Genomic DNA, 56,523 nt, shown 5'->3' with positions numbered 1-56,523 from the left:
GTCAAGAGGTGGCGGTGGGACAAGGTGGGATCCGAAGTGCGACACCGGAGCCGAAGGTGGCACGACAACCACTGCGACAGGAGGTCGTGGACGGCATCAAGTCCTACATCCTGCGCAACCAGCTGCGCCCGGGGGATCCGCTGCCGACCGAGCCCGCCCTGTGCGAGGCGCTCGGCGCCAGCCGCTCCAGCGTGCGGGAGGCGATCAGGATCCTCACCGCGCTCGACATCGTCGAGGTGCGGCACGGCCACGGCACCTACGTCGGCCGGCTGAGCCTGTCCGCCCTGGTGGAGAGCCTGGCCTTCCGCGGCCTGCTCAGCCCCGACGACGACTTCCAGGTGATGTCCGACCTCATCGAGGTGCGCGAACTGTTCGAGCGCGGCATGGCGGAGCGGCTCGTGCGATCCCTGAGCGACGAACAGACCGACCGCCTCGCGGCGCTCGTCGACGAGATGCGCAGGGCCGGCGCCGGGGAGGGGCACGGTTTCATCGAGGCCGACCGGGCCTTCCACACCCTGCTCGTGGCCCCCCTCGGCAACGACCTGATCGGGCAGCTCTCCGCGGCGTTCTGGGACGTCTACGTCATCGTCGCGCCGCACCTCGACGTCTTCACGCACGAGCACGAGGCGGCCACCATCGCCAACCACCAGCGCATCGTGGACGCCGTGCGTGACCGGGATCCCGCCGAGTTCGCGGCCGCGCTGACCGAGCACTACGCGCCCGTACGGAAGCGCATCGCGGAGGCCCGCGCACGCCGCTGACCCGCTCGCTCCCCCGAAGGAGGCGGCCCCACACCGGGGCCGCCTCCTTCGTGCCGTACAAAACGTCCGGCCCCACCCGGCGGGCGGGCCGAGTACTTGACGGCCCTCTCCCGGATCTCTAAGGTCCCAGGACGACAGACATCAGACGTCTGTTGTCAGAGATCGACCTTCCCCCCTTCCACACCTTCCGCGCTGCGCCGCGCGCACGCCTCACCCACCGGGGCCCTCCTCATGCCACTGACGGACCTCACCCTCGCCGAATGCCTCGCACTCCGGCCCGACCTCGATGAGCCCGCCGACCTCGACACGTTCTGGCACCAGACCCTGCGAACGGCCCGGGCGGCCGGCGGCACCCCCCGCTTCACTCCCGTGGACACCGGTCTGACGCAGGTGACGACCTACGACGTGACCGTGCCGGGATTCGCCGGCGAGCCCGTCCGGGGCTGGCTGCACCTGCCGGCCGGGGCCGGCGGCCCGCTGGGCTGTGTGGTGGAGTTCCTCGGCTACGGACGCGGACGCGGCCTGCCGCACGAGCAGGTGCTCTGGGCGAACGCCGGCTACGCGCACTTCATCATGGACACCCGCGGCCAGGGCTGGTCCACGGCCGGCGGAGACACCCCCGACACGGCCTCCCTGAGCGGCGACGTCCCCGGCTTCCTGACCCGCGGTGTGGACGCCCCCCACCACCACTACTACCGGCGCGTGTTCACCGACGCCGTGCGCTTCACCGAGGCCGCCCGCGCACACCCGGCCGTCGATCCGGACCGGACCGTCGTGACCGGCGTCAGCCAGGGCGGCGGCATCTGTCTCGCGGTGGCCGGGCTCGTGCCGGGCCTGGCGGGCGTGATGCCCGACGTCCCGTTCCTGTGCGACATCCGGCGCGGGGCGACGATCGCCGGCGCACCGCCCTACACCGAGATCGCGGAGTACCTGCGCCTGCACCGCGACCGTGCCGAGGCCGTCTTCACCACGCTCTCCTACGTCGACGCGGCCCTGCTGGCCGCCCGCGCCACCGCCCCGTCCCTCTTCTCCATCGCCATGATGGACGAGATCTGCCCGCCCTCCACCTGCTTCGCCGCCTACCACCGCTACGGCGGCCCCAAGGATCTGCGCGTCTACGAGTTCAACGGCCACGAGGGCGGCGGCGGCCACCACCGGCGCGAACAACTCGCCTGGCTGAAACAGCTGTTCTCCCGGCCCCTCCCCCCGGACCGGTCCGCTCTCCTCACCCCGCACGCCTCCCGGCCCGTCTGACCCGCCAACCGAAAAAAGGTCCGTTCATGCAGCGCAGAGTCACTCTGGCCACCGCCACCGCAGTCACCGCTCTGGCCCTGCTGGCCGCCGGCACGCCCGCCGCGCACACCGCCGGCCGGCAGACCGCCGACCAGCGGACCGTCCTCGCTTCCGGCGCCCTGGTCTCGCAGGACATCGCCACCGCGGGCACCGGATCCCCCCACTACCGCATCCCCGCCCTGACCACGACGGTCGAGGGCACCCTGATCGCCGCCTACGACGCCCGCCCCACCCTCGCCGACCTGCCCGGCAACCTCGGCATCGTCCTGCGCCGCAGCACCGACGGCGGAGCCACCTGGCAGCCCCAGCAGGTCGTACGCAAGGACCCCGCCCCCAAGGGCTACGGCGACCCCAGCCTCCTCGTCGACCGTGAGACCGGGCGGATCTTCCTCTTCTACGCGGCCTCCGTGAACCAGGGCTTCTTCGGCTCGGCGACCGGCAACGACGAGAGTGACCCGAACGTCCTCCAGGCCGACTACAGCTACTCCGACGACGACGGCCTGACCTGGAAGCACGAACGGATCACCGCCGAGATCAAGAACCCGGCCTGGGCCGGCATGTTCGCCGCCTCCGGCGAGGGCATCCAACTGCGCCACGGGAAGTACGCCGGCCGTCTGATCCAGCAGTACGCCATCCGCCACAACGGCGCCAACTACGCCGTCAGCGCCTACAGCGACGACCACGGCGCCACCTGGAGGATGGGCACCCCGGTCGGGCCCGGCGGCGACGAGAACAAGACCGTGGAGCTGTCCGACGGCCGCATCATGCTCAACAACCGCTCCAGGCCGTACCGCACGGTGGCCTACTCCACCGACGGCGGCGTCACCTACACCCCCTTCCAGCAGGACACCGAACTGCCCGACCCCGCCAACAACGGCTCGATCATGCGCTTCGCGCCCGACGTGCCCGCCTCCCACCCGCGCGCCTCCTGGCTGATGTTCAGCAACACGGCCACCACGGGCAGCCGCAGCAACCTCACCGTCCGCCTCTCCTGCGACAACGGGCGGAACTGGCCGGTGCGCAGGACCGTCGAGGCCGGCTCGGCCGCCTACTCCACGCTCACCCCGCTCAGTGACGGCACCGCGGCCAACCCCCGGGTGGGCCTGCTGTGGGAGCGCGACAACTACCGGCACATCACCTACTCCTCCTTCGACCTGCGGTGGCTCGCGGGCGTCTGCGCCCCGGTCACCGTCACCCCGCCCGCCTCCCTGCCCGCGGGCAGGACCACCGAGGTCACCGTCCGCGTCGTCAGCCAGAACGACGTGGACCTGCCCTCCGGCACGGTCTCCCTCAAGCTGCCGGCCGGCTGGAGCGCCCCGAGCGTGACCGTGCCCGCGCTCAGGCCCGGCCAGGGCGCGAACATGAGGATCCCCGTCACCGTTCCCGCGAACGCCACCGCGGGCGCCGTGCCGACGACCGCCACCTACCTCGTACGCGGCTGGCAGCGGTCCTACGGTGACGGCACGCTCACCGTCACCGCGCCCTAGCCCCGACCCGGGCCGCCCGCACGACGCCCGTACGACGCCCGTGCGGGCGGCCCGTCCCTCCCCGCCGAGCACCGCATCACCCAGGAGCCCCTACATGCCCTCGTCCCTGCCCCTGCGCGGCGTCGTGCCGCCCGTCTGCACCCCCCTGGACGCATCGGGCGAGGTCGACACCGCCTCGCTCGCCCGGCTCGTCGAACACCTCCTGGACGGCGGGGTGCACGGCCTGTTCGCCCTCGGCTCCAGCAGCGAGGTCGCCTTCCTCACCGACCGGCAGCGGGCGGTGGCCCTGGAGACGGTCGTCGAGGCCGTCGCCGGGCGCGTCCCCGTGCTCGCCGGTGTCATCGACATGACCACCCCCCGTGTACTCGCCCACGCGGAGGCCGCCCGCGCGGCCGGCGCCGACGCGCTGGTGGCGACCGCGCCCTTCTACGCCCGGACCCACCCCGCCGAGATCGCCCGCCACTTCCGCACCGTCCGCGCCCGCGCCGGCCTGCCCCTGTACGCCTACGACCTCCCGGTCTCCGTGCACAGCAAGCTCTCCGTCCCCCTGGTACGCGAACTGGCCGAGGACGGCACGCTCGCCGGGCTCAAGGACAGCAGCGGCGACGAGGGCTCCCTGCGCAGACTCCTCGTCGCACTCGGCGGACGCCACGGCCGGGCCGATGGCCCGGCTCCCTCCTTCAGCATCCTCACCGGATCCGAACTGACCGTGGACGCAGCCGTGCTGGCCGGCGCCGACGGCGTCGTGCCCGGCCTCGGCAACGTCGACCCCGCCGGATACGTGCGCCTCTACGAGGCCGCGCGGGACGGCGACTTCGAGCGCGCCGCCGGGGAGCAGGAACGGCTGGTGAAGCTGTTCGGCATGGTCGACGCGGGTCCCGAGGAGGAGATGGGCCGCAACTCCTCCGCCATCGGCGCGTTCAAGCACGCGCTGCGGCTGCTCGGGGTGTTCGCCCACGGCACCACCGCCGCCCCGCAGATCCAGCTGAGCGACGCCTCGGTCGCCCTCGTCGAGCAGCGGCTGCGCGAGGCCGGACTGCTCCGGGTCCGATGACGGCACCGCACCACGGCGCCCCGGTGATCGGCCTCGACCTGGGCGGCACGAAGATCGCCGCCGCCCTCGTCGCGGGCGACGGCGCCGTCCTGGCCCGGCACACCCTGCCCACCCCGGCGGCCCGGGGCCCGGAGGCGGTGCTGGACGCGCTGGCCGAGGCCTCCCGCGCCGTCCGGACACAGGACGCCGCCGCGATCGGCGTCGCCGCGGCCGGAGTGATCGATCCCGTCTCCGGGACCGTCGTCAGCGCCACGGACACCCTTCGCGGCTGGGCCGGAACCGTCCTGGCCGGCGGCCTCGCCACCCGCACCGGGCTCCCCGTGGCCTGCGACAACGACGTACGGGCCGCCGCCGCCGCGGAACTCGCCGCCCTGGACGGCGGCGGCGAGGGTCCCACGCTGGTCTACGCGGCCGTCGGCACCGGCGTCGGCGGCGCCGTCGCCGCCTGGGGACGGGTACTGCACGGCGCCGCCGGAATCGCCGGGCACCTCGGCCATCTGCCGAGCCCCGAGGCGGGCGGACTGCCCTGCACCTGCGGAGCCACCGGCCATCTGGAGGCGATCGCCGCCGGGCCGGGCATCACCGCCCACTACACACGGCTGAGCGGCAGCCCGGCCGATCGTCTGGAGACCGTGGCCGAACGCGCGGTCCGCCAGGACCCGCACGCGGTCTCGGCCATCACCACAGGCGCCCGGGCGGCCGGCCGCGTCCTGGGCGGCCTCGCCAACGCGCTGGGACCGCACCGCGTCGTCGTCGGCGGAGGAGTGCCCCGCATCGGAGCGCTGTACCGGGACGCCCTGTGCGCGGCCTTCGCCGCCGAACTCATGCCCCCGCTTCGCACGCTGCGCCCGGTCCCGCCGGTCGGAGGGGACGACGCGGCGGTCCTCGGGGCCGCCGCGCTGACCCGCACGCTGCCCCTGCACCCTCCCCGCACCTCTGGAGTCACGCCATGACCTCGCCCGAGACCGAGACCGGAACCGAGCCCGAGACCGGGACCGAGCCCGATCCCCGGTCCCGGCCCCACGATCTGATCGCCTCCCTCGAGGGCCGCCTGATCGTGTCGTGCCAGGCGCCGCCCGGCGACCCGATGCGCCACACCGGCACCCTCGTGCGCATGGCCCGCGCGGCGCGGGCCGGCGGCGCCGCGGCCGTACGCGTCAACGGACCGGAGGTCGTCGCGGCCACCGTCGCGGCCGTCGGCCTGCCGGTGATCGGGCTGTGGAAGGACGGCGACACCGGTGTCTACATCACCCCGGGCGTGCGCCACGCGCTCGCCGTCGCCGAGGCGGGGGCCGCGATCGTCGCGGCCGACGCCACCGCCCGGCCGCGCCCCGACGGCAGCACCTTCGCCGAACTCGTCGCGGCCGTCCACGGCGCGGGCGCCCTGGTCATGGCCGATGTCTCGACCCTGGACGAGGGGCGGGAAGCGGCCGCGCGGGGAGCCGACCTGGTGTCGACCACCCTGTCGGGCTACGTGGCGGGATCACCCCGGCAGACCGCGCCGGACCTGCGGCTCGTCGCCGAACTCGCCGCCTCGGTCGACACCCCGGTGGTCGCCGAAGGGCGTATCGCCACCCCGGAGCAGGCCGCCGAGGCGCTCGCGGCGGGCGCGCTGAGCGTCGTCGTGGGCACCGCCATCACGGCGCCGACCGCGCTGACCAGACGCTTCGCGGACGGGCTCGCGGGCTGACCGGAAGTTCCGGGCGCCGGGCGCGGGCCTTCGGCGGTCCTTCGCAGGCCCCGGCCGGACCCTCCCCTCCGGCCGGGGCCGCACCGCGTGCGGCTTTCCGGGACGCGCCGGGCCCCCGGTGCGTCCGCGCGGACGCACCGGGGGCCCGGAACCGGTCACGGCCGTCAGAGTCCCTGCCAGTGCGGCTTGGCCTCGTAGGTGGCACGGAAGTAGTCCGCGAGCTTCAGCCCGGACGCGGCCGCCTCGTCCACCACGACCGTGGCGTGGGGATGTGTCTGCAGCGCGGAGGCCGGGACCATCGCGGACAGCGGCCCCTCGACGGTCTGCGCGACGGCCTCCGCCTTGTTCTCGCCGGTGGCGAGCAGCACCAGATGACGGGCTTCCAGGATGGTGCCGATGCCCTGGGTGATGACGTGGTGCGGCACCTGGTCGATGTCGCCGCCGAAGAAACGGGCGTTGTCGGCGCGGGTCTGCCGGGTGAGCGTCTTGATACGGGTGCGGGAGGCCAGCGAGGAACACGGCTCGTTGAAGCCTATGTGCCCGTCGGTGCCGATGCCGAGCAGCTGGAGGTCCACACCGCCGGCCTCGGCCAGCTCCCTCTCGTACTTCTCGCAGGCCGCCGGGATGTCCCCCGCCGAGCCGTCGGGCCCCATGAAGGACGCCTCGTCCAGCCCGAGCGGCTCCACCACCTCGCGCAGTACCACCGAGCGGTAGGACTCGGGGTGCCCGGAGGGCAGGCCGACGTACTCGTCGAGCTGGCAGATCCGGGCGCGCGAGACGTCCACATCACCCGCGGCGGCCCTGGCGGCCAGCGCCCGGTAGACGGGCAGCGGTGTCGAGCCCGTGGCCACACCGAGCAGCGCTTCGGGCTTGCGCCTCAGGAGGCCGGCCACGGCCTCGGCGATGATCTCCCCGCCTGCGTCGGCGTCCGGAACGATGACAACTTCCACGCTGGGCCTGCCGATCCAAGAGTGAACACCAGTGGTATAGACCACCATAGCAGGGAGGTGGCCCCGCACCGCACCCCGTCACCCCCGCGGAACCGGACGGCGGGCGGGCCACCGTCCCCGGCTGGACCGCCCTGGTCCCCGGCCGGACACGGCGGTCCGGAAGGGCCCGGACGCGACCCGGTCACCATGCGTAGAGTGGCCGTCGCGGAATCGAGACCGGCGGCCGGCGCCGGGCGCCCGGACGGAGGCAGCGGTGGAGCACCCCGACATGTCACGCGGTGCGCGGTCGGCCGCCCACGGCGCCGTCTCCACGGCCCTGGCCCGGCTCGGCGACCGTGAACTGCACCGGCTGGTGGACACGGCCGTGCCGCTCGGCTCCGGCATCGGCGGAAAGTCGTCCCTGCTGGAGGTCGCCGGAATCCCGGTATTCGTCAAACGGGTGCCCCTCACCGACCCGGAGAGGGAAGCCGCGCACTTCCGCTCCACGGCGAACCTGTTCGACCTGCCCGTCTTCTGCCAGTACGGCATCGGCGCCATCGGCGGGCCGGGGTTCGGAGCCTGGCGGGAACTCGCCGTGCACGCCATGACGACCGACTGGGTGCTCACCGGGGAGTACGAGGGCTTTCCCCTGATGTACCACTGGAGGGTGCTGCCGGACTCGGCGCCGCTGCCCGCGGAACTGGCCGACGTGGAACGGGCCGTGGCCTACTGGGGCGGCCGACCGCAGGTGCGCCGCCGGATCGAGGCCCTCCGGCGGTCCTCGGCGAGCGTCGTGGTGTTCCTGGAGTACATCCCGCGGAACCTGCACCAGTGGCTGGGCGAGCGGGTGGCCGCCGGGGACGAGGCCGCGAACCGGGCCTGCGCCATGGTCGAGAGGGAACTGGCGGCCGGCACCTCCTTCATGGCCGGCCGCGGGCTCGTCCACTTCGACGCGCACTTCGAGAACATCCTGACCGACGGCCGGCGTCTCTACTTCGCGGACTACGGCCTCGCGCTCTCCTCCCGGTTCGAACTGTCCCGGGAAGAGGCCGACTTCTTCGAACGGCATCAGACCTACGACCGCTGTTACACCGCCACATATCTGGTGAACTGGCTGGTCACCGCTTTGCTCGGATACCGGATCGAGGACCGCGACGGCCGCCACGCGCTGGTGCGCGCCTACGCCGGGGGCAGACGCCCCACGGGAGTCCCGGAGGAGGCCGCGGCGGCCATCACCCGGCACGCGCCGGTCGCCGCCGTGATGTCGGACTTCAACCGCGAGTTCCGGTACGGGAGCAGACGGACCCGGTATCCGCTGGAGGAGCTCCGGCGGGCCGGCGGGCCGGGCATCCCGTCCGCCGGACGACGGCACACGCCGGGCGGCGGCCGGCGGTAATTCGGGATGCGCCGGAGCCCGGCGGGGGTCTAGGGTCGCGGGCGTGTTCTCCTTCCTTCAGTTCTACGGCTGACACGGCCGGGGCGGCGCCCCGCCTCCCCGCCCGCATGCCCGTGTGCGCACCGGTGTCCGAGGTTTCCGGACAGGCCGGCGCGCGGGCCTGCGGTGTCCCCGTTCGCCGTAGACCCGAAGTGAGTGATCACCCATGTCCCGTCGCCGTGCCCATATCGCGATGGTCGGCATCCCCGCCGTCAGCCATGTCCTGCCCAGCCTGGCGATCATCAGCGAGCTGGTGGCCCGCGGCCACCGCGTGACCTACGCCAACGATCCGGCGGTGGCCGGCCTGATCGAGCCCACCGGCGCCGAACTCCTCCCCTGCGCGTCCGGGCTGCCGGTCGCCGACAACGACTGGCCCGAGGACCCCATCGCCGCGATGGGCCTCTTCCTCGACGACGCCGTACAGGCGCTCCCCCGGTTGCGCGCCGCCTACGACCGCGACCCGGCGGACCTGTACCTGTACGACATCGGCGCCTACGCCGCGCGCGCCCTCGCCGAATCTCAGGGCCGGCCCCTCATGCAGCTCTCCCCGACGTTCGTGGCCTGGGAGGGCTACGGCCAGGAGGTCGCGGCGCACCTGTGGGGGCTGCCGGGCGCCGACGCCTACCGGGCCAGGTTCGCGCAGTGGCTCGCCGGCTGCGGGGCTTCCACCACCGACGTGGACGCCTTCCCCGGCCGTCCCGCGCACACCCTGGCGCTGATCCCGCGGGCGATGCAGCCGCACGCCGACAGGGTCGACACCACCACGGTGACCTTCGTCGGGCCCTGTTTCGAGATGTCCGCGGGCACGGAGGGCCGGGCCCGTCCCGCGGACGCGGAGAAGGTGCTGCTGGTCTCCCTGGGCTCGGCGTACACCCGCCGGGCGGAGTTCTACCGCCGGTGCGTCGCCGCCTTCGGCGACCTGCCCGGCTGGCACGCCGTCCTCCAGATCGGCGGGTACACCGACCCGCGGGAGCTCGGCGCCGTCCCGTCGAACATCGAGGTGCACCCCTGGGTTCCGCAGCGGGCGATCCTGGGGCAGGCGGACGCCTTCGTCACCCACGCCGGCATGGGCGGCTGCAACGAGGGGCTGCTGGCGGGCGTCCCGATGATCGCCGTACCGCAGGCCACCGACCAGTTCATGAACGCCGACCGGCTCGTGGAACTGGGCGTGGCCCGCCGCATCGACACCGCGGAGGCCACCGCCGAGGCCTTGCGTGCGGCTTTGGAGGAGCTGGTAACCGACCCGGAGGTCGCCCGCCGCTCGGCGCTGCTGAGCGCCGCCGCACGGGCCGAGGGCGGCACCCGGCGCGCCGTCGGCCTCATCGAGGAGACGCTGGCCTGACCTGCGCGTACGGCGGCAGGGGTGACGGCGCAAAACCTCACCGCCCGTCACCCCCGCCGCTTCGCCCGCACCCGGCCGGGCCCGCTCGTCGGCGCCGGTGTCAGAGGCCTGCCCTACAGTTCCCGTCACTTGATCACTGCGGGTGCGGGGAGGCACGTATGGGGTGGGTGTCGGCCGGCGGCTACGAGGTCGCCCTCGACGACGGAAAGGTGGTGTGCCGCAACGCGGCCGGACGGCGGCTGAAGTCCGTACCGCCGAAGATCGCCGACGATCCGGCGGTGGTGGGACTGCGTCAGCTCGCCGAGTGGCTGGAGCGGCACGAGCGGCAGTGCCTGGCCGATGTGGAGCGGTGGATGGTGCGCTCGCTGCCGGTGCCGTTCGCGGTCCTGGCACGGGTGTGGCCGGATCCGGCCTGGCAGGCCGCTCTGCGCGACATGGTGGTCACGGGGGCGGACGGGGAGGTGGCCGGGTTCCTGCGGGACGCCGATCCCGAGCGCGGCCTCGGTGTGGTCGACCTCGACGGCGACACCGTCCGTCTCACCCCCGGCCTGGTCCGCCTGCCGCACCCGGTGCTGCTGGAGGAGCTGGAGGAGTTGCGCGAGTTCGCCGTCGAGCTGGGCGTCGAGCAGCGTGCCCAACAGCTCTTCCGGGAGGTGTGGCGCAGGCCCGCGGCGACGGACGCCGAGGCGACTTCCGTCGAGGACTACGCGGGCGGCACCTTCAAGGAGCTGAGGTTCCTGCACGGGCGGGCCGCCCAGCTGGGCTACCGCGTGCGCGGCGGCCACGCGGTGTGCTCCGTGCTGGAGGGCGGCCGCGGTGTCGAGGCCCGGGTGTGGATCGGCGACTACGACGGCTACGAGGAGACGGAGACCGGCTCCCTGGTCTTCACCGACCCGGCCGGCCGGGTGCTGAGGCTGGGTCAGGTCGGGCCGGTGGCCTGGTCGGAGGGCATGCGTATGGCGGCCGCGCTGTACGCCGGGCGCGACATCGAGGACGAGGAGCGTGCGGCATGACGGCGTACGACGGCACCGCATACGGCGCATACGAAGGCGCCATCTACGACGAGGCCACCTGCGCCGCGCTGCTGGAGGCCGGCGCCGTGCTGCCGGTGGGCACCACGGACCGGGAGGACGCCGACGTCCTCACCGTCCGCGCCTACACCCATCCCGCGCTGGACGAGCGCAGGATCGTGAGGCTGGTGCCGGGCACGCTCGGCGAGGCCGAGGATCTCGCCCTGGACTTCCTCGGGCTGGTCCGGGAACCGGAGACCCCCGAGGTCGGGCAGGTGCGCAGGGAGACCCTGGGTTTCCCCGCGTGGGCACTGGTCAACGACCCGGCGAACGGCCACCACGCACTGGCGCTGGTCAGGGACGTCGAGCGGCTCGCCCGGCAGGCCAAGTCCCGCCCCGGTGCGGCGAAGGAGGGCTTCGAGGAGCTCGGCGAGCGGCTCGGCCGGGCCGTGCCGCACTTCCTGCCCACCTTCTACGAGCAGGCCGCCCGCGTCTTCCTCCGGCACGAGAACACCACCTACGCGGCGGCCTTCTTCGGCAAGGCCCGCGAGGCGGAGCGGGTGCACGCGCTGCCCGTGGACGAGGAGCGGCAGCGGGCGGTGTTTCTGGAGTTCGCCTTCGCCGGGGCTCTGACGGTCAAGGCGCTCAAGGAGCATGTGAAGGCCCTCGCGGCGCGGCTGACCCCGGCCGAGGCGTGGACGCAGTTCCGGCAGCTGACCGTGGAGCGCTGCGCGGCGGGCATGCCGCCGTACGCCTCCCTGCCGCAGGACGCGCGCCGTCTGATCAGGGCGGCGGGGCTGGACCAGGTCGCCGAGGAGTGCGCTCTGGTGGGGGATCTGCTCGCGTCGCCCGCGGCGGTACGGGCCCCCGCGTCCTTCTGGAACGCCTACCGGGCCACGCTGGCCACCCTGGCCGGGCAGCGGCCCGCCGTACGGGGCCGGCTGCTGGAGATCATGCCGGCCGGGCTGGGCCGCTCCGCCGAGGACGACGAGTTCTGGCTGACGCTGCTCGCCGAGGCCGGCGCCGACCGGCTGCTGACGGGCGAGGCCGGGGCGGACGGAGCGGAGGCCGACGCGGGCGGGGGCGACGCGGACGAGGCCGGCACGGGCGGGGTCGACACGGCGGACTGGCTCAGCCGCTGGGCGCTGCACCGCAAGCGCGGCTCGTCCGTCGGCGGCCGCTCACCGGCCACCCTCGCCCTCGTGGAGCGCATGGCACCGCGCCTGCGAGCCCAGGGCCGCCCCGTGGACCTCTTCACGGGCCGCTGGAACGCCGCCGCCGACCTCGACCTGCTGGACCTGTGCGTGGCGCGGGGCGTACCGCTGACGCTGCCGGAGGCCCGCAAGGGCGTCCTCCTCCCGGTCGACCGGTGGCTGCGGGACACCCGGACCGGGCGGCGGGACCTGACGGCCGTCGCGGCCGACCCGCGCTGCCGGCGCCTGCTGTACCACTCCGTGGGGAATCTGAGCGGCCACCGCCTCGGCGGCGGGCTGATGGAGGAGCTGGCCGGGCACCCCGTACTCGCCGACGTGCTGCGCGAGTGGCTGGACGACGCGGCCGGGGAACTGGCCGCCGCGGCCGGCCTGCCCGCCGCACGCGCGGCACTGGAACGGCTGCGCCCGTTCCAGGCGGTCGCCACCCGAGTCGGCCCGCGGGCCGTCGCCGGGGCCGCCGCGTTCGACGCCGCACCGCTGCTGGGCCGCACCCTGCGCGCCGGCATTCTGGACGAACTGGGCTGGCCCGCCCTGGAGGAGGCGCTGCGGCGCCTGGACGAGCAGACACGGACCGGGCGCGACCGCGACGACACGCTCACCGTCCACGAGGCCTGGCCGGCGCTGATCCTCTCCCGCCGGCACAAGGCGATCGTCGTGGGCCCCGAGGACATCCTGCTGGAGCACGATCTGCGGCTTCCGGTGGAGCCCGACCGCTGGAGCCGCCCGTCGTTCCGCTACACCGACGGCGAACTGCTGGTGATATGGCGGCAGGACGGCAAGCAGCACGGCTACTGGTCGGCCCGCCCCACCGAGGTGTTCCCGCTCGGCGGCGAGAGGCTCCCGCACTGGTACGACGACGACACGGGCGAGACCTCCATCCCCCTGCCGGGCGGCGGCCGCGCCACCGGCGGGCGCGCCCTGCACGCCGGCGACACGGTCCTGCCGCCCGGCCGCCCCGTACTGGGGGACGGCACCTCCCACTGGCGCCAGGGGCGGCAGGGACGGCAGCAGGTGTGGCTCGAGTACGACCCGGTCACCGGCACCCACGGGCGCGCCTCGCTGCCCGCGTTCCTGCGGTCCGGCATCAGCGAGGGCGCCACCCTGCTCCAGGGGCACTGCGCGGTGCTGCCCCTCCAGCCCGGTCTGGAGCACAGCCCGCTGGGCACCGACGGCACGGTCCTGGGCCGCTGGGTGCGCACCGAGGGCGAGGGCGACCGGGCCCGCACCACCGCCGGTACGCCGGACGGCCGGACCGTCACCCTGCCGGCGGCGGGCGGCCGGACGCCGGGCGTTCCGCTCGGCGCGCTGCGGCTGCCCGGCGGCGCCGAGCCCGTCCTGGTCGCCCAGTACCGTCACATAGCCCTGTACGCCGGCGGTGACAACGGCGGCGTGTGGGAGTCGGGCCGGGTGACGCCGCTGGAGCGGGGCGGCGAGTCCGCCGCCGGCACGCGGCTGGTCCCGCCGGTCGACTTCTGGCACGCGCTGCGGCCCCGCGACGAAGGCTCCTCGGCGGTCCTGCGGGCGCTGAGCGACGAGCAGGCCGGTGAGCTGCTGCGCGCCGGTGCCCGGGCGCTGGCGGAGCGGGAGGCGAAGATCAAGGCGGCGTTCAGGGCGGCGGCCGTACCGGTGAAGGCGGCCGGCGGCCGGCGGGCCGGGCCGCGGAGCACCGCGGGGACCGGTGCGGGGGCCGGTGCGGGCGAACCCGCCGGTCCGACCTCCGACGAGGTGCTGCGGAAGGTCGTCTCCCGCCTTCTGCCCTCCCTCACCGAGCCCCGCCTGCTCGCCGGCGTCGCCGGCCACGTACACGCGGCGCTGCGCCTGGCGGGGGCCGTCGCCGCCTTCGTGTCGCCCCCGGCGGAGCCGACCGGGGCGGAGCGCAGACGCGCCGAGGGCTTGTTCGCCGACTACAGCCCCGAGGACGGCGACGACCAAACGCTGCGCGAGGCGGTCATGGGTCTCGTCACGCTGTACGGCTGGTGGGGCGGCGGGCAGTCCTGGAGCGCGCTGCGCCAGATACGCACCGTGAACCGCGTCCTGTCCGGCGAGCCCGCCGACGGCAGGCCCCTGCCCGAGTCCGCCCGGCTCGCCGGGTCCGCCGGCGGGTGGCGCAGTGAGGACCTCACCGTCCCGGGCGACGGCGTGGTGTGGCTGCCCGTGCTGGACATGCTGCGTCCGCTCGCCTACCGCGCCGCCTCCCCGGCCCTGCCCGAGGCGCACCGCCGGGCGCTGCTGCTGCTGTTCGAGGCGGTCGCGGAGGGACCGATGGCCGCACCCGGGGGTGCGCTGCGCGAGATCGTGCTGAGCGAACCGCATAACGGGCAGAGGCGCACCGGCCAGGTGCTGCGCCGGGACGGCCGCACCGTCGTCATCCTGCGCTGCCAGGGCGTCGACCACCACCGCGACGGGCATATCAGCTGGCTGGCGCTGGAGTACGACCCGGCCGGTTCGTTCGGCGCGGTCGCGCACTTCGCGCTGAGGGAGGAGAGCGCTCACCCACCGGTCTTCCCCGCGGAAGCGCTGACCGCGGTGACCGGGCTGATCCGGGACAAGGGTCCCGCGCCCTGGCGGCCGGAGGCGCCCGCCGCCCTGGCCACAGCGACACGGGGCGGCGTGGGCCCCGTGCAGGCGGCTCTGCTGCTGGCCGGGAAGCCGTCGCTGCTCACCGGCGAGGCGGCCGCCGTCACCGCGCTGAAGCCGCGGCACAAGAAGCTCGGCGACGCGCTGCTGGAGTCGCTGGAGCCCGGCGATCTGACGGCGCTCGCCGGCGCGCTGCTGCCGAAGGACCCCGGCGACCTGTGGACGTCCGGGCCGGACACGGACGCGGCGGGCCGGGTGTGGGCCGAGCGCCTGACCGGGTTCGTCCGCCTGCCCGAGGACACAGCCGAGGAGTTCCTCCTTTCGGGCCTGCCCGCCGATTCCGCCGAGGAGGTGCTCAACCCGCACCGCACCCCCTGGATCAGCCGCACCACTGTGCAGCGGCCCGACAGGGACGGCAATCTGGTGGCGGAGGATCCCGCGGCGCTGCCCGGACGGTACGACCTGGCACACGCCGTGACCGCCCTGGCCGGTCTCTCCTACCAACTGCCGTACGGGCACCCGCTGCGCGCCGCCCTGCCGGAGGGGCTGGCCGCGCTGCGCCGCCGCGTCGCGGACCCGGGTCTGCTGCTGGACCTGGGCCTGTCGTGGGCGCAGAAGGGCTCGCCGTCCGCCGTCGAGCTGCGCAAGGCGTACGGGCTGCCCGCCACCGGCGGCGCGGGCGCGCGCGGCCTGACGGATGCGGGCGAGGCGCTGGTGCTGTGCCCCGGGTACGGCGGCCAGGAAGCCGTCCTGCTCCGCCCGGGCGGCCTCACCGGCGCGGACGACCCCGTGTTCGGGCTGCTCGAGGGGATCGTCGGACCGGAGCGGAGCGGGGGCCTGCGGGCGCTGCGGACCCTCCTCGGCGACGGGCTCGCCCGCGCCCTCTCGGCCGGAGCCGGTTCCGGGGAGCCCGCCGGGTACGCCCAGGACCCGGTCGGCACCGTGCCCGGACTGGTCGCCGAGGCCGCCGAGACTCACGGCCTGGGCCGGGACGCGGCGGCGCTCTACCTGCAACTGCTGGCCCTGCCCGATCCGACGGACCGCAACATCGCCCGCTGGACGGGCTGGAAGCCCGCCCGTATGAAGAAGGCCCGCGCCGAACTGGCGGCCACGAACCTGGTCGTCGAGGCGAAGCGGGCGCGCGCCGGGCGCACCCTCTTCCTGCCCTGCGGCTGGCTCGACCTGAAGTCGCCCGCGCTGCCGGTGGAGATCTGGAAGCAGGGCCTGTACCCGGTCCCCGACCGCTCCCGCGCGGTGCCCCTGGTGCCGGTGCCCGAACTGTTCGAGCGCGCGTGGGACCGCGTCCGCGGCGGTGACGCCCCGGCCTACGAGGAACTCACCACCCGCGCCACCCGCGCCGGCCGCAAGGGCCGCCGATGACCACCGCCCGCCCCCACCCGGAAGAAACAACGCCCATGACCACCACTCTCCCTTCCGCACCGGCCCGCCAGATCGTCCCGCCCGAGGAGCGGTACGCGACCGAGCTGGCCTTCCTCGCCGCGTACGACGGCGGACCGCGACCGCCCGCGTGGCGGCTCACCCCGCGCGCGGTCGTCACGTTCGTGATGGGCAGCGGGGGCGCCGCCCTGAAGCTGCCCGACGGCGCCGAGGCCCCCGAGGGGGTGCCGCGCCGCCTGGTGGTCGAGGGCAAGTTCGTCGGCGACCGCGCCCTGGTCGAGCGGTGCGTGGTGACCCTGGCCGGGGAACGCGGTCTGCTGCTCGTCGGCGAGCCCGGCACCGCCAAGTCGATGCTGTCGGAGCTGCTGGCCGCCGCCGTGTGCGGCACCAGCGGCCTGACCGTGCAGGGCACGGCCGGCACCACCGAGGACCAGCTCAGGTACGGCTGGAACTACGCGCTGCTGCTGGCGCAGGGGCCCAGCCGACAGGCGCTCGTGCCCTCCCCGGTGCTGACCGCCATGTCCCGGGGCGCCGTCGCCCGTGTCGAGGAGGTCACCCGCTGTCTGCCCGAGGTGCAGGACTCGCTGGTGTCGCTGCTCTCGGAGCGGCGGATCGCCGTCCCCGAACTGGCCGGTACCGAGGACGCCCTGGCGCACGCGGCGCCCGGTTTCACCCTCATCGCCACCGCCAACCTCCGCGACAAGGGCGTCTCCGAGATGTCCGCGGCCCTCAAGCGCCGCTTCAACTTCGAGACGGTCGGCCCCATCGGGGACCTGGAGGCGGAGACCGCGCTGGTGCGCGGCCAGGCGCGGGCGTCCGTGGAGCGGGCCGGGGCGCCGTTCCGGGTCGACGACGCCGTGCTGGAGGCCCTGGTCACCGCGTTCCGGGACCTGCGCGAGGGCCGCTCCGCGGAGGGCTGGGAGGTGGAGCGGCCGTCGACGGTGATGAGCACCGCGGAGGCGGTGTCCGTGGCCGGGGCGCTGGCTCTGGCGGCGGCGTACTTCCCCGGCGACCGGGACGTGCTCTCCCTGCTGCCGGGCCATCTGCTCGGCGTGGTCCGCAAGGACGACCCCGCCGACGCCGCCCGGCTGCGCGGCTACTGGGACGGCCCGGTGCGCCGCCGCGCCGAGCAGGGGTCCGCCACCTGGCGCACCCTGTGGGACCTGCGCACCGTTCTGGAGGGCTGACGGCCGTGTCACTCTCCCACGGGGCCGCCCCCGTCTCCCCCACCGCGGAAGGCTCTCCCCTCCCCGACACCCCTGCCGCGCCGGCCCCGCCCGGCGAGGTGCTCGCCGCCCTCACCGGCCCGTCCGCGCCCTACCTCGTCGGCGTACGGCACCACGCGCCCTCCCTGGCCGCCGCCGTGCCCGCGCTGCTGGACGCGGCGGAGCCGGAGGTGCTGCTGGTCGAACTGCCCGCCGAGATGCAGCGGTGGCTGCCCTGGCTGGGGCACGAGGAGACACGTGCCCCGGTGGCACTGGCCGCCGTCCCCGCGGACGGGAGCGGCGGCGGGGGGCCGGCGTTCTACCCGTTCGCCGACTTCTCGCCCGAGCTGGCCGCCGTGCGCTGGGCCACCCGGCGCGGTGTCGAGGTGATCGCCTGCGACCTGCCGCTCGCCGACCCCGCGTGGGCCTGGGGACGGCGGGCCGGGGAAGGGCGAACCGGCGGGCCCCGTCTCGCCGCCGCCCTGCGGGCCCGGCTGACGGGCCGCGCGGGGGACGACCTGTGGGACCGGCTCGTCGAGGCGACCGCTCCCGGCTCCCCGCCCGAGGCCCTGCGCCGGGCCGCCCTGCTCACCGGGTGGGCGCTGCGCGAGGACGCGGCCGCCTCGGGCGGCGTACCGGAGCTGGACCTGCGCCGCGAGCGCTGGATGCGGGCCCGGCTGGCCGAGGCCACCGCACACGGTCAGCGGGCCGCCGTGGTGGTCGGCGCGTTCCACGCCCCGGCGCTCGTGGGGCAGGAGGCCGGGCAGAAGCACGGCGGGGAGGCCGGCGTCGGGGAGGCCGGCGTCGGGGAGGCCGGGACGGCCGCCGGCGCGGGGCTGCCCGCCTGGACCACCTCCCTGATCCCCTACACCTACGCCCTCCTCGACGAGCGGTCCGGCTACCCGGCGGGCATCCGGGATCCTCAGTGGCAGGACATGGTCCTGCACGCGGCGGGTGACCCGGCCGCGCTGACCGAGGCCCTGACGCGGGCGGCCGTGCGCGTCTGCGGCGAGCTGCGGAGCCTGGGGCATCCCTCGGGCCCCGCCGACGCGCGGGAGATAACCCGGCTCGCCTCGGACCTCGCCCGGCTGCGCGGTCTGCCCGCGGCGGGCCGCGGGGAGCTGGTCGAGGCCGTGCAGGCGGTGCTCGCGCAGGGCGAGCCGTACGGGCGGGGGCGGGCCGTGGCGCGGGCGATGGAGCGGGTGCTCGTCGGCACGCGCGGCGGGCGCCCCGCCCCGCGGGCGCCGCGCAGCGGCCTGGCCCCCGCGGTCGAGGCCGAGGTGGCGCGGCTGGGCCTGCCCGGCCCCTCCTCCGGCGGCCCCGGCCCCTCGCGGAACCTGCGGCTGGACCCGCTGCGCTCCGATCTCGACCGCCGCCGTGAACTGCTGCTGCGACGGCTGGCGGTGTGCGGGGTGCCCTATGGGGAGGCCGGGCAGGTCGTCGGCACGGGCGGCGCCGAGGCCCTCACCTCCCGCTGGGAGGTGCGCTGGACGCCCGCCACGGAGGCCATGCTGACCGCGGCCGGCGCACGCGGGGTCACCCCCGCGCAGGCCGCCGAGGGCGTGCTGCGCGAACGGCGGCGCCTGGAGCGCGAGGAGGGCGGGCCGACGGCCGCGCAGGCCCTCGAAGGGCTCCGGCAGGCGGCTCAGTGCGGTCTGGCCGGGCTCGCGGACGAGCGGCTCGGCGAGGTCGCCGACGTCCTGCCACGGACCGGCACCCTGCCGGAACTCCTGGCCGGACTGGCCCTGCTGGACCGGCTGCGGGCCGGCCATGTCCCGGGGCTCGGCACCGAGAGCGGCCGTGAGGCCCGGGCGGCGGCCGCCGCGGAGCCGCTCACGGCGGCGGCGGTGCGGCAGGTGGACGGCCTGACCGGGTCCGAGGACCCGGCCGACGCCCGCGCCCTGCTCGAACTCTCTTCCCGGGCCGACCTGTTGGGCGGCATCCGGCTGTCCGGCGCCCTGGCCCGCCTGTCCGCCGACGGTTCCCACCTGATGCGCGGCGCCGCCGCGGCCGTGCGCGTCCTGCTCGGGCACGAGGACGCGCGGGCCCTCGGCGACCGCGTGGCCTCCTGGGTCGACGGGGCCGCCGACCCCGGCTCCCGCACCGCGCTCACCGCCCGGCTCGGCGGGCTGCTGACCGCCGCGGGCCCGCTGCTGGAGGCGGCGCCGCCCGCCCTGGAGCCCCTGCTCGACCGGGTGACCGAGCTGCCCGACCGGGACTTCCTGGACCGGCTCCCCGCGCTGCGCGGCGGCTTCGACACCCTCAGCCCCGCGGCCCGCGACCGCCTCCTCGCGGCCGTCGAGGAGCGCCTGGGCACCACGCGTGTCGCGGACACCGGCGGCGTCGATCCGGCCGCCCTCGCCGCCTGGGCCGAGGCGGACCTCACGGCCCGCGAGACGCTGCGCTCGTGGGGACTGCCGCCCGGGCCGGACGGGGCCCCGGCGAAGGACGCCCGGGAGGACGCCGCCCTCGGGCCCGCGCCGGGAGCCCCGGCGGCCGGCGGAGCCGCCCCGCCCGCCGCGCCCTCCGTGCCCCCGGCCGGGGACCGCCTCCTCGCCCCAGCCGACCGCTGGCGTCTGCTGCTGGGCCGCCGCACCGACCGGCTGCCGCCCTCCGCCGCGCCGCTGGCGACCGCGCTGGACGAGCTGTACGGCAGCGGTCGCGGTGAGGGCAGCCGGGGCGAGCTCGCCGGCCCGGCGGGAGGCGGCGGGCGGGAGGCCCCGTATCCCGGGGTGCGGGAGTGGTCCGAGGAACTGGCCGCGCTGTTCGGGCCGGGCATCCGGGAGGAGGTGCTGGCGGCGGCCGCCGAGGCGGGCCGCCGGGACGTCCTGGCGGAGCTGGACGCGGACGCCGTGCGGCCCTCGGTGGACCTGCTGCGTACCGTGCTGCGACACGCGGGCGGGCTGCCCGAGGCCCGGCTGGCCGCACTGCGCCCGCTGGTGCGGCGGCTGGTCGGGGAGCTGACCCGGCAACTGGCCACCCGCCTGCGGCCCGCACTGCACGGCGCGTCCCTGCCGCGTCCGGGCAGACGCCCCGGCGGCGGCCTGGACCTGCCCCGCACACTGCGGGCCAACCTGGCCACGGCCCGCCGCGGCCCGGACGGCACGGTGCGGGTGATCCCCGAGCGTCCGGTCTTCCGCGCCCGGGGACGCCGGGCGGCCGACTGGCGGCTGGTCCTGGTCACGGATGTGTCGGGGTCCATGGAGGCGTCCACGGTGTGGGCCGCGCTGACCGCCTCGGTACTGGCCGGGGTGCCGGCGCTCTCCACCCACTTCCTGGCCTTCTCCACCGAGGTCGTCGACCTCACCGGGCACGTGGACGACCCGCTGTCGCTGCTGCTGGAGGTCAGCGTGGGCGGTGGCACCCATATCGCCGCGGGGCTTCGGCACGCGCGCGAGCTGGTCACCGTGCCCTCGCGCACCCTCGTCGTGGTCGTCAGCGACTTCGAGGAGGGCTATCCGCTCGGCGGCCTGCTCGCCGAGGTCCGCGCGCTGGTCTCGGCCGGCTGCCACGTCCTGGGCTGCGCGAGCCTGGACGACACGGGCCGGCCCCGCTACTCCACGTCGGTCGCCGGTCAGCTCGTCGCCGCGGGCATGCCCGTCGCCGCCCTCAGTCCGCTCGAACTCGCCCGCTGGGTAGGGGAGAAGATCGCATGAGCCAGGACCTGCCCCCGGTCGCCCCGTCCGTCACCGCCGAGCTCGTCGCGGCGCTCACGCCCCGGCTCCGCAAGCGGCTGGACGCGGGCGTCGCCAAGCTCGCCGCGCGGCCGGCCGCCCGTGAGGGCGACACCGTGCGGATCGCCGTCGACGACGAGACCGACGTCGTCCTGCACGCACCCGGCGGGACGGTGACCGGCGTGGACGCGATCCGCTGCGGATGCCTGCTGGCCCCCGGCTGCCTCCACCGCGCGGCGGCGGCCTCGGCCGCGCCGGTCGCCGACGAGACCCCGGCCCCGGAGCCCGCCGCGGCCGGGGAACCCGCCGGGGCGGCCGAGGCCCCGGCGTCGCGGGGGGAGGCAGGAGCGCAGGAGGGTGCGAAACCGGCGGATCACACGGGAGGGGCCGTGGCCGGGCCCGGGCCCGGGTTCGAGGCCGCCACCGCCGGGCAACGCGCCGCCGCCCGGGCGGTGTTCGACGCGGCCGCCGCCGTCCTGGAGGCCGGAGCGGACGGCGCCGGCGCGGTGCTCCAGGCGGAGCTCCTGCGCGCCGCGCACACCGCCCGGCTCGCCGGCCTCCCCCGGGCCGGTGCCGCGGCGGTCTCCGTGGTCACCGGGGTGCGCGCGGCCCGTTCCGCCGACCCCGGACACCGCCTCGCCGATCTCGCCGGCTCGCTGGCCGACACCCTGGGCACCGCCCACCGCCTCCCGCACGCCACCGGTCCGGAGCTGGCCAAACTGCGCGGCAGAGCCCGGCAGCCGTACCGCCCGGACGGCTCCCTGCGCCTGTACGGGCTCTTCTGCGAGCCCGTCCTCACCGCTACCGGCTACGCGGGCGCGGTCACCTGGACCGCCGACGCGGACGGGCGCCTGTACACGGTGTCGGACGTGGCTCCGGGCGGGCCCGCCCGGGCGACCGGCGCCGCCGACCGGGCCGTGCGGATCGGCGACACCGCCCTGACCCACCGTGAACTGTCGCGTGCGGGTCTGGCCGTGTCCGGCGCCACCGTCTCCCCGACGGGCCGTCTGGGTGCGGGGGCGGGGGTGCGGGCGGTCCGCGCGCCCGGCGCCGCCTGGCGTGCGGAACCGCTGGACCGGCTGTGGGCCGTGCCCGCCGCCGAGCAGGTGGCCCGGGCGCTGGACGGCGGGCAGGACCTGCTGTTCCTCGAAGTGGCCGTCACGGGCACGGTGCGGGAGGCGGCGGGCGACTGCCTGCTGGCCGACTGCGCGGGTCTCACTCTGCGGCTGGCCGCCGCCCACGACGATCCCGCGCTCCCCTGCCGTGACAACCTCCGCCTGCTCGCCGCCGCCGGGGCCGGCAGGCGGCGGATCGTCGCCCGACTGGTGCCCGGACCGTCCCCCCGTGCCCTGCTGCTCGCCACCGAGCACCCCTGCGATCCCGGCGCCCGGGTGGATCTCGGCCTGGACCGCCTCCAGCGCGCGGACCTGCCCGCCGGGGCGGTCGCGCCGCAGGCCGCGAACGCACCCGCCGGGGACCGCGACGCCGCCGCCCCGCTGCACCTGCTGCGTCGCCGTGTCCACCAGGCGGTCTCCGGGGGCCGCCGTGTCCTCGCCCTCGCCGGAGGCGAGTCGGGCGACGGCGCCCGGCTGCGCCGCCTCGGCCTCGTCACGGGGGCCGGTCTCCTGGACGGCCTCCACGCCGCCGCCGCGGACCGCTCCCGCGACGCCTTCGGCCGCCTGCTCCCGGCCGACACCGGCCGCTTCGCCCGGGCCTGGCTGGCCGCCGCGGTCTATCTCGACACGGTGGAGCGGGCGCTGTGCGCGAATGCGTGGGAGACCGCCGCGGCCGGTGTGTCCTCCCCGGGCCCCGCCCGCTCCGCGGCGGCGGGGCCGTGAGCCCGGGCCCGGCCGGGGCGTCGAGGTGCCGCGGCGGGCCCGGGACGCTCCGGACTCGGCCCGCCGACGGCCCCGTCAGCGGCCCCGTCAGCGGCGTCGGCGGGCGTTGAGCCGGGCGGCCCGGCGCAGCAGGTGGTCGCGCTCGGCGAGGCTGGGGGCCTTCCCGGCCGCCTCGGCGTACAGCCGTGCCGCCGTCGCCGTGTCGCCGTCGCGCTCGTGGAGGTACGCCGCCACCGCGGCGTGGCGGGGCAGGGAGTCGTCCAGCGCGGCGAGCGCCGCCAGGCCGGCGCGCGGTCCGTCGGCCTCGCCGACGGCCACCGCGCGGTTGAGTTCGGCGACCGGGCTGCCGGTCAGGCGCACGAGTTCGTCGTACCACTGGACGATCTGCACCCAATCGGTCTCCTCGACGGTGGGCGCGTCGGCGTGGAGCGCCGCGATGGCGGCCTGGGCCTGGAACTCGCCCAGCCGGTCGCGGACGAGGGCCGCCTGCAGGATGTCCACACCCTCGGCGATCAGTTCGGTGTCCCACCGGCCGCGGTCCTGCTCGGCGAGCGGCACGAGGCTGCCGTCGGGCGCGGTCCGGGCGGTGCGCCGGGCGTGGTGGAGCAGCATGAGGGCGAGCAGCCCGGCCGCCTCCGGGTGGTCGACGGCGGCCGCGAGCTGCCGGGTGAGCCGGATGGCCTCGGCCGCGAGGTCGACGTCGCCGGAATACCCCTCGTTGAAGACCAGGTAGAGGACGCGCAGCACGGTGGCCACGTCGCCGGGCCGGTCCAGGCGTACACCGGCCACGGTGCGCTTGGCCCGGCTGATCCTCTGCGCCACGGTCGCCTCGGGCACCAGGTAGGCCCGGGCGATCTGTCGGGTGGTCAGTCCCCCGACGGCGCGCAGTGTGAGCGCGACCGCGGACGACGGTGTGAGCGACGGGTGGGCGCACAGGAAATAGAGCCGGAGGGTGTCGTCCACCGCGGGCGCCGGCCCGGGTTCCGGTTCCCGCCCGGTCCGTTCCTCGCGCCGGTGGCGGGCGGCGTCCGCGCGGGTCGCGTCGAGGAACTTGCGCCAGGCCACGGTGACCAGCCAGCCCTTCGGGTCCCGCGGCCGGTCGGCCGGCCAGACGCGGAGTGCCTCCAGAAGCGCTTCCTGTACGGCGTCCTCGGCCGCCGCGAAATCGGCTCCGCGGCGGCCGAGGATCGCGAGGACGCCCGGTACGAGACTGCGCAGCAGTGCCTCGTCCACCTGGGGGGTCATTCCGTGATGGTGGAATGTGCGGTCAGGAACGGGCGCACCTCGAGCCACTCGTGGATGGGCTTCCCGCCCGCTCCGGGGGCGGCCGACAGTTCCCCGGCCAGTTCGACGGCGCGCTCGTGGCTGTCGACGTCGATCACCATCCAGCCGGCGATGAGGTCCTTGGTCTCGGCGAAGGGGCCGTCGGTGACCGGCGGGCGTCCCTCGCCGTCGTACCGGACGAAGGTCCCCTCGGGTGCGAGCGCCTGGCTGTCCACGAACTCGCCGGTCTTCTCGAGCCGGGCCGCGAAGTCCTGCATGTACCGCACGTGGGCCGAGATCTCCTCCGGCGTCCACCGGTCCATGGGCACGTCGTTGACCGGGGCGGGGGCGCCGCGGTAGTGCTTGAGCAGCAGGTACTTGGCCATCGTGTCTCTCCTCGGTGCCGGTGCGGCCCATTGTGGCCGCGCTCACCCCGGGGACGGAGCCGGCCGCGGGTTCTCGACATCACCGCGCGGGGTTTTTCGACCCGTGCGGACGAACCCGGACGAGCCGTCCCACCGCACCCGGGCCCCGGCCCCGTGGCGGGCCGTCCGCGCCGGTATGCCGGCGCGGACGGCCTCCTCGGCCGCCGCGACCGTGGCCGGGGCTGCGGTTGTGACTACCGGTCGCCTCCTTCGGCGTGTTCGGGGGCCCGGCGGCCGGGAGCCGCCGCGTCCGGCGCCGCGGGGGCCGCGAGCCCCTCCCCGCGGCGCCGGAACGCCTGGGCGCCGAGCGCCAGGAGCAGGACCACCACCCCGTACAGGGCGTGCTGCGGGGACTCGACGAGGCTGATGGCGATCACCACGAGCAGCACCAGGTTGAGCCCCGAGCGGATCGTCAGACCGCGCACCCGCAGATACGAGATGATGCTGAGGACGTACAGCAGCATGAAGATCGCGCTCGCGGTGGCCGTGGTGTCGACGACCAGGGACGGCTCGAACCCCAGCAGCACGGTGGTCGCCGAGAACAGCACGGCCGGCAGCGCCAGCGAACGCCTCCTGGACCTCCGGCCGCCGGAGGTGACGAGCGCGGCCGGCAGCATGCCGTTGTCGGCCGCGTCGTACGTCAGCCGGGAGACCCCCCAGACCCAGGCGATCGCGTTGAGCAGCATGGCGCAGCACGCGATGAAGGTGACCGCCCACAGCATGGCCTCGCCGTAGCCGACCGCTTCGACGAGCTGGAGCAGCCCGACCACCTGGTCGACTTCGTCGCGGGGGACGGTCACCGCGATGGCCACGGTGAGCAGGATGGTGAACACGCCGTAGACGGTGAGGGCGATGGAGCTGACCGGCAGGAAGTCGCGCTCGGGGTCGCGGAACTCCCGGGCGAGGAAGGTCAGGTTCTCGAAACCCGCGAACGCCCAGAAGGCGAGGAGCACACCGGGCAGCACGACGCCCAGGCCCTCGGTGCTCGGCACCACCGTGTGCAGACCGTCCCGCGCGGAAGGAGCGGCGGACAGCAGGAGCACGGTGGCGACCAGCACCAGTCCCCAGGTGGCCGCCGTCTGGACCCGAGTGCTCGCGCGCACCCCGGCCAGGTTGATCAGGAGTGCCGCGACCAGGACCGCCACGGCGATGACGATGGTGGTGACACGTTCCATGCCGAAGGTCTGGGCGACGTAGCGCCCGGCGACGAACGCCCCGGAGGGCAGGCCGACGACGACCAGGGCGATGAACATCACCGGCACACAGCGGGCGAACACATCGCCCAGCCCCAGCCGGATGAAGGCCTCGATGCCGCGGCCGTCGGGGTTGGCGCGCACCATGTCGTCGAACATCAGGAGCATCGGCAGGCAGAGCAGGGTCGACAGCGCCCACACCAGCAGACTGTTGTGGCCCGCGCGGCCGTAGACCGCCGACGGCAGGAACAGGATGCCGGAGCCGGCGATGGATCCGATGGCCAGGGGGACGGCCTGCCGGCGCGTCAGCCCGCGGGGGGCGGTGTCGTGGGTCGTGCCGGTCACCGGGCTTCTCCCCGCTCCCGGTCCGCCGCCCGCCGCAGGGCTCTTGTTCCGCTGCCGAGGACCGCGCCGGGTTTGTGTCTCCGGGCCCTCCCGACCGTGGCGGCCGCGTTGTGCCCGTTGGCCGCGTTGGCCGCGTTGGCCGCGTCGCCGTCGTCCGTCCGGCCGGCCTCGGGCGAGGTCAGGGCTTCGGGCGTCCGGTCCCGCGGGGCGTTCGACCGCCGTAAGGACCCCCGGACGCCGGCCACGGCGCGGAACGCGCCCGTGCGGCTGCTCGGCGCGGGGCGCAGCGCGTCGGTGTGTCCGGCGGCTCCTTCTGCGGCTCCTTCTGCGGCGGCTTCCCTCACGGGAGATGAGTGCGTGGTCAAGACGTGTCTCCTGGTGAACGGGCGGCAGATCGTGGTCGGCGTGCACGGCCCGAGCACCGGCACGCACGTGCGGGAGGCGGCCGCCGGAAGTACTCAGGGCCGGCGCACCGCCGGGGCGGCATGATACGGATCGGTCGTGCTTTCGGTGGGCGAACCGAGAGATCGGGGCCACCGCGCCGGATCCGGTTCGCCCGGAGCGGCGGCGATCTCGGCACGGCCCGCGGCCGGCCCGCGGCCGGAAGGGCTCTTCCTCACCGGACGGACGGCCGGGCGGCCACCGGCAAGGCTCTGGCCAGCGGAAAACGTCTGGAACTGATCGACCTGCTCGCCCAGGGGGAACGCACCGTCGACGCGCTCGCCAAGGCGGCCGGGCTGAATCTGACCACCGCGTCCGCGCATCTCCAGACCCTCAAGCAGGCCGGTCTGGTCTCAACCCGGCGCGAGGGGGTGCGCGTCCACTACCGGCTCGCCGGTGAGGACGTGGCCCGTCTGTTCGCGCTGCTGCGCGAGGTCGCCCAGGCGCACCAGGCCGCCGTCGAACCGGCCCGCGCCGCCTACCTCGGACCGGAGGCGGGCCGGGAGGTCACCCGGGAGGAGCTCCTGGCCCGGGTCGAGTCCGGCGATGTCGTCGTGCTGGATGTGCGCCCCGCGCAGGAGTACGCGGCCGGGCACTCCTGACCGCCGTACCCGGCGGCGTCCGGTGCCGCCCGGTGAGCGCCCGGTGCGCGCCCGCTACCGCCGGATGAGGCCGAGTTCGGTGGCGGTGGCGACGGCGGCGGTGCGTGACTCGACGCCGAGCTTGGCGTAGACGCGGGCCAGATGGGACTTGACGGTCCCCTCGGTGAGGTGGAGCCGGGCGCCGACGGCCTGGTTGGACAGGCCCTCGGCGACCAGGGCCAGCACCTCGGTCTCCCGCCGGGTCAGAGCGGTGCCGGGGGTGCGCAGCCGGTTCATCAGCCGGTCCGCGACGGCCGGGGCCAGCGCGGTGCGGCCCGCGGCGGCGGTGCGTACGGCGGCGGCCAGGTCCTCCGGAGGTGCGTCCTTGAGGAGGTAGCCGGTGGCGCCGGACTCGATGGCGGGGAGGGTGTCGGCGTCGGTGTCGTAGGTGGTGACGATCACCACCCGGGGCGCCGACGGACGGGCGGTGATCGCGGCGGTGGCCTCGGCCCCGTTCATCCCCCCGCCGAACTGGAGGTCCATGAGGACGACGTCGATGTCGCCCCCGGCGGCGCGGGCGACGGCGGTCTCGGCGGTGGCGGCCTCGGCCACCACCTCGATGCCGGGTTCGGTCTCCAGTACGGCGCGCAGCCCCGCCCGTACCACGGGGTGGTCGTCGGCCAGGAGCAGGCGGATGGCGGCGGGATCGGTCACGGGCGTGCCTCGGGTGCGGGATCGGGTACGGGATCGGGGTCGAGGCCGGACGGGAGTCCGGGGCCGGGCCCGGACGCGGTGCCGCCAGGCCGGCCCAGGGGCAGCCGGGCGGTCAGGACGGTGCCGCGGCCGGGGGCGGAGTCGACGGTGAGCTCCCCGCCGAGGGCGTGTGCGCGGGCGCGCATGGCGGCCAGCCCGAACCCGCCGGTCTCCGGGTCGGGTGCGGGCAGGCGGGCGGGGTCGAAGCCGCGTCCGTCGTCGGCGATCTCCACGGTGACATGGTCGCCGAGGAGGCCGAGGGTGACCTCGGCGGTGGCGGCCCCGGCGTGGCGGACGGTGTTGGACAGCGCCGACTGGGCGATCCGCAGCAGCGCGACCTCGTGCGCGGTCGGCAGCGGTACGAGGTCGCCGGTGACGCGGAGACGTACGGCGATCCGGTGGTGGGCACCGGTGGCGGCGCACAGGCGTTCCAGGGCTCCGGCCAGGGTGGTGCCCTCCAGGGCGGGCGGGGCGAGGGCGGCGACGAAGCGGCGGGCCTCGGCGAGGTTGTCGACGGCGCTCCGGCGGGCCTGGTCGACATGGCGGGCGGCGGTCTCCGGCGCGTCGGGCAGGGCCCGCTCCGCGGCCCGCAGCAGCAGCTGGATGCTGGTCAGGCCCTGGGCGAGGGTGTCGTGGATCTCGCGGGCCAGGCGTTCGCGCTCGGCCAGCACACCGGCGGTGTGCTGGGCCGCGGCCAGATCGGCACGGGTGGCGGTGAGCTCCTCGATCAGGTGCCTGCGCCGCTCGCTCTCCCGGTACAGGGCCTGGTACCCCCACGCCACCGCCACCGCCACGGCCGCGCCCAGGGACGGCCCGATCGCCATCGCCGCGCCGAAGGAGCCCTGGTGGGCCGCGTAGCCGCCGGTGGCGGCCGCCGCGGTGGCCGCCACGGCGACCAGGCCGGCGCGGCGGGGCAGCAGATGGAGCTGGAGGAAGTACAGCGGGAACGCCACCCACACCCCGTCCGCGGAGAGGGCCAGCAGCACCAGCCAGGCGGCGTCCACGGCGGCCAGCCACAGCGCGGCGGCCCGCCGCGAGCGGCCCACCCGGGGCAGCAGCGGGCCGGCCGCGTACACCAGGCCGCACACCACCGCCGCGGCGACGACCCACCCGGCGTGCGGGCGGCCGTCGGCCACGGCCCGCCCGGCTGCGAGCGCGAGCAGCCCGACGACCAGCAGATGCAGGCACCAGGTCAGTGCCCGGGTGGTGGGGGTCGGGGCGGGGACGGCGGTGTTCACAGTCCTTCCATCCTAGGGAGGCGGCCCCCGGCCGGGCCTCTGTCGAAAGTTGGAACCGGCACACCGTCTTTCGGTCCGCCGATTGCCGCCCTGGGCCAGATGCCGGCCCCGGGGGCGGCGGCCGAGGGTGGGGGCACACCGTTTTCCCCGGGTTTTCCCCGGGCTTCCCCCTGGTGTCATCCGAAAGGGCCGGCCGCACCGTGTTCGTAGCGTGGAGAGATCTGAAGTTCGCCAAGGGGCGCTTCGCCCTGATGGGCGCCGTCATCGTGCTGATCACCCTGCTGGTCGGACTGCTGTCCGGCCTGACCGCCGGTCTGGGCCGGCAGAACGTCTCCGCGATCACCTCCCTGCCCGCCGACGCGATCGCCTTCGCGGCGCCGGACGGGGGCGGGGAGCTGTCGTACGCGGACTCCACCGTCACCGAGCGGCAGTGGCGGCGGTGGGCCCAAGCGCCCGGCGTGAGCGGCGCCGAGCCGCTGGGCATCACCACCACGAAGGCGGCCACCGGCGGCAGGAGCGCCGGGGTGTCCGTCTTCGGCGTCCGGCCCGGCTCCGCGCTCGTTCCCGGCGGCGGGCTCGGCAGCGGGCTCGACGGTGACGCGGCGGTCCTGTCCGCCACCGCAGCGCACGATCTCGGCCTCGCGGTGGGCGACGCGTTCACCCTCGCCGGGCGGCGGGTGACCGTCGCCGCCGTGAGCGGTGACGCCTTCTTCAGCCACACCCCGGTCGTCTGGACCGGCCTGGGGTTCTGGCGGGAGATCACGCCTCCCACGGGCAAAGCCGACGGACCGGCGGCCACCGTCATCGCCCTGAACACCACCTCCGCCGCCGATGTCGGAGCCGCCGACCGGGCGGCGGGCACCAGGACGGTCGCCCGGGACGACTCCCTGTCCGCGATCGGCTCCTACGCCTCCGAGAACGGCTCCCTGCAGCTGATGCGCGGCTTTCTGTTCGTGATCTCCGCCCTGGTCGTCGGCGCCTTCTTCACCGTGTGGACCATCCAGCGCAGCGGTGACATCGCCGTGCTGAAGGCCCTGGGCGCCTCCACCGCCACCCTGCTGGGGGACGCGCTCGGCCAGGCCGTCGTCCTGCTGGCCGGCGGCACCCTGATCGGCACCGGCGCGGCCGCGGCCGTCGGTTCCCTCGTCTCCGGCATGGACGTTCCCTTCCTGCTCACGCCCGCCACCGTCCTCGTCCCGGCCGCCGTGATGACCGCGCTCGGGGCGCTCGGGGCCGCCCTGTCCATCCGCCGCATCACCTCCGTCGACCCGCTGACCGCCCTGGGGAGCGCCCGATGAGCCTGCACCTGACCGACGTCACCCTGACCTACCCCGACGGCGACTCCCGCCTGACCGCCCTCGACGGGGTCACCCTGGAGGTGCCGGGGGGCAGCATCACCGCGGTCGTCGGCCCCTCGGGCTCGGGCAAGTCCAGCCTGCTCGCGGTCGCCGCCACCCTCGTCACCCCCGACCGCGGCACCGTCGCCGTCGACGGCACCACGACCACCGGCATGACCCGCGCCGACCTCGCCGGGCTCCGCCGCCAAAAGATCGGCATCGTCTTCCAGCAGCCCAACCTGCTGCCCTCCCTCACCGCCGCCGAACAGCTCCAGGTCATGGCGCGGATCGACGGACGGCCCCCGGCCAAGGCCCGCGCCCGGGCCTTGGAGCTGCTCGACGCCGTCGGCCTGGCCGACCGGGCCGGCCGGCGCCCCCATCAGCTCTCCGGCGGCCAGCGCCAGCGCGTCAACATCGCCCGCGCCCTGATGAACGACCCCACCGTGCTCCTGGTCGACGAGCCCACCAGCGCCCTGGACCACGAACGCGGCGCCGCCGTCGTCGATCTGATCACCCGTCTCACCCACCGGCAGGCCACCGCGACCGTCCTGGTCACCCACGACCGCGCCCACCTCACCGCGGTCGACCGGGTCGCCGAGATGCACGACGGGCGTCTTCGCCTGCCCTCCGCGGCCCGGTGGGCCGCGCGTTCCCCCGGCCGTCGCAGGGGCGGGAGGCAGGACGGCCTCGCGGATCCGGCGGGTTAGCGTGGCGGCCATGGTGGACTGGAATACTCGGCAGGCGTCGGCGGCGGACGCCGCGGACGCGGCCGAGCTGCGCGCCCTGGTGCTGCGGGACGACCTGGAGCGGCTCGGACGGTACGACGAACAGCGGGTGCGGCAGCGGCTGCGGGACGGCTTCGACCCGGCGCACACCTGGGTGATCGAGGTGGGCGGCGCGTTCGCCGGCTGCGTGGCGCTGCGCCGGGCCGGGGACGCCCACTGGCTGGAGCACTTCTACCTGGCCCCGCACCTGCAGGGCAGGGGAATCGGTTCGGGTGTGCTGCGCGGACTGCTGGAGCGGTGCGACCGCGATGGCGTCCTCGTCCGGCTGAACGTGCTGCGGGGCAGTCCGGCCCGGCGGCTCTACGAGCGGCACGGGTTCACCCTCGAGACCGAGGACCCGGTGGATGTGTTCATGGTGCGCGAGCCGGCCTGAGAGCCCGCCGCGACGATTCCGCGGTGCGGCCCGGCCGGGGCGGCGGGTCGTGTGCGGCCCGGGGGCGATGACCCGGCGGGTAATCGCCCCCGGCGCGTCCGGCTGCCAGGATCGTCCGCGTACGAAAGGCCCGGCCGACCGGAAGGACACCATGCCCGCCTACGTCATAGCCCACCTGCGGGAAGCGGCCCCGCACCCGGAGATCGCCGAGTACATCGAACGCATCCCCGCCACCTTCGAGCCCTACGGCGGCCGCTTCCTCGTGCACGGCACCCGGCACGAGGTGAAGGAGGGGAGCTGGCCCGGACACGTCGTGATGATCGGCTTCCCCGGGATCGCCGAGGCGCGGGCCTGGTGGGACTCGTCGGCCTACCGGGAGATCGCACCGCTGCGCTCCCGGCACATCGCCGGCGACATCATCCTGGTCGAGGGCGTCGCCGAGGGGTACGACCCGGCCGCCACCGCACAGGCGATGCGGGAGGCCCTGCCCGCCGGGTGAGCCGGGTGGGCCAGGGGCAGGGGCGGCCGGGAACCGGTCAGGATTCGAGAAGCGCGGGCCGCGGGCCGTGCCTAACCTGATCACCATGGACATCACCATTCACACCGTCTTCCTCCCCCACGACGACCCGGACGCGTCCCTGGCCTTCTACCGCGACACCCTCGGCTTCGAGGTCCGCACCGACGTCGGAGAGGGCAGGATGCGCTGGATCACCGTCGGTCCCGCCGGCCAGGCCGGCACCTCCATCCTCCTGGCGCCGCCGGCCGCCGACCCCGGGATCACCGAGGACGAGCGCCGCACCATCACCGAGATGATGGCCAAGGGCACCTACGGCTGGATCCAGCTGGCCACACCGGACCTCGACGGCACCTTCGAGAAGGTGCGGGCCGGGGGCGCCGAGGTCGTGCAGGAGCCGGTCGAGCAGCCGTACGGCGTCCGCGACTGCGCCTTCCGGGACCCCGCGGGCAACCTGGTCCGCGTCCAGGAACTGCGCTGAGCCGCCGGACCGCCGACGGGAACCGACGGAAAGGAGTTCCGCCATGTGCCGCCCCGCCTGGAGACACGCGCTCGTCCGGGCGCAGCGCCTGAGCGAGTTCACGCGGCTGCGCCGCGTCCGCGACAGGATCGACCGGGAGCACGCGCGGCCGCCGGACGTCGAGTCACTCGCCCGTGACGCGGACATGTCCGTCGCACATCTCGGCCGCTGGTTCCGGCTGGCCTACGGCAGGTCACCGCATGCGTACCTGACGGCACGGCGGGCCGAGCGGGCCGAGGCGCTGCTGCGGCACGACGGGCCCGTCGTGCCGGAAACGGTGCCGGAGGCGCCCGGCGCCGTGGGATGGTGGACGTGTGACGCTGGAGGACCTCGTCCGGCTGCGCCGGGCCCGTGACCTGATGGACCGCGACTACGCGGAGCCGCTCGACGTCCCCGCGCTGGCGCGCGTCGCCCTCATGTCGCCGGGCCATTTCTCCCGCAGCTTCCGCGCCGCCTTCGGGGAGACGCCGTACAGCTATCTGATGACGCGCCGGATCGAGCGGGCCAAGGCGCTGCTGCGGCGCGGCGACCTGTCGGTGACGGAGGTCTGCTTCGCGGTCGGCTGCACGTCGCTGGGGTCGTTCAGTTCGCGGTTCACCGAGCTGGTCGGCGAGAGCCCGAGCGCGTACCGGGCCCGTCGGCACGACGAGGGCGCCGCCGTCCCGGCCTGTATCGCGAAGGTCCACACGCGGCCGGTCAGGAACAAAGAAGCGAAACCCGCTTGCCCTCCGTAGCGTGAAACCCATGGACATCGAACTGTCACAGTGCTTCGTCGCCGTCACCGTCGCCGTCGACGACCACGGCGGGGCGCTCGCCTTCCACCCGGATGTCCTCGGCCCGGAGGTGCGCGACCGCGCCCTCCGCGGCCCCGCGGGCGGCATGCCGCGTCTCGTCCGGCCCCGCGCACGGTGAGCTCCGGCCCCGCACCGGCGAACGAGAAGACACACGACACTCGGATCCGGCCGGAACGAGCCGGCCGGCAGATGGGGGACACCATGAGCACCACCGCGAGGACGGACACGCGGACGCCCGAGCCGCACGCCGCCGACAGCCACGACCTGATCCGCGTGCACGGCGCGCGCGTGAACAACCTCAAGGACGTCAGCATCGAGATCCCGAAGCGCCGGCTGACGGTGTTCACCGGGGTCTCCGGCTCGGGCAAGAGTTCACTGGTGTTCGACACGATCGCCGCCGAGTCGCAGCGGCTGATCAACGAGACCTACAGCGCCTTCGTCCAGGGCTTCATGCCCACGCCGAACCGGCCCGAGGCCGACGTGCTCGAAGGGCTGACGACCGCGATCATCGTCGACCAGCAGCGGATGGGCGCCGACCCCCGCTCCACCGTCGGCACCGCCACCGACGCCAACGCGATGCTGCGCATCCTCTTCAGCCGGCTCGGCAAGCCGCACATCGGCCCGCCCGCCGCGTTCTCCTTCAACGTCGCCTCGGTCTCGGCCAGCGGTGGGGTCAAGGTCGACCGCGGCGCCGACAGGACCAGGACCGAGAAGGTGACCTTCAGCCGCACCGGCGGCATGTGCACCCACTGCGAAGGCCGGGGCGCGGTCTCCGACATCGACCTCACCCAGCTCTACGACGACTCCAGGTCGCTCTCCGAGGATCCGTTCACCATCCCCACCTACACCGGGGACGGCTGGGTGGTGCGGGTCATCACCGAGTCGGGCTTCTTCGACCCGGACAAGCCGATCCGCGAGTACACCAAGAAGGAGCGGTACGACTTCCTGTACCGCGAGCCCACCAAGGTGAAGATCAACGGAGTCAACCTGACCTACGAGGGGCTGATCCCGAAGATCCGGAAGTCGTTCCTCTCCAAGGACCGGGAATCGATGCAGCCGCACATCCGGGCCTTCGTGGACCGGGCGGTCACCTTCACCGAGTGCCCCGAGTGCGACGGCACCCGGCTCAGCGAGCGGGCCCGGTCGTCGAAGATCGGGGGGATCTCCATCGCCGACGCCTGCGCGATGGAGATCCGCGACCTGGCCGAGTGGGTCCGCGGTCTCGACGAGGTCTCGGTGGCGCCGCTGCTCACCGCTCTGGGGCAGTCCCTCGACTCGTTCGTGGAGATCGGGCTGGGCTACCTCTCGCTCGACCGGCCGACGGGCACGCTGTCGGGCGGCGAGGCGCAGCGGGTGAAGATGATCCGCCACCTCGGCTCCTCGCTCACCGACGTCACCTACGTCTTCGACGAGCCCACCATCGGCCTCCACCCGCACGACATCCAGCGGATGAACAATCTGCTGCTGCGCCTGCGGGACAAGGGCAACACCGTCCTCGTCGTCGAGCACAAGCCCGAGGTCGTCGCCATCGCCGACCATGTCGTCGACCTCGGACCCGGCGCGGGGACGGCGGGCGGCACCGTCTGCTTCGAGGGCACCGTCGAGGGGCTGCGGGCCGCGAGCACCCTCACCGGCCGCCACCTCGACGACCGGGCCTCCCTCAAGAAGGCGGTGCGCGAGCCCGCCGGCGCCCTGGAGATCCGCGGCGCGACGACGCACAACCTGCGAAACGTCGACGTCGACATCCCGCTCGGAGTGCTCTGCGTGGTCACCGGCGTGGCGGGCTCCGGCAAGAGTTCGCTGGTGCACGGGTCGCTGCTGCGCCGGTCGGAGGCCGAGGGCACCGGCGTGGTCTGTGTCGACCAGACGCCCATCCGCGGCTCCAGGCGGAGCAATCCGGCCACCTACACCGGGCTGCTCGACCCGATCCGCAAGGCGTTCGCCAAGGCATGCGGAGTGAAACCGGCACTGTTCAGCGCCAACTCCTCGGGGGCCTGTCCCACCTGCAACGGCGCCGGCGTCGTCTACACCGACCTGGCGATGATGGCCGGTGTCGCCACCGTCTGCGAGGAGTGCGGGGGGAAGCGGTTCCAGGCGTCGGTACTGGAGCACCGCCTCGGCGGGCGCGACATCAGCGAGGTGCTCGCGATGCCGGTGACCGAGGCCGAGGAGTTCTTCGGCGCCGGCGAGGCGCGCACCCCGGCCGCGCACCGGATCCTCGGCCGGCTCGCCGACGTCGGACTCGGCTATCTCACCCTCGGCCAGCCGCTCACCACGCTGTCCGGCGGCGAGCGGCAGCGGCTCAAGCTGGCCACGCACATGGGCGAGAAGAGCGGCGTCTACATCCTCGACGAACCGACCACCGGTCTCCACCTCGCCGACGTCGAGCAACTGCTCGCCCTGCTCGACCGGCTGGTGGACTCCGGCAGGACGGTCGTCGTCGTCGAGCACCACCAGGCGGTCATGGCGCACGCCGACTGGATCATCGACCTCGGTCCCGGTGCCGGACACGACGGCGGCCGGGTCGTCTTCGAGGGGACGCCCGCAGATCTCGTGGCCTCCCGCTCCACTCTCACCGGCGAGCATCTGGCGGCCTACGTCGGCGCCTGAGGTGAGGCTCTCCCCGGGGTCCCGGGGAGAGCCTCACCGGTCCCGGTCCGGCCCGCCACCACTGCGGCGGGCCGTCCTGGTGGGAGGGTGACCACAGCGGCACCCGATGGCACTCGATGGCACCCGATGGCACCGACTGGCACCGACTGGCACCGATTGGCATCACCAGGTGCCATCGCACACCCTCAAGGCCCCGTTGACTTGCACGGCGTCGCGGTCACATGAACCACGGACCCGATGTTTTCGCAGCTCAGGGCGGCCCCTCCTGGAACCTTCCCGCCCAAGGGGCCATCGGGGCTTGCACATGGCACCACATGGTGCCACTATGGCGCTATGGACCTCACCCCGTATGTCGACACCCTCCGCCGCGAACTCGCGGTGGCCGCCGAGGCCGGCGGTGGCGAAGCCCGTGAGCTGGCGGAGAGGCTCACCACCCCTCTGGAGTCGGCGGCCCGGCTGACCATGCTCAACGTGCTCTCCGCCGCGATGGACGAGATCACCCGCGACCTCGCCCCCGGCTCGGTCGACGTACGGCTGCGCGGACTCGACCCCGAGTTCGTGGTGACGCCACCCGCCGACGGCGCCCCCACGGAACCCTCCGCGCCCGTCGAACCGCTCATGCCCCCGGCCCCGGCCCCGACTCCGGCCGATGGCGAGGAGGGCGGCACCGCCCGCGTCAACCTGCGCCTGCCGGCCCATCTCAAGGCCCGGGCCGAGGAGGCCGCGAGCCGCGAGGGCCTGTCGGTCAACGCCTGGCTGGTGCGCGCCGTGTCGGCCGCGGTCGACGGCGGCCACCACACCCGCCCGGCGGAGAGGACCCGGACCATCGGGCAGAGCTACACGGGCTGGGTGCGCTAGGCCCTGTCCGACGCCCGCACCGCTTCATCCACACCACGTCCCACCAGCGGGGACGCCCCAAGACCCAGGAGGACGGGACAGCCATGCCTTCTTTCGACACTCCCGAACCGATCTCGGCCACGGCGCACGTGGAGGCCGGCTCCATCCGGTTCACCGCGGGCGACCGCCCCGACACGGTCGTCGAGGTGCGCCCCCGCGACCCGAACCGGGAGCAGGACGTACGGGCGGCCGACCAGACCGAGGTCACGTACTCGGGCGGCGCCCTGACCGTCAGGACGCCCAGGCGGCGCCACCTCGTCGGGCGCACCGGCATCGTCGACGTGACGGTCGAACTGCCCATGGACTCGCACGTCGACATGACCGGCGCCTGGACCCAGGTGCTCGGTGAGGGCCGGCTCGGCGAGGTCCGGGTGAAGACCTCCTCCGGTGACGTCCGCCTCGACGCGACCGGACCGCTGAAGCTGACGGCCTCCCACGGCTCGATCACCGTCGACCGCATCGAGGGCCCGGCCGAGATCACCACCAGCTCCGGAAGCCTGCGTGTCGGCGCCGTCCGCGGTCCGGCCGTCCTGAAGAACTCGCACGGCACCACGACCGTCGGCGCCGCGGCGGACGAGCTACGGGTGAGCGGCGCCAACGGCGACATCGACATCACGCGCGCCGAGGGCCCGGTCGTCGCCACCACCGCCCACGGCACCCTGCGCGTCGCGGAAGTCGCTCGCGGGGCGGTCCAGTTGGAGACCTCCTACGGAGCCATCGAGGTCGGCGTCCGCGAGGGGACGGCCGCCTGGCTCGACGTCAGCTCCGGCCGCGGGCAGGTGCGCAACACCCTCGCCGCCTCCGAGGCCCCGGAGAAGACCGAGGACACCGTCGAGGTACGCGCCCGGACCCGCTACGGCAACATCGACATCCGCCGCGCCCGGGCCTGAACACCGGTCCCGCGGGCCTGACCGCTCCCCCACCACTTCACCACTTCACCGCTTCACCGCTTGACCACTTCGGCCTCCGAAAGGGAGGACTCCATGCCTGTATCTGTCATGCCCACGTCCAAGAGAAACGGCGGACCGCGGCAGCCCGCCGCCGTCTCCGCCGCCGGGCTGCGCAAGTCCTACGGCGACAAGACCGTCCTCGACGGCATCGATCTGCACATCCCGGCCGGGTCCGTGTTCGCGCTGCTCGGACCCAACGGCGCCGGCAAGACCACCACCGTCAAGATCCTCTCCACCCTCATCGGCGCCGACGGCGGCCGGGCCCTGGTCGCGGGCCACGACATCGCCACGTCACCGCAGGCCGTGCGCGCCGCGATCGGCGTCACCGGGCAGTTCTCCGCCGTCGACGGCCTGATCACCGGCGAGGAGAACATGCTCCTCATGGCCGACCTGCACCACCTGTCCAGGCGCGAGGGGCGAAGGGTCACCGCCGAACTGCTGGAGCGTTTCGGCCTCACCGACGCCGCCGGGAAGCCGGCCTCCACCTACTCCGGCGGTATGAAGCGCCGCCTGGACATCGCCATGACACTCGTCGGCGACCCGAGCGTCATCTTCCTCGACGAGCCGACCACCGGCCTCGATCCCCGCGCCCGCCACAGCATGTGGGGAGCCGTCCGTGACCTCGTCACGGGCGGCACCACGGTCCTCCTCACCACCCAGTACCTGGAGGAGGCCGACGAGCTCGCCGACCGCATCGCCGTGCTCGCGGGCGGCAGGATCGCCGCCGAGGGCACCCCCGACGAGCTGAAGCGGCTGGTCTCCGGCGGCCATGTCCGCCTCCGTTTCACCGACCCGGCCGCCTACCGGTCCGCCGCCGGCGCACTGCGCGGAGCCGCCCGCGACGACGACTCCCTCGTGCTGCGGGTCCCCAGCGACGGCAGCCAGCGCGAGCTGCGCTCCGTTCTCGACCGGCTGGACTGCGCCGGTATCGAGGCGGACGAGCTGACCGTGCGCACTCCCGACCTCGACGACGTGTTCTTCGCCCTGACCGGCGGCACCGACCAGCCCTCCGAGGAGACCTCCCGATGAGTTCCCTGCCCCTCGCCGTCCGCGACTCGTCCACGATGGTGCGCCGCAGTCTCCTGCACGTGCGGCGCTACCCGTCCCTGACGCTGAACCTCCTGCTCACTCCGATCGTCCTGCTACTGCTGTTCGTCTACGTCTTCGGCGAGGCGATGAGCGCGGGCATCGGCGGCGCCGACCGTTCCGCGTACCTCGCCTACCTCCTGCCGGGCCTGCTGCTGATGACCATCGGCAGCACCGTGGTGGGCACCGCGGTGTCGGTGTCCACGGACATGACCGAGGGCATCGTCGCCCGTTTCCGCACCATGGCGATCCACCGCGGCTCCGTGCTCGTCGGGCACGTCGTCGGCAGCGTGCTGCGGTCGGTCGCCAGTGTGGTCCTCGTCGGCGCCGTCGCCGTGGCCATCGGCTTCCGGTCCGCGGACGCGACCGCCCTGGAGTGGCTGGCGGCGTTCGGACTGGTGACGCTGGTCGCCCTGGCGCTGACCTGGATCGCCGTCGGGATGGGCATGGTCAGCCCGAACGCCGAGGCGGCGAGCAACAACGCGCTGCCGCTGATCGTCCTGCCACTGATCTCCAGCGCCTTCGTCCCCGTCGACGCGATGCCGGGCTGGTTCCGGCCGATCGCCGAGTACCAGCCCTTCACGCCGGCCATCGAGACCCTGCGCGGCCTGCTGCTCGGCACCGAGATCGGCCACAACGGCCCGCTCGCGGTGGCCTGGTGCCTGGTTCTGGCCGCACTCGGCCACCTCTGGTCCAAGTCCCTGTTCAACCGCGACCCGAGGTAGTGCGACGACCGCGCGGGCCGTCCTGTGGCGCCGCCCCACGCGGCGCGGCGTCCGCAGGACGGTGGCGCGGTCGGGCGAAGTGATGATGTAGTGCCGGGCCGAGGAGGAGAGACCTCCCCACCGCTCCCGGTCATGGGCCCGCAGCAGGACCCGGCCGCATCCGTCACAGGCGATCCACGGCAGGAGGACGTAACCGGCCGGGCCTGGACCGGCTCCGGCCGCCGGCCCGCCGACGGAACCTCCCTCCCGCTCGATCAGCCTCACGGTGGACGCTCTTCCGTCGCCACGGCACCGCAGTATCCGGGGGTGAGCGCCTCCCGCCCACCCCAGTCCTCCGCGAGCACGGAGATCCGGGCCCTGACCGTCTCGCTGATCGGTACCCGGTGGGTGAGAAGACCAAAGACGAGCAGGCCGAGCCCCGCCTCCTGTTCCCCGATCTCCCGGCAGTCCCCGACCTCCCGGGCGTCGGCCTCCGGCAGCAGGGCGGCGAGCCGGTTCCAGGTGTCGGCGTCATCGATCACCCGGCAGACGCTACCGACCGGGGAAGCGGGCAGGGGTCAGGGCCGGTGGTTCGGCCGATGAAGCCCCGGCCCGCACCGGCCATCCTGTCCGGGGACGGGCGGGCGCACAGCCCGCCCGGGAAAAGGAGCCGGACGCGTATGAGCACATGGCGCAGAACGTCGCGGATCTTACTGGCCGCTCTGGTCACCGCCACCCTGGCCACGGGGGCGGCCGAGGCCGCCCCGCGGTCCGCCCCGGCGGCGGAGGCGGCCCCCGGGGCGGCGGTCGGCACACCGGTCGTGCGGGGGCCCGTCGCCGGGACGGTCCCCGGCGACCCCTCGGCCCCGGACGTGGAGGACACCTATCCGTGGCTGTCCACCTCCACGGACCTGGCCGCCGCCGGGTACGTGGAGGAGGAGTTCCTCCTGTCCGGCGAGGCCGACGGCTACAGCACCACCGGCGAACTCCTCGCCTCCGACGTGCCGTACACCACCCGCATCATCGTCCGCCGCCCCGCCGACCCCGGGGACTTCAACGGCACCGTCCTGACCGAGTGGCAGAACGTCTCGGCCGGGTACGACCTGGACGCCCTGTGGTCCCCCGAGCAGATCGTCCGCGGAGGCTACGCCTGGGTCGGCGTCTCCGCCCAGCGGGTCGGTGTGGAGCAGCTGCGCGGCTGGAGCCCCGCCCGCTACGGGGATCTCGACGTCACCGGCCGGGGCCGCTTCACCGCCGACGAGCTGTCCTACGACGTGTTCGCGCAGGCCGCCAGGGCCCTGCGGACCCGTGAGGGTGCCGCTCCCCTCGGCCCGCTCCGGGCCGAGACGGTGCTGGGCATCGGTGCGTCGCAGTCCGCCGTGCGGATGACGGTCTACCACGACCGCGTCCTGCCCCGGACCGAGCCCGTCTTCGACGCCTACGCCCACATCGTCGGTCCCGCACCGTCCCGGAAGGGCGCCGAACCGGTGTTCCACGTGCTGTCGGAGACCGACGTACGCACCCCGGAGCGGCGCGCCGACGACGACCGCTACCGGCGCTGGGAGGTCGCCGGCACCGCGCACTCCGGCTGGCACGGCCAGGAGTACCGCAGGCCCCTCCTCGAACGCGACCTGGGCTCCGCGCCCACTTACGCCTGCGACCGTCCGGCGTTCAGCAGGGTCCCCCTGCACCATGCGATCGCCGCCGCCTACGGCCATCTGGTGCGCTGGGCCGAGCACGGTGTCCGGCCGCCGACGGCGCCGCCGCTGGAGTTCGCCCCCGACGGCACCAAGGCGCGCGACGAGTTCGGCCTGGCGCGCGGCGGCATCCGGCTCTCCCAGGTCGAGGCGCCGACCGCGCTCAACACCGGCGACAACTCCGGGGAGACCTTCTGCGTCCTGTTCGGCACCCACATCCCGTTCGACGAGGGCCGTCTCGACCGGCTGTACCGCTCGCACGCCGGCTACGTATCCGCCGTCCGCCGCGCCGACACGCGCAACGTCCTGTCCGGCTACCTTCTTCCCGGCGACGCGCTGCGCAACTTCCGGGAGGCGGTCGGCTCCGGCATCGGAAAGCACTGACCGCCGGTCACCGCCCGCCCGCCGGGGCACACTCCCCCGCCGGGCGGGCCAGCGCGTCGACGGCGGCGGAGAACAGCCACGGCAGCCGCTGCGCCGCGGGGACCAGCGCGGCCCGGGCGGGAGCCGGCCCGGTCGCCGCGAGCAGTGTGCGGGTCAGCAGGCGGTAGCGCCGGGTGAGCCGCCGCCAGTCCCGCTCATAGGCCGTCAGATCGCCTTCGACGACCGCGCGTACCGCCGCCGGCGCCTGCGCCAGCGCCAGCGCGACGCCCTCACCGGTCAGCGCGTCGACGTAGCCGGCCGCGTCGCCGACGAGCAGCACCCGGCCGGCGGTGCGCGCTCTCGCGCTGCGGCGCAGCGGTCCGGCCCCGCGCACCGGTCCGGCCGGCCGGGCCCCGGACAGCCGCCCGCGCAGGCCGGGGAAGGCGGCGAGGTGGTCGTCGTAGGATCCGCGGCCGGCGGTGAGCACCGCCACGCCCACCAGGCCGTCGGCCACCGGGGTCACATAGGCCTCCGCGCCGCGGGCCCAGTGCACCTCGACATGGTCGCTCCAGGGGGCCAGTTCGAAGTGGCGCCGCAGTCCGTACCGCGGGCGCGCCCGGTGCGGCCGGTCCAGGCCCAGTGCCCGGCGGATCGGCGAGTGCAGGCCGTCGGCCGCGACGAGGTGGGCGGCCCTCAGGCCACCGGCCACCACGCCCCGCCCGTCCTGCTCGACGCCGCGCACGGTGCGGTGCTCGATCCGCACGCCCGCGGCCAGCGCCGCCTCGCGCAGCGCCGCGTGCAGCACGGTGCGGCGCACCCCGCGGCCCGGTCCCGCCCGGAAGGCGGCGGCGGCCCGGCGGGGTCCGGCGACGTACCGGACGCCCCGCAGTTCGTGCCCGGCCGGGTGTACGCCGAGCGCGGCCAGGGCGGCGACGGCTCCCGGCATCAGCCCCTCGCCGCACGCCTTGTCGACGGTACCGGCGCGCTGTTCGAGGACGGTGACCCCGAGCCCCGCCCGGGCCGCGTGCAGGGCGGTGGCGAGCCCCGCCGGGCCGCCGCCGACGACGAGCAGGTCCACGGCGGTCCTCCCGGGCATCTCAGGCCAGTCGTGCCAGCGCGGCGTCCTCGGTGCGGACGCGGGCGGCCAGCAGGAGGGCGTTCAGCACGGTGAAGACGGCCGCCGTGATCCAGGCCGAGTGGACCAGCGGCAGGGCGAGCCCCTCGACGACGACGGCGAGGTAGTTCGGGTGCGGCAGGCGGCGGTAGGGGCCGCCGGTCACCCGCGCGGCGCCGGGCACGACGATCACCCGGGTGTTCCACTGCCGCCCCAGGGTGGCGATGCACCACCAGCGCAGCGCCTGCGAGGCCGCGACGAGGACGAGCATGGCCCAGGCCAGCACCGGTACGGCGTCCGGCCCGCGCGTCCACACCTCCACGAGCGCGCCGGCGAGCAGGCCCGTGTGCAGCGCCACCATGAGCGGGTAATGGCCCCGTCCGAGTTCCACGCCGCCGCGCGCGAAGCTCCAGGCGGCGTTGCGGCGGGACACGGCCAGTTCGGCGACCCGCTCCAGGCCGACGGCCACGACCAGGGCGGTGAACAGCGGCTCACTGCTCATCGCGCACCGCCCGGGGCGCGCAGGAGGACGAGTTCGGAGCAGAAGCCCGGGCCCATGGCGAGCATCAGCCCGTAGGAGCCGGGCCGGGGCGGGCGGCCGGCGAGCGTGTCCGCCATGACGTGCAGCACCGAGGCGGAGGACAGATTGCCGATCCGGCGCAGTGAGTCCCAGGTCACGCCCAGGGCGTCCCGCCCGACCCCGAGCGCGTCCTGCAGCGCGTGGAGGACCTTGGGGCCGCCGGGGTGCGCCACGTACCAGCCGAGGTCGCCGGCGGTCAGCCGGTGGTCGGCGAGGAAGTCGCGGACGTCGCCGCCGACGTACCGGCGCACCAGGTCGGGGACCGAGGTGTCGAGCACGATCCTGAACCCGCCGGGGCCGACGTCCCAGCCCATCGCGCGCTCCGAGTCGGGGTAGAGGCGGCTGCGCGAGGCCAGTACGAGGGGCTGGGCGGGATCCTCGGAGTGCGCGAGCGGATGCTCGGGGCCGACGGCGACCACCGCCGCGGCGCCGTCGCCGAACAGGCCGCCGGCCACGAGGTTGGCGACCGAGGCGTCGTCGCGCTGGAGGGTGAGCGAGCACAGCTCGACCGACATCAGCACCGCGACCCCGTCCGGCCGGCCGCGCAGCAGGTCGTGCAGCCGGGCGAGGCCGGCCGCGCCGGCGACGCAGCCGAGGCCGACCAGCGGCAGGCGCACCACGTCGGGGCGCAGCCCGATCTCCGCCGCGACGCGGGCCTCCAGTGAGGGGACGGCCAGGCCGGTCACCGTGCACGACACGATGTAGTCGACGTCGGCGGGGGCGAGGCCGGCGTCCTTGAGCGCTTCGACGACCGCGCGGCCGCCGAGTTCGGTGCCGGCCCGGATGAAGGCGTCGTTCGCCCGGCCGAAGTCCTCCAGGCGGGCGTACTCCTGGAGCGGGAGCGCGGTGTGGCGGGTCTCGACGCACACGTTGCGGTGCAGTCGTTCGAGGAGGCCGCGGTCGACGGCGCCGGCGGTCGGCATGGTGGTGAGGAACTCGGTGATCTCCTCCTGCCGGTGGCGGTGCTCGGGCAGGGTGCCGCGAACGCTGAGGACGCGCGTGCTCATGCTGGCTCCCGGGTTGGGCCGGTCGGGCGGGCGGATGCGGCGAGCGTCCGGCCGAGGCCGAACGCGAGAGCGGGGGTGAGGCGGCCCCGGGCCAGGCCGAGTTCGACGAGGTCGTCGAAGACGCGCTGGTCGGCCGCGGAGGCGCGCAGGGCGGCCTCGACGGTGCGGCCGCCGCGGGCGAGCCGGGCGGCCAGGGCGGTGTGGCGCAGGTGGGGCAGCAGGATCCGGCGCGTGGCACGGGCGTACCGCTCCCCCGCCCGTTCGGGTCTTCTCTCGCGGCAGGCTGCGGCCGCCGCGCGGCCCGCCGCGATACCGGTGGCCACCGCGTAGTAGATGCCCTCGCCGGTCAGCGGGTTCACCAGTGCGGCGGCGTCGCCCGCGAGCAGCACCCGCCCGGCCGGAGGGCGCCAGCGCGCCGTCGAGAGCGGCAGATGGTGCCCGACCCACTGCCGCCCGCCCTCCGCCGCGCCGGGCAGCAGCGCGTCGAGCCGTTCGAGCAGCCGGGCGCGGGCCGGCGCCGTACGACCGGGGTGGAGGATCTCGCCGTACCCGACGTTCGCCAGGCCGTCGCCGAGGTCGAAGGACCAGGCGTACGACGGCTGGTGCCGGGTGCCGAACTCGATGACCTGCGCGCCGCGCCGCCCGGGCGGGACCGGGGCGTAGCCGCGCAGCGCCAGGGCCGCCGGGCCGCCGGGCAGGCCGAGCGCGCGGCGGACGGCCGAGTGGGCGCCGTCGGCGCCGACGACGACCGCGGCGCGGATCCGCCCGTCCAGGACCACCGCTTCGGTGTGCTGTCGCAGGCCGCGGACCCGGTGCCGCAGGAGGTGGGCGCCTGCGGCGACCGCGGCTTCGGCCAGCCGGGCGTCGAGGACCTTGCGCGGCACCACCCATGCCGGGCGGGCCATCGGCCGCTCGGCGGTCAGGCCGCCGCGGCCCAGGCGGAGCCGGCCGACCGGGATCCGGTCGTCGAGGAGGCCGGTGACGCCGACCCGGGCGAGGAGGTCGAGTACGTGCGGGGCCACCGCGTCTCCGCAGGCCTTGTCCCGGGGGAAGTCCGCCCGGTCCACAAGGGCGACGCGCAGGCCGGGATCGGTGTGCAGCGCGCCCAGGGCGGCGGATGCGCCGGCCGGCCCGGCGCCGACCACCACGAGGTCCCAGTGCGCGGACGACGCGGACGGCGCGGATGCCGGCGTCATCGGCCGGCCGCCACGAGCAGTGCCACGTCGAGCAGGGCGACGGCCACCGCGGCCCGGAAGGGGGTACGGCCGTGTGCGGCCAGGGTGAGCACCGTGAGGGCGGCCACCGGCAGGAGGGCGGCCAGTGCCCAGGCCGGCGGGCTCCCGGCGGGGCCGAGCACGGCGAGCAGCGAGGCGGCGGCCAGCAGAGCGGCGGCCAGGGCGCGCGAGGGGCGTTCGCCGATCCGGTGCGGCAGGCCGCGCACTCCGGCGCGTTCGTCGTCGACGAGGTCGGGCAGGGTGTTGAGCAGGTGCGCCCCGACTCCGAGCGCGGCGCCGGCGCCGGTGGCCCACGGCGCCGCCCAGGTCTGGGCGGGGCCGGCGAGGGTGATCACCGAGGGCAGCGCCCCGAAGGCGCAGGCGTACGGCGCCCAGGACCACCCGGTCGCCTTCAGGCCGAGGTTGTAGGCGTGGCCCGCGCCGGTGACGAGGACGATGTTGACCAGCCCGGCGCGCGGGCCGGCGAGCGCGGACAGCACGAGACAGGCGAGCGCGGCCACGGCCAGGGCCCGCACCACCGCGCCCGTCGGGAGGTCTTCGGCGGCCAGCGGTTTGTCGGCGCGGCCGGCGGCGCGGTCGCGGGCCAGATCGCGCAGGTCGTTGCCCCAGCCGATGGTGAGCTGGCCGGCGAGCACCGCGGCGGTGACGGCGGCGGCCTGCGCCGGGCGCAGCCCGCCGCGGAGCGCGAGCAGGCCCGCGACGGCGGTGACCGCCAGGGCCGGACCGCCGTGGGCGGCGGTGAGCAGCGCGAGCGCGGTCGATGGTCCGGGGCGCGCCCGGACCTCTCCGGCGGTCACGGGCACCGCCGTACCGCGACGCGGTTCCCGGTGAGCCTCTCGCGCGGCGGGCCGGGCACGGCGGGTGGGCGCCGGGCCCGGCCGCTGCCGCCGTACGCGCCTTCGGCGCGCGGGCGGCCTTCGGCTGCGGGGCCGTTACTCCCGGCCACCCTGTTGATCACGGTGCGCATGCGGGATCGGTGCCCCCGCCGCCGCCCGCTCACACGGGGCCCTACGGCATCCGGCGGACATCGGCGGCGCCCGGCCGGCGGGGCGGGCGCGGCGGGGCGCGGCCACCGTCGGCACCGCCGCCCGTGCCGCGGAGACGAACCGCCGGAGCACGAGATCCGTTTCGGCCGCCGCCAACCGACGCTACCGCGCCCGCTGCCGGGCGAGCGCCCGTTCGACGGCGCGCGCGCCGTCGGGGAAGGCGCCGGGGTTGGGCCCCGAGTAGTTGAGCCGGAGGTAGGCCCCGGTCGGTTCGGCGGGGAACCACTCGCCGCCGGGGGCGACGAGGACCCCGTCGCCCTCGCAGTCCCTCACGAGCCGGGCCAGGTCGGTGGTGTCCGGCAGCCGGACCCAGATGTTCAGCCCGCCCCGCGGCACCGCTTCGAGGCGGGCGGTGGGCGCGTGCTCCCGCAGCGACGCGATCAGCAGGTCCCGGCGTGCGGCGAGTTGGTGGCGCAGGTTGCGCAGATGGGTGCGCCAGGCGGGCTGTGTGACGACGTCGAGTGCGGCGGCCTGGAGGATGCCGCTGACGTACATCGACTCGGCCTGGGCGTCGGCGAGGACGCGTGTGCGGGCCGGGCCCCGGGCGACGACGCCGGCGATGCGGACGGCCGGGGAGACGCTCTTGGTCAGGGAGCGCAGGTAGACGACGTGCCCGCCGTCGTCCCGGGCGGCGATCGGGACCGGGTCCGCGTCGATGCCGAAGTCGTGCGCCCAGTCGTCCTCGATCAGGAACGCGCCGTGGCTCCGGACGGTGCCGAGGACCCGGTCGGCCAGACCGGGCGACCACCGGGCGCCGGTGGGATTGGCGAAGTTCGGCTGGGCGTAGAACGCGCGCGCCCCGGTCCGCTCGAACGCGCGCGCCAGTTCCTCCGGGTCGGGGCCGCGCGCCCCGCTGGGGACGGGCACGACCTGTACGCCCGCCTGCGCGGCGGCGAGGATCGCGCCCCAGTAGGTGGGCGATTCCACCAGCAGGGGGCGGCCCGCTCCGACGAGGGCGCGGAAGACGGTGCCCAGTCCGCTCTGGCTGCCGGGGAAGACGACGACGTCGCCCGGTGTCGGCGGCGTGGTCCCGGCCGGTGTCGCGGTGGCGAGTTCGGCCGCGAACCACGCCTGGAGTTCGGGCAGTCCCGCGGCCGGGGGGCGGCTGACGGCGGCGTCGCTCCGGGCCGCCCGGGTGAACGCGGAGCGGACCAGGCGTTCGGGCAGCAACTCCCGGTCGGGGTAGCCCGAGTGAAGCGCGATCACGTCGTTCGGGGTGGTGCGCAGTGCGGTGGAGAGCTGCGGTGCCCGGTTGCGCGGCGATCCGAGCGCCGCGGTCTGCCAGCCGTAGTCGTTCGGGCGGGCCACGCGGATCGCTCGGACGAAGGTCCCCACGCCGGGGCGGCTCTCCACCATTCCCTGCGCCGCCAGGGTCCGCAGCGCCTTCTGGACCGTTACGGGGCCGGCCCCGTAACGGGCGGCCAGTGTGCGCGTGGAGGGCAGTCTCGCGCCCGGGGCGGCCGACGCGATCCATTCGCGGAGATCGGCGACGATCCGCGAACTGCTATCGTTTTCCATGACACACAACAGTAGCGCTACTCTTCTCGAAGCCCATGCGCTATCCCCGTCCCGCGCCGGTCTCGGGTGGGGGCTGCTCGGGGTCGGAGCGTTCTCGTTCACCGTCCCGTTCACCCGGGTCGCCGTCGAGGGCGGTGGGATGTCACCGCTGTTCGTCGGCTCCGGCCGCGCGGTGGTCGCCGCGCTGCTGGCGGCGGTCGCGCTGGCGGTCACCCGGCAGCGTCCGCCCCGCGGCGCCCAGTGGGGCCGTCTGGCGGTCGTCGCCGGCGGCGTGGTCGTCGGCTTCCCCGTGCTGACCTCCTATGCCCTGACCACCGCCTCGGCCGGTCACGGCGCCGTCGTGATCGCGCTCCTGCCGGCCGCGACCGCGGTGATGGCCGTGCTCCGCGGACACGAACGCCCTCCGACCCCGTTCTGGGCCATGGCGGCCGTCGGCGCGGTCGCCGCGGTCGTGTTCGCCTCTCTCCAGGGGGGCGGGTTCGGCGGGCTCCACTGGTCCGACCTGCTTCTGCTCGGCGCCGTCGCGGCGGCCGGTACCGGCTACGCGGAGGGCGGGATCCTCGCCCGTGAACTCGGCGCCTGGCAGACCATCTCCTGGGCGCTGGTGCTCTCCGCGCCGCTGATGGCGGCCCTCACCGTCCTCTCGGCCTCGTCGCGGCCTCCTACCGGGGGTCCGGCCGAGTGGTCCGCGTTCGCCTACCTCGGGGTGGTGAGCATGTTCCTCGGCTTCTTCGCCTGGTACCGGGGGCTTGCGATCGGTCCGATGGCGCGAGTCGGCCAGGTGCAGCTCGTCCAGCCCGTGATGAGCATCTGCTGGGCCGCGCTGCTCCTGCGCGAGCAGATCACCTGGCCCACCGTCCTCGGCGGCCTCGCCGTGATCGTCTGCGCCGGCGCCACCGTACGCACCCGGACGGTGCGTGCCGCAGGTACGAGCTGAATTTCCTCGCCGGCCTGCCCGTTTCGCCTCGGGCCGCGGCGTGCCGTACAGTGGTGGCACCGCCGCGGGGTGGAGCAGCTCGGTAGCTCGCTGGGCTCATAACCCAGAGGTCGCAGGTTCAAATCCTGTCCCCGCTACTGGAAGGTCCGGCCCCGGTGCACTCAGCACCGGGGCCGGACCTCTTTCCTGCCCGCGGGCGGCCGTCGGCGCCGCGCCGCTACCGGCCGGTGCCGAAGTTCTGGGTCCACCACGGGCCGCCGTCGCCGAAGTGGACACCGACGCCCAGCTCCTCGAAGGCGCAGTTGAGTATGTTCGCGCGGTGGCCGGGGCTGTTCATCCACGCCTTCATGACCGAGGCGGCGTCCGGCTGCCCCTGGGCTATGTTCTCGCCCAGGTTGCTCCAGGCGTACCCGGCCGCCTCGACCCGGCCGGCCATCGTGGAGCCGTCGGGCCCCGTGTGGGACAGCACGCCGGAGGCGGCCATGGTGTCGCTGTAGTCCTCCGCGGCCCGCGCCAGCCGGGCGTCGGCGGTGACCGGGCGGCAACCGGCCGCGGCCCGCTCCCTGTTGACGAGTGCGAGTACCCGCTCCTGCGGCCCGCCGTCCCCCGGCGTGTCCGCCCCGGGAGCTCCGGCGTCTCCCCCGCCGCCGGGCTTGACGGTGCCTTCGGAGCCGGCCGTGCGGCTCTGCCCGCTCCTGGCCGCCCTGTCCGGTTCCGCTCCCCCGGTGGATCCGGAGGCGGGCGCGGAAGCGGAGGGGGCGGCACCGCGTGCGGACTTCCCCGGCTCCTCCGGCTCTCCGGACTTGACCGGCTCACCGGCCCTGTCCGCACCGGGCGAGGCGGACACGCTCTCGTCCGGACCGGATGAGGCGGACGGGGACGCGCCGCCGGCGACTGCGTCCTCGGTGTCGTGCGCGGTGTCGGCCGCGTCGGCCGCCACGCGGTCGGCCGGCCCGTCCTGCCCTCCGCCCGCGACCACGGTGAGGCCGGCGCCCGCCGCCATGGTGACCACGCCGAGCGCGAGAACGATGTTGCGCGCGGGCGGGGCGCCCTTGGGACGGGCGTGGGAGCGGTGGCGGGAACGGCCGGCTCGGCGGGGGCTCATGCGGACGGTACCTCGGTGAGTCGGTCGGGGATCGGTCGCCCCGGGGAGGGACCCCGGCGGCGCGGTCGCGACTGCCGGGGTCCCGGAGGGGGTTGGGCGAGAGCCTAGGCAGGTCCGGGGCCCTCGGGACGCCGGAGAAGGGCTTCTTCAGGAAGCCCTAAGGAAGCCATGAGGTTGCGCCCGGGCGCGGGGGCTCCCGGCGGTGACCGGCCGGGCCGGGATGCGGAGTCTCCCGTACCCGGCAGCGTCGCCGGGCGGAAGACTGCCGCATCGTGCACATGAGGCCCCGGCCGGACGGCGGCAGGGTCGTACCCATGACCGATGTCCGGGAAGTCACCTGTCGTTCTCCTTACCGACGCACCCAGTGGATCTTCACCGCCCTGGGAGCGGCGGGGGCGGCCGTGACGGCCGCGACCGCGGTGCACTCGGCGGAACGCGGCGGACTGTGGGGTGTGTGGGCGGGGATCGCCCTGCTGTCGGCGCTGGTGGCCCTCGCCTCGCTGCGCGGGGCCGTCGCCCGGGTGAGCGCCGACGCGTACGGTCTGCACGTCCGGACACTGCTGCGCCGCCGGAGCATGCCGTGGTCCGGCGTCGCCGATCTGCAGATCCGCATGAGGAACGAGTGGAACCACAAGGCCCCGGACACCCGCCGCGTCGGTGTGGTGCCGCACGACGGGCGCAGGCGGCTGCTGCCCCTGCCGCGCAGCTGGTCTCCCGAGGACCCGGAGTTCGACGCGGCATTGGAGAAGCTCCGTGCGCTGCACCACCGTCACGGAACCCCCCGATCGGGCCATCTGCCGGTCGTCTCCCACCGCTCCGCGGGGTACGGCCGGCTCGGGTCGCTGGGCCTGTGCGTGCTGCTGCTGTCGGGGGCGGGGCTGGCGGTGTGGTCCATCTCGGGCACCGCCGCCGAGGAGCGGGCGTGGAGGTCGGCCGTGCCGTGCACCGCCCGGGTGCCCGAGGCGGAGCGGGGTGAGTGCCTGAGCACCCTGCCGGCCGAGATCGAGCGGACCGAGGCGGGCCGCCCCAGGAACCCCAGCCACCTGTACTTCACCGGCGGCCGGCCGCTGGAGCGGCTCAGGGTCTCCCAGGAGGCCGCCCGGGGGTTCCGGCCCGGCGACAGGGTCGAGCTGACCCTGTGGCGGGGCGAGGTGATGGAGGTCGCCGGGGAGCGGCACGTATGGCGCGAGCACGTCGTCACCCCGGGGAGCGTGGCCGTCCTCGCGGCCCTGTGCGCCCTGGCCGCCGGCTGGCCCGGCGCGCGGGTGCTGCTGTGGCTGCGCCGGCGGCGGCTGCCCGACGACGAGGTCCTCCCGTCGGAGCTTCCGTTCGTGGGTGCGCTCGCCGCAACGGCCCTGTGGCTGCTGCCGCTGGCCTACCTCCACCCCACGGGCCCGTTCGGCTCCACCGTGGGAAGCGTGTGGACGGTCGCGGGGTCGCTGGTCACACTGGGTGTGCTGGCCTGGGCCTGGCGTGCCACCCACATACGCGCGCCCGGTGGGTCCGGTGGGTCCGGTGGGGACGCGGCGGCCGGGGAGCCCACGGGGCAGGACACGGAGGTTTTCCTGAGCGCCCGCTTCCTGGAGCCCACCGACTACAACCCGCACCACTTCGGCACTCACATCGTCATCGGCGGCGGGCCGCCCGCGGTGACGCCGCACCCCGGCCCCGGCCGGTTCGCGGCGAGGCCGATTCCCGTGGAACGGCTCACCGTCAAGGAGGTGCGGCGCGTCCGCGGCGGCGACGGTGGGGCCGTACCCGGCGGCTGGCACATCGCCGAACTCGACGACGCCGGCCGCCCGGTCCGCCTCGCCGCCGCTCCCGGCGACCTGACCCGCATCCTGCGCGAACTGGAGCATGCGAAAACCCCCGCGGACTCCGGCGAGGCCGTGGGGGACGCTCCTACCGCGCGGTGAGCAGCACCTCGGCACCCACCGGCCGGAACCCGGCCGCCTGGAAGGCCCGCACGCTGCGCGCGTTGCCCGCCGCCTGCTGGGCCCAGACAGGCTCCCCGTCCGGTACGAGGTGCCGGGCGGCCCTCGCCAGCGTCCGGCCCAGCCCCCGGTGCCGTACCCCCTCGTCCACCTCGACCGATGCCTCCCAGCGGCCCGCCACGCCCCGGCCGAGGACGAGCACTCCCCCGGCGGCCGCCCATACCCGCACACCGTCACGGCGTCCACGGGCCCGGGCCGCCCGCGGATGGTCCGGGTCCGCGATCTCGCGCAGCTCCAGCGGAGGGGGACCCGGCAGGGCGCGTGCCACCGTCAGCAGGTCGACCGTGTCGGTCGCGCGTCCGGTGCGGGCCATGAACGCCGCCAGGAACCGCGGGTTCATCGTGGCCGCCAGTTCGTCGCAGTCCACGGTCGCCAGCGTGTCATGGACCCATCGCGGGTCCTCGTCGGTGAAGACCACTGAGTGCGCGGTGAACGCGACCACCCCGGCGTCGCGGCGGGTCGGCTGCGGCACCACGGTCGTGCCGCCGTCCGGCGGCGGGAACCGTCCCGCGGCCGCCGCGTCCAGGATTTCCCCCAGTGTCCGGCTCACAGCCGCTCCCCCCTCGCTCCGCTCCGGTGATCCGGTCAGGCTGCCACACGCCCGGACACCCCGGCTCACGAGGACACCGGGAGCCGGGGTGGCCGGAAATGATTTTTACAGAGCATGCATTTTTTCCTAGCATGCAAGATGTGGTGGAGAAGAAGGCCCCGGGAAGCGGGCTGCGGGAACGCAAGAAGCGGGCCACGCGCGCCGCTCTCACGGAAGCGGCGGTACGGCTCGCGGCGGAGCACGGGGCGGAGCACGTCACCGTCGAGGCCATCAGCGAGGCGGCCGGCGTCTCCCCCCGGACGTTCTTCAACTACTTCGACTCCCGCGACGACGCCTTCGTCATGGTCGACGCGGAGTCGGGCGCGCGGGTCCGTCGCGGTGTGCTCGAAGCAGCGGCCGGTCTCTCCCCGCTGGAGGCGCTGCGCGAGGCCATGGCGGCGGAACTGGCGGAGATCGAGCAGCGCCACGAGGTGTGGGATCTCCACGCCAGGGTGCTGAGCGCCTCACCGCATCTGCTCGCCCGCAGCCTCGCCGCGCATCTGGCCGACGAACTCGGCCTGGCCGAGGCGCTCGCCGAGCGCCTCGGCGGCGCTCCCGTCCCCGCCGCCGGCCCGGCGTCCCCCGTCTCCGAGAGGGAACGGCGCAGGGCGCTGGACCTGTACCCACGCCTGCTGGCCGCCGTCGGCGGCACCGCCGTCCGGGTCTCCGTCGAGCACTGGTGCGCACAGCAGGACCGGCTCGCCTTCACCGATGTCTTCCGGCAGGTCTTCGAGCACCTGGCCGCCGGACTGCCGGCGCCGTCCGGCGGAAACCGGCGGAGCTGACCCGCCCCGCTCCCGCACCGGCCGGAACACCCCGCCCGACAGGACCCGGTCGGGCCCGCGCGCTCAGTGCCGGCGCATGAGAGCGCTCCACGAAGCCCCTGAAAGCCCCAGAGAAGGACGTTGTGACCGCATCGCAGGCGCCTGACCAGGCGCCGCCCACATCCATGACCAACCGGCAGATCCTCCAGGCCATGTCCGGCCTGATGGCCGGTATGTTCGTCGCCATCCTGGCGGGCACGGTGGTGGCCAACGCGCTGCCACGGATCATCACCGACCTGGGGGCCAGTCAGTCCTCCTACACCTGGGTCGTCACCTCCGAACTGCTGGCCATGACGGCGACCGTGCCGTTGTGGGGCAAACTGTCCGACCTCTACAACAAGAAGCTGCTGCTGCAGCTCTCCCTGGGCATGTTCGTGGTCGGCTCGCTGCTGGCCGGTTTCTCCCAGGGCGTCGAGCTGCTGATCTTCAGCCGGGTCGTCCAGGGCATCGGCGCGGGCGGCCTCACCGCCCTGGCCCAGGTGGTGATGGCCGCCGTCATCCCGCCCCGCAGGCTGGGCAGGTACGCGGGCATCTTCGGCGCCGTCTTCGCCGTGGGCACCGTGGCCGGGCCGCTGATCGGCGGCGTCCTGGTGGACACCTCGTGGCTGGGGTGGCGCTGGTGCTTCTTCATCGGCGTGCCGTTCGCGCTGCTGGCGATCGTGCTGTTGCAGCGCACCCTGCGGCTGCCCACCGTCCGGCGCGAGGTGAGGATCGACTTCCTGGGCGCCTTCCTGATCGTCGCGGGCGTCTGCGCGCTGCTCGTCTGGACCTCGCTGGCCGGGAACCGGTTCGACTGGCTCTCCTGGCAGACCGCCGTTCTGACCGGTGGCGGCGTGGTGCTGCTGATCGCCGCGGTCTACGTCGAGTCGCGGGTGCCGGAGCCGGTCATCCCCCTGGACATCTTCCGCAACCGCACCGTGACCCTGACCACCGTCGCCAGCCTGCTGGTGGGTGTGGCCATGTTCGGTGGCACCGTCTTCCTCTCCCAGTACTTCCAGATCTCCCTGGGCAAGTCCCCGACCGTCGCCGGTCTGATGAGCCTGCCGATGATCCTGGGCCTGCTGGTCTCCTCCACCGTCGCCGGCCAGGTCATCAGCGCCACCGGCAGGTGGAAGGTGTACCTGGTGGCGGGCGCGATCACCATGACCGCCGGTCTCGGGCTGCTCGCCACGATCGACTCCGGCACGGGCTTCGGCCTGCTCAGCGTCTACATGGCGGTGCTCGGCATCGGAGTCGGCATGCTGATGCAGAACCTGGTGCTGGCCGCGCAGAACGACGTCCCCGCCGCCGAGCTGGGCGCCGCGACCTCCGTGCTGTCCTTCTTCCGCAGCATGGGCGGCACGATCGGCACCAGCGTGCTCGGCGCGATCCTGGCCAACCGGGTCGCGACCGAGATGACCCGGGGGCTGGAGCAGGCGGGCGTTCCCGCCACCGGGGCCCGGGCCCCCGGCGGCCCGGAGGGCGGCGTCCCCGACGTCACCGCACTGCCGGCGCCGGTCCGGGCGATCGTGGAGCACGCCTACGGTGTCGCCACCGCGGACCTCTTCCTCGTCGCGACGCCTTTCGCCCTGCTCGCCCTGGTCGCCGTCGTGTTCATCAAGGAGAAGCCGCTGAAGACCACCAGCGGCATGGAACGGCTGGCCGAGGAGTCCGCGGGCGCCGGAGCCCGGGCCTCGGACGGCGGCCCGGAGCAGCGGCCCGTGGACGGTGACGGTGGTCCGGGGACCGACGGGGGGAGCGGCGGAGAAACCGACGGAGAGGCCGGCAGGGAACCGGCGGCCCGGGTCGGCTGAGCCCGGCGGTGCCGGTACCGGGGGCAGGCCGCGGGCCGTGGCTCCCGGCCCGGCCGTCCCACGGCCCTCCGGGCGCGGGACGGGGTGCCGGCGGGACGGGGTGCCGGCGGGGCGGGGTGCCGGCGAGGCGGGGTGCCGGCGAGGCGGGTCAGAACCCGGCGGCGAGGGTGCGGATGGCCTCCTCCCCGGGGTCCACCTCGTTCTCCGCCTGCGGCCGGACCCCGATGCCGAGCTTCTCCTTGATCTTCTTCTCGATCTCGTCGGCCAGATCCGGGTTGTCGCGCAGGAAGTTGCGGGCGTTCTCCTTGCCCTGCCCCAGCTGATCGCCCTCATAGGTGTACCAGGCGCCCGACTTGCGGATGAAGCCGTGCTCCACCCCCATGTCGATCAGCCCGCCCTCCCGGCTGATCCCCACCCCGTAGAGGATGTCGAACTCCGCCTGCTTGAACGGCGGCGCCACCTTGTTCTTGACCACCTTCACCCGGGTGCGGTTGCCCACCGCATCGGTGCCGTCCTTGAGCGTCTCGATCCGGCGGATGTCCAGCCGCACCGAGGCGTAGAACTTCAGCGCCCGCCCACCGGTGGTCGTCTCCGGCGACCCGAACATCACTCCGACCTTCTCGCGGAGCTGGTTGATGAAGATGGCGGTGGTCTTGGACTGGCTGAGCGCACCGGTGATCTTGCGCAGCGCCTGGCTCATCAGCCGCGCCTGCAGGCCCACGTGCGAGTCGCCCATCTCGCCCTCGATCTCCGCGCGCGGCACCAGCGCGGCCACCGAGTCGATCACGATCAGGTCCAGCGCCCCGGAGCGGATGAGCATGTCGGTGATCTCCAGCGCCTGCTCGCCGTTGTCGGGCTGGGACAGGATCAGCGAGTCCACGTCCACCCCCAGCCGCTTGGCGTACTCCGGGTCCAGCGCGTGCTCGGCGTCGACGAAGGCGACCGTGCCGCCCATCCGCTGGGCGTTGGCCACCGCGTGCAGGGTCAGGGTGGTCTTGCCGGAGG

49 protein-coding genes and 1 tRNA gene (1 of these 50 only partly in view) are annotated in these 56,523 nt (G+C 75.1%); 34 read left to right on the top strand and 16 right to left on the bottom strand.

From position 1 onward, the window contains the following. The 6 genes from CUT83_RS06660 to CUT83_RS06635 form a co-directional block, all read left to right on the top strand. Positions 1-761 carry the 3' portion of a FadR/GntR family transcriptional regulator gene (locus tag CUT83_RS06660; protein WP_420882387.1) on the top strand. Its footprint begins 10 nt before the window's first position, so 761 of the gene's 771 nt are visible here — the last part of the coding sequence; its start codon lies beyond the left edge, outside the window; the stop codon is at positions 759-761. 231 nt (positions 762-992) lie between these two features. After that, a complete protein-coding gene (locus tag CUT83_RS06655; protein ID WP_101254945.1) occupies positions 993-2,015 on the top strand; it encodes an acetylxylan esterase in 1,023 nt (340 codons plus the stop codon). A gap of 26 nt (positions 2,016-2,041) precedes the next feature. Further along, positions 2,042-3,541, top strand: coding sequence for an exo-alpha-sialidase (locus CUT83_RS06650; protein ID WP_101254944.1), 1,500 nt, complete (start codon positions 2,042-2,044; stop codon positions 3,539-3,541). Positions 3,542-3,635: 94 nt separating this feature from the next. After that, positions 3,636-4,595 carry a dihydrodipicolinate synthase family protein gene (locus tag CUT83_RS06645; protein WP_101254943.1) on the top strand — a complete coding sequence of 320 codons (960 nt, stop codon included), beginning with the start codon at positions 3,636-3,638 and terminating at the stop codon, positions 4,593-4,595. Next, a complete protein-coding gene (locus CUT83_RS06640; protein WP_101254942.1) occupies positions 4,592-5,548 on the top strand; it encodes an ROK family protein in 957 nt (318 codons plus the stop codon). The genes CUT83_RS06645 and CUT83_RS06640 overlap by 4 nt, the downstream gene beginning before the upstream one ends. Then, entirely contained in the window at positions 5,545-6,285 is a 741-nt protein-coding gene (locus tag CUT83_RS06635) for an N-acetylmannosamine-6-phosphate 2-epimerase (RefSeq protein ID WP_101254941.1), read from the top strand. The genes CUT83_RS06640 and CUT83_RS06635 overlap by 4 nt, the downstream gene beginning before the upstream one ends. A gap of 164 nt (positions 6,286-6,449) precedes the next feature. Here CUT83_RS06635 and nagB read toward each other — a convergent pair whose 3' ends face one another. Continuing rightward, positions 6,450-7,235 carry a glucosamine-6-phosphate deaminase gene (gene nagB, locus CUT83_RS06630; protein WP_101254940.1) on the bottom strand — a complete coding sequence of 262 codons (786 nt, stop codon included), beginning with the start codon at positions 7,233-7,235 and terminating at the stop codon, positions 6,450-6,452. Positions 7,236-7,503: 268 nt separating this feature from the next. Here nagB and CUT83_RS06625 point away from each other — a divergent pair, with 268 nt between their 5' ends. The 7 genes from CUT83_RS06625 (at position 7,504) to CUT83_RS06595 (ending at position 22,907) form a co-directional block, all read left to right on the top strand. Next, positions 7,504-8,610 (top strand): protein kinase family protein, encoded by a 1,107-nt coding sequence (locus CUT83_RS06625; protein ID WP_101254964.1) that lies wholly within the window; start codon positions 7,504-7,506, stop codon positions 8,608-8,610. Between the two features lie 205 nt (positions 8,611-8,815). Beyond that, a complete protein-coding gene (locus tag CUT83_RS06620) occupies positions 8,816-9,991 on the top strand; it encodes a macrolide family glycosyltransferase (protein WP_206282573.1) in 1,176 nt (391 codons plus the stop codon). Positions 9,992-10,149: 158 nt separating this feature from the next. Continuing rightward, positions 10,150-11,004, top strand: coding sequence for a DUF4132 domain-containing protein (locus CUT83_RS06615; protein WP_101254938.1), 855 nt, complete (start codon positions 10,150-10,152; stop codon positions 11,002-11,004). Beyond that, positions 11,001-16,172: a hypothetical protein gene (locus CUT83_RS06610; protein WP_101254937.1), complete on the top strand. Its 5,172-nt coding sequence runs from the start codon at positions 11,001-11,003 to the stop codon at positions 16,170-16,172. Before CUT83_RS06615 ends, CUT83_RS06610 begins: the two co-directional genes overlap by 4 nt. Before the next feature lie 35 nt (positions 16,173-16,207). Next, positions 16,208-17,377 carry an ATP-binding protein gene (locus CUT83_RS06605; RefSeq protein WP_093851764.1) on the top strand — a complete coding sequence of 390 codons (1,170 nt, stop codon included), beginning with the start codon at positions 16,208-16,210 and terminating at the stop codon, positions 17,375-17,377. Between the two features lie 5 nt (positions 17,378-17,382). After that, positions 17,383-21,051 carry a DUF5682 family protein gene (locus tag CUT83_RS06600; RefSeq protein WP_101254936.1) on the top strand — a complete coding sequence of 1,223 codons (3,669 nt, stop codon included), beginning with the start codon at positions 17,383-17,385 and terminating at the stop codon, positions 21,049-21,051. Next, complete coding sequence (locus CUT83_RS06595; protein ID WP_101254935.1) at positions 21,048-22,907, top strand: hypothetical protein; 1,860 nt, start codon at positions 21,048-21,050, stop codon at positions 22,905-22,907. Before CUT83_RS06600 ends, CUT83_RS06595 begins: the two co-directional genes overlap by 4 nt. Before the next feature lie 87 nt (positions 22,908-22,994). On the opposite strand, the gene CUT83_RS06590 is transcribed toward CUT83_RS06595, so the two are convergent. The 3 genes from CUT83_RS06590 to CUT83_RS06580 all read right to left on the bottom strand — a co-directional run bounded on the left by CUT83_RS06590 (position 22,995) and on the right by CUT83_RS06580 (position 26,133). Further along, the gene (locus CUT83_RS06590; protein ID WP_101254934.1) at positions 22,995-24,140 is read right to left on the bottom strand and encodes an RNA polymerase sigma factor; all 1,146 of its coding nucleotides are present in this window, start codon (positions 24,138-24,140) and stop codon (positions 22,995-22,997) included. 8 nt (positions 24,141-24,148) lie between these two features. Continuing rightward, complete coding sequence (locus tag CUT83_RS06585) at positions 24,149-24,556, bottom strand: YciI family protein (protein ID WP_101254933.1); 408 nt, start codon at positions 24,554-24,556, stop codon at positions 24,149-24,151. A gap of 233 nt (positions 24,557-24,789) precedes the next feature. Next, entirely contained in the window at positions 24,790-26,133 is a 1,344-nt protein-coding gene (locus tag CUT83_RS06580) for an APC family permease (RefSeq protein WP_101254932.1), read from the bottom strand. 357 nt (positions 26,134-26,490) lie between these two features. Between CUT83_RS06580 and CUT83_RS31350 the strand changes: the two genes are divergently transcribed. Both CUT83_RS31350 and CUT83_RS06570 read left to right on the top strand, forming a co-directional pair. Beyond that, positions 26,491-26,622: a hypothetical protein gene (locus CUT83_RS31350; protein WP_277622929.1), complete on the top strand. Its 132-nt coding sequence runs from the start codon at positions 26,491-26,493 to the stop codon at positions 26,620-26,622. Beyond that, on the top strand, positions 26,619-27,176 hold the full coding sequence (locus tag CUT83_RS06570) for an ArsR/SmtB family transcription factor (protein WP_240957639.1): 558 nt from the start codon (positions 26,619-26,621) through the stop codon (positions 27,174-27,176). Before CUT83_RS31350 ends, CUT83_RS06570 begins: the two co-directional genes overlap by 4 nt. A 54-nt stretch (positions 27,177-27,230) precedes the next feature. On the opposite strand, the gene CUT83_RS06565 is transcribed toward CUT83_RS06570, so the two are convergent. Both CUT83_RS06565 and CUT83_RS06560 read right to left on the bottom strand, forming a co-directional pair. Further along, complete coding sequence (locus tag CUT83_RS06565; RefSeq protein WP_101254930.1) at positions 27,231-27,869, bottom strand: response regulator; 639 nt, start codon at positions 27,867-27,869, stop codon at positions 27,231-27,233. After that, on the bottom strand, positions 27,866-29,146 hold the full coding sequence (locus CUT83_RS06560; RefSeq protein ID WP_101254929.1) for a sensor histidine kinase: 1,281 nt from the start codon (positions 29,144-29,146) through the stop codon (positions 27,866-27,868). Before CUT83_RS06560 ends, CUT83_RS06565 begins: the two co-directional genes overlap by 4 nt. Before the next feature lie 200 nt (positions 29,147-29,346). On the opposite strand from CUT83_RS06560, the gene CUT83_RS06555 reads away from it, so the two are divergent. The 13 genes from CUT83_RS06555 to CUT83_RS06500 all read left to right on the top strand — a co-directional run bounded on the left by CUT83_RS06555 (position 29,347) and on the right by CUT83_RS06500 (position 39,737). Continuing rightward, positions 29,347-30,444 carry an ABC transporter permease gene (locus CUT83_RS06555; RefSeq protein WP_101254928.1) on the top strand — a complete coding sequence of 366 codons (1,098 nt, stop codon included), beginning with the start codon at positions 29,347-29,349 and terminating at the stop codon, positions 30,442-30,444. After that, positions 30,441-31,190, top strand: coding sequence for an ABC transporter ATP-binding protein (locus CUT83_RS06550; RefSeq protein WP_101254927.1), 750 nt, complete (start codon positions 30,441-30,443; stop codon positions 31,188-31,190). The genes CUT83_RS06555 and CUT83_RS06550 overlap by 4 nt, the downstream gene beginning before the upstream one ends. A gap of 10 nt (positions 31,191-31,200) precedes the next feature. After that, positions 31,201-31,641, top strand: a complete 441-nt coding sequence (locus CUT83_RS06545; RefSeq protein WP_101254963.1) for a GNAT family N-acetyltransferase — start codon at positions 31,201-31,203, stop codon at positions 31,639-31,641. A gap of 151 nt (positions 31,642-31,792) precedes the next feature. Next, complete coding sequence (locus tag CUT83_RS06540) at positions 31,793-32,140, top strand: DUF1330 domain-containing protein (protein ID WP_101254926.1); 348 nt, start codon at positions 31,793-31,795, stop codon at positions 32,138-32,140. 85 nt (positions 32,141-32,225) lie between these two features. Further along, the gene (locus CUT83_RS06535) at positions 32,226-32,636 is read left to right on the top strand and encodes a VOC family protein (protein WP_101254962.1); all 411 of its coding nucleotides are present in this window, start codon (positions 32,226-32,228) and stop codon (positions 32,634-32,636) included. Between the two features lie 43 nt (positions 32,637-32,679). Further along, positions 32,680-33,030 carry a helix-turn-helix domain-containing protein gene (locus CUT83_RS06530; RefSeq protein WP_107490854.1) on the top strand — a complete coding sequence of 117 codons (351 nt, stop codon included), beginning with the start codon at positions 32,680-32,682 and terminating at the stop codon, positions 33,028-33,030. Beyond that, a complete protein-coding gene (locus tag CUT83_RS06525) occupies positions 32,990-33,409 on the top strand; it encodes a helix-turn-helix domain-containing protein (RefSeq protein WP_101254925.1) in 420 nt (139 codons plus the stop codon). The genes CUT83_RS06530 and CUT83_RS06525 overlap by 41 nt, the downstream gene beginning before the upstream one ends. Before the next feature lie 10 nt (positions 33,410-33,419). Next, complete coding sequence (locus CUT83_RS30040) at positions 33,420-33,587, top strand: hypothetical protein (protein WP_158238974.1); 168 nt, start codon at positions 33,420-33,422, stop codon at positions 33,585-33,587. 83 nt (positions 33,588-33,670) lie between these two features. Next, positions 33,671-36,079: an ATP-binding cassette domain-containing protein gene (locus tag CUT83_RS06520; RefSeq protein WP_101254961.1), complete on the top strand. Its 2,409-nt coding sequence runs from the start codon at positions 33,671-33,673 to the stop codon at positions 36,077-36,079. Between the two features lie 333 nt (positions 36,080-36,412). Next, complete coding sequence (locus CUT83_RS06515; protein ID WP_101254924.1) at positions 36,413-36,937, top strand: toxin-antitoxin system HicB family antitoxin; 525 nt, start codon at positions 36,413-36,415, stop codon at positions 36,935-36,937. Between the two features lie 83 nt (positions 36,938-37,020). Further along, positions 37,021-37,866 (top strand): DUF4097 family beta strand repeat-containing protein, encoded by an 846-nt coding sequence (locus CUT83_RS06510; protein WP_101254923.1) that lies wholly within the window; start codon positions 37,021-37,023, stop codon positions 37,864-37,866. Between the two features lie 108 nt (positions 37,867-37,974). Then, entirely contained in the window at positions 37,975-38,955 is a 981-nt protein-coding gene (locus CUT83_RS06505) for an ATP-binding cassette domain-containing protein (RefSeq protein ID WP_101254922.1), read from the top strand. After that, entirely contained in the window at positions 38,952-39,737 is a 786-nt protein-coding gene (locus CUT83_RS06500) for an ABC transporter permease (RefSeq protein WP_101254921.1), read from the top strand. Before CUT83_RS06505 ends, CUT83_RS06500 begins: the two co-directional genes overlap by 4 nt. A 260-nt stretch (positions 39,738-39,997) precedes the next feature. On the opposite strand, the gene CUT83_RS06495 is transcribed toward CUT83_RS06500, so the two are convergent. Next, a complete protein-coding gene (locus tag CUT83_RS06495; RefSeq protein WP_101254920.1) occupies positions 39,998-40,258 on the bottom strand; it encodes a hypothetical protein in 261 nt (86 codons plus the stop codon). A 138-nt stretch (positions 40,259-40,396) separates the two neighbouring features. Between CUT83_RS06495 and CUT83_RS06490 the strand changes: the two genes are divergently transcribed. After that, positions 40,397-41,797, top strand: coding sequence for an alpha/beta hydrolase domain-containing protein (locus CUT83_RS06490; protein WP_206282574.1), 1,401 nt, complete (start codon positions 40,397-40,399; stop codon positions 41,795-41,797). Between the two features lie 7 nt (positions 41,798-41,804). Here the strand turns inward: CUT83_RS06490 and CUT83_RS06485 are convergent, their stop codons facing one another. The 6 genes from CUT83_RS06485 to CUT83_RS06460 all read right to left on the bottom strand — a co-directional run bounded on the left by CUT83_RS06485 (position 41,805) and on the right by CUT83_RS06460 (position 48,276). After that, positions 41,805-42,854 (bottom strand): FAD-dependent monooxygenase, encoded by a 1,050-nt coding sequence (locus CUT83_RS06485; RefSeq protein ID WP_241524772.1) that lies wholly within the window; start codon positions 42,852-42,854, stop codon positions 41,805-41,807. A 19-nt stretch (positions 42,855-42,873) separates the two neighbouring features. Further along, a complete protein-coding gene (locus CUT83_RS06480; protein ID WP_101254918.1) occupies positions 42,874-43,392 on the bottom strand; it encodes an isoprenylcysteine carboxyl methyltransferase family protein in 519 nt (172 codons plus the stop codon). Then, positions 43,389-44,477: a type III polyketide synthase gene (locus CUT83_RS06475; RefSeq protein ID WP_101254917.1), complete on the bottom strand. Its 1,089-nt coding sequence runs from the start codon at positions 44,475-44,477 to the stop codon at positions 43,389-43,391. The genes CUT83_RS06480 and CUT83_RS06475 overlap by 4 nt, the downstream gene beginning before the upstream one ends. Next, entirely contained in the window at positions 44,474-45,673 is a 1,200-nt protein-coding gene (locus CUT83_RS06470) for an NAD(P)/FAD-dependent oxidoreductase (RefSeq protein ID WP_101254916.1), read from the bottom strand. The genes CUT83_RS06475 and CUT83_RS06470 overlap by 4 nt, the downstream gene beginning before the upstream one ends. Next, complete coding sequence (locus CUT83_RS06465) at positions 45,670-46,509, bottom strand: UbiA family prenyltransferase (protein ID WP_241524771.1); 840 nt, start codon at positions 46,507-46,509, stop codon at positions 45,670-45,672. Before CUT83_RS06465 ends, CUT83_RS06470 begins: the two co-directional genes overlap by 4 nt. A gap of 351 nt (positions 46,510-46,860) precedes the next feature. Next, positions 46,861-48,276: an aminotransferase-like domain-containing protein gene (locus tag CUT83_RS06460; protein ID WP_101254914.1), complete on the bottom strand. Its 1,416-nt coding sequence runs from the start codon at positions 48,274-48,276 to the stop codon at positions 46,861-46,863. Between CUT83_RS06460 and CUT83_RS06455 the strand changes: the two genes are divergently transcribed. Both CUT83_RS06455 and CUT83_RS06450 read left to right on the top strand, forming a co-directional pair. Further along, positions 48,275-49,213 (top strand): DMT family transporter, encoded by a 939-nt coding sequence (locus CUT83_RS06455; RefSeq protein WP_101254913.1) that lies wholly within the window; start codon positions 48,275-48,277, stop codon positions 49,211-49,213. The genes CUT83_RS06460 and CUT83_RS06455 overlap by 2 nt on opposite strands. Before the next feature lie 63 nt (positions 49,214-49,276). Beyond that, positions 49,277-49,350, top strand: a tRNA-Met gene (locus CUT83_RS06450). 80 nt (positions 49,351-49,430) lie between these two features. On the opposite strand, the gene CUT83_RS06445 is transcribed toward CUT83_RS06450, so the two are convergent. After that, complete coding sequence (locus CUT83_RS06445; RefSeq protein ID WP_101254912.1) at positions 49,431-50,318, bottom strand: CAP domain-containing protein; 888 nt, start codon at positions 50,316-50,318, stop codon at positions 49,431-49,433. Between the two features lie 314 nt (positions 50,319-50,632). Here CUT83_RS06445 and CUT83_RS06440 point away from each other — a divergent pair, with 314 nt between their 5' ends. Next, positions 50,633-52,234, top strand: coding sequence for a PH domain-containing protein (locus CUT83_RS06440; RefSeq protein WP_101254911.1), 1,602 nt, complete (start codon positions 50,633-50,635; stop codon positions 52,232-52,234). Here CUT83_RS06440 and CUT83_RS06435 read toward each other — a convergent pair. Continuing rightward, the gene (locus CUT83_RS06435; protein WP_101254910.1) at positions 52,221-52,862 is read right to left on the bottom strand and encodes a GNAT family N-acetyltransferase; all 642 of its coding nucleotides are present in this window, start codon (positions 52,860-52,862) and stop codon (positions 52,221-52,223) included. The two genes, CUT83_RS06440 and CUT83_RS06435, sit on opposite strands and share 14 nt — an antisense overlap. Before the next feature lie 131 nt (positions 52,863-52,993). Between CUT83_RS06435 and CUT83_RS06430 the strand changes: the two genes are divergently transcribed. Both CUT83_RS06430 and CUT83_RS06425 read left to right on the top strand, forming a co-directional pair. Beyond that, positions 52,994-53,686: a TetR/AcrR family transcriptional regulator gene (locus CUT83_RS06430; protein ID WP_101254909.1), complete on the top strand. Its 693-nt coding sequence runs from the start codon at positions 52,994-52,996 to the stop codon at positions 53,684-53,686. Between the two features lie 164 nt (positions 53,687-53,850). Then, positions 53,851-55,518: an MDR family MFS transporter gene (locus CUT83_RS06425; protein WP_165869372.1), complete on the top strand. Its 1,668-nt coding sequence runs from the start codon at positions 53,851-53,853 to the stop codon at positions 55,516-55,518. 148 nt (positions 55,519-55,666) lie between these two features. On the opposite strand, the gene recA is transcribed toward CUT83_RS06425, so the two are convergent. Beyond that, positions 55,667-56,523, bottom strand: an 857-nt coding sequence (gene recA, locus CUT83_RS06420) for a recombinase RecA (RefSeq protein WP_241524770.1), incomplete at its 5' end; no start/stop codon positions are given.

The sequence above is a fragment of the Streptomyces barkulensis genome, from assembly GCF_002843305.1.
GTDB classification, from domain to species: Bacteria; Actinomycetota; Actinomycetes; order Streptomycetales; family Streptomycetaceae; genus Streptomyces; species Streptomyces barkulensis.
Note: the sequence above shows the minus strand (reverse complement) of the source record. Positions and strands in the feature narration are given on the sequence as shown.

Excerpts from the sequence above, each read along its gene's own strand:
- CUT83_RS06610 (WP_101254937.1), top strand. The coding sequence starts at position 11,001 with ATGACGGCGTACGACGGCACCGCATACGGCGCATACGAAGGCGCCATC.
- CUT83_RS06625 (WP_101254964.1), top strand. The coding sequence starts at position 7,504 with ATGTCACGCGGTGCGCGGTCGGCCGCCCACGGCGCCGTCTCCACGGCC.
- CUT83_RS06460 (WP_101254914.1), bottom strand. The coding sequence starts at position 48,276 with ATGGAAAACGATAGCAGTTCGCGGATCGTCGCCGATCTCCGCGAATGG.
- CUT83_RS06455 (WP_101254913.1), top strand. The coding sequence starts at position 48,275 with ATGACACACAACAGTAGCGCTACTCTTCTCGAAGCCCATGCGCTATCC.
- CUT83_RS06515 (WP_101254924.1), top strand. The coding sequence starts at position 36,413 with ATGGACCTCACCCCGTATGTCGACACCCTCCGCCGCGAACTCGCGGTG.
- CUT83_RS06425 (WP_165869372.1), top strand. The coding sequence starts at position 53,851 with ATGACCAACCGGCAGATCCTCCAGGCCATGTCCGGCCTGATGGCCGGT.
- CUT83_RS06490 (WP_206282574.1), top strand. The coding sequence starts at position 40,397 with ATGAGCACATGGCGCAGAACGTCGCGGATCTTACTGGCCGCTCTGGTC.
- CUT83_RS06445 (WP_101254912.1), bottom strand. The coding sequence starts at position 50,318 with ATGAGCCCCCGCCGAGCCGGCCGTTCCCGCCACCGCTCCCACGCCCGT.
- CUT83_RS06530 (WP_107490854.1), top strand. The coding sequence starts at position 32,680 with ATGTGCCGCCCCGCCTGGAGACACGCGCTCGTCCGGGCGCAGCGCCTG.
- CUT83_RS30040 (WP_158238974.1), top strand. The coding sequence starts at position 33,420 with ATGGACATCGAACTGTCACAGTGCTTCGTCGCCGTCACCGTCGCCGTC.
- CUT83_RS06545 (WP_101254963.1), top strand. The coding sequence starts at position 31,201 with ATGGTGGACTGGAATACTCGGCAGGCGTCGGCGGCGGACGCCGCGGAC.
- CUT83_RS06440 (WP_101254911.1), top strand. The coding sequence starts at position 50,633 with ATGACCGATGTCCGGGAAGTCACCTGTCGTTCTCCTTACCGACGCACC.
- CUT83_RS06470 (WP_101254916.1), bottom strand. The coding sequence starts at position 45,673 with ATGACGCCGGCATCCGCGCCGTCCGCGTCGTCCGCGCACTGGGACCTC.
- CUT83_RS06520 (WP_101254961.1), top strand. The coding sequence starts at position 33,671 with ATGAGCACCACCGCGAGGACGGACACGCGGACGCCCGAGCCGCACGCC.
- CUT83_RS06510 (WP_101254923.1), top strand. The coding sequence starts at position 37,021 with ATGCCTTCTTTCGACACTCCCGAACCGATCTCGGCCACGGCGCACGTG.
- CUT83_RS06655 (WP_101254945.1), top strand. The coding sequence starts at position 993 with ATGCCACTGACGGACCTCACCCTCGCCGAATGCCTCGCACTCCGGCCC.
- CUT83_RS06615 (WP_101254938.1), top strand. The coding sequence starts at position 10,150 with ATGGGGTGGGTGTCGGCCGGCGGCTACGAGGTCGCCCTCGACGACGGA.
- CUT83_RS06500 (WP_101254921.1), top strand. The coding sequence starts at position 38,952 with ATGAGTTCCCTGCCCCTCGCCGTCCGCGACTCGTCCACGATGGTGCGC.
- CUT83_RS06535 (WP_101254962.1), top strand. The coding sequence starts at position 32,226 with ATGGACATCACCATTCACACCGTCTTCCTCCCCCACGACGACCCGGAC.
- CUT83_RS06505 (WP_101254922.1), top strand. The coding sequence starts at position 37,975 with ATGCCCACGTCCAAGAGAAACGGCGGACCGCGGCAGCCCGCCGCCGTC.
- CUT83_RS06540 (WP_101254926.1), top strand. The coding sequence starts at position 31,793 with ATGCCCGCCTACGTCATAGCCCACCTGCGGGAAGCGGCCCCGCACCCG.
- CUT83_RS06635 (WP_101254941.1), top strand. The coding sequence starts at position 5,545 with ATGACCTCGCCCGAGACCGAGACCGGAACCGAGCCCGAGACCGGGACC.
- CUT83_RS06605 (WP_093851764.1), top strand. The coding sequence starts at position 16,208 with ATGACCACCACTCTCCCTTCCGCACCGGCCCGCCAGATCGTCCCGCCC.
- CUT83_RS06595 (WP_101254935.1), top strand. The coding sequence starts at position 21,048 with ATGAGCCAGGACCTGCCCCCGGTCGCCCCGTCCGTCACCGCCGAGCTC.
- CUT83_RS06640 (WP_101254942.1), top strand. The coding sequence starts at position 4,592 with ATGACGGCACCGCACCACGGCGCCCCGGTGATCGGCCTCGACCTGGGC.
- CUT83_RS06620 (WP_206282573.1), top strand. The coding sequence starts at position 8,816 with ATGTCCCGTCGCCGTGCCCATATCGCGATGGTCGGCATCCCCGCCGTC.
- CUT83_RS06570 (WP_240957639.1), top strand. The coding sequence starts at position 26,619 with ATGATACGGATCGGTCGTGCTTTCGGTGGGCGAACCGAGAGATCGGGG.
- CUT83_RS06475 (WP_101254917.1), bottom strand. The coding sequence starts at position 44,477 with ATGAGCACGCGCGTCCTCAGCGTTCGCGGCACCCTGCCCGAGCACCGC.
- CUT83_RS06650 (WP_101254944.1), top strand. The coding sequence starts at position 2,042 with ATGCAGCGCAGAGTCACTCTGGCCACCGCCACCGCAGTCACCGCTCTG.
- CUT83_RS06585 (WP_101254933.1), bottom strand. The coding sequence starts at position 24,556 with ATGGCCAAGTACCTGCTGCTCAAGCACTACCGCGGCGCCCCCGCCCCG.
- CUT83_RS06480 (WP_101254918.1), bottom strand. The coding sequence starts at position 43,392 with ATGAGCAGTGAGCCGCTGTTCACCGCCCTGGTCGTGGCCGTCGGCCTG.
- CUT83_RS06645 (WP_101254943.1), top strand. The coding sequence starts at position 3,636 with ATGCCCTCGTCCCTGCCCCTGCGCGGCGTCGTGCCGCCCGTCTGCACC.
- CUT83_RS06550 (WP_101254927.1), top strand. The coding sequence starts at position 30,441 with ATGAGCCTGCACCTGACCGACGTCACCCTGACCTACCCCGACGGCGAC.
- CUT83_RS06430 (WP_101254909.1), top strand. The coding sequence starts at position 52,994 with ATGCAAGATGTGGTGGAGAAGAAGGCCCCGGGAAGCGGGCTGCGGGAA.